Here is a 53,416-nt window from a genome sequence, read left to right as displayed (position 1 = left end):
CCATTCAGACGCCGGATAGATTCAAGCAAGCCAATTTATCGTCAAAATCGGTGTTGCAAAAACGGGAGTGACCATAGATTCCGTTTTCCAAGCGGACCCCAAACAAAACGGACTTGCCAAAGCACTGAGGGAAATTGGTCGTATTGAACGAACTCTGTTTATGCTCGACTGGTTCCGCGATCCGGCACTTCGTCGGCGGGTACAGGCGGGACTGAATAAAGGAGAAGCCCGTAACGCGCTGGCGCGTGCGGTATTCCTACACCGGCTGGGTGAAATCAGGGACAGAAAACCGGAAAATCAGAGCTATCGCGCCAGTGGACTGACGCTGCTGACGGCTGCCATATCCCTGTGGAATACCGTCTATATGGAAAGAGCGGTCGATGCCCTGAAGCGCAAAGGGGTGAAGATCAACGAGCAACTGCTGTCGCATTTGTCCCCGTTAGGCTGGGAACACATCAATCTGACAGGCGATTATATATGGAAAAGCAACCGGATACCGGCTTCCGGTAAGTTTCGTCGGCTGAGACCAGCTAAAGTCGAAAGGTCAAAAAATAGCCTTAACGTACAATAATTTTCGATATCCAAACTGACCCCTGATAAGGCGCTTCAACAACAATTTGCCAAGAAACTGAAAAAGTGTTGCGAAAATCCTCATGTTCCTTCGGCCAAACTTCGCGGGATGCCTGGGTGTTATAAAATCAAACTGCGCGCATCGGGCTTCCGTTTAGTCTACGAAGTAATTGATAACTTCCTGATTATCGCAGTCGTAGCCGTTGGTAAAAGAGAACGCAGTGACGTCTATCAGTTGGCCAGTGAGCGTTTAAAATAACGTCCAGTGCAGATTTTTATGCCCGCCAGGGCATGCAGGCGACAGTAAGTCTTTTTGGCAAATCGGGGGCTGATTATTCCAGCATCACCGACGACTATCAGCCCCTGGTATCCTCAATCCCCCACTCTGCCTGCCAGACTTAACTACGTTAAAACCCCACAGAACTTTAGGTACGCCGTCGGAGTGGTCACGGCAAGGCCTTGCCGCGTTGGCGCCCTTTGGGCGCTTACGGGCGTGTTTCCCACAACCCAAACCGACATTCTCACAGCAACACTAAAGTAGTAGTTACAACATCCGTCTATTAAAGCGGCACTGATCCCGGCCTTCGGCCGGGGCGGCGCGGCTTTTCAGGGCGGTCGGGTTCCGCTCAGGAGTTACCGCTGTGCACGGTGCGGTGTTCAGGGGGCAGCTCGGGAGCCTCAGATTTGCACGGCGTAGTTAAAGACGTCATGTGAATGTTGTAACTAATTACTTTGGGCAACCTTATTCCAAAGGGCTTGCGAAGGAAGTGTAAACCGGTGGTCTTCCCCAGCCCTTTAGTTCGACTCTTAAACATGCGTGCTTGTTTTGTCGGATATAAGCCACATTCCTATCGACTGCTGCATACCTGTTACAGTCAGAATACGGGTACGCATCAAGGAGTAGATAATACTCCTGAGCTTTCGAGTCAATATAAGTAAACGGAAGAGCAGTAAGGAATAATCCACCAATTACGAAGTAACTAAACCCAAAAGATAGCGAGTTATACTCTTCATCGTATTTAGTGGTGAAGAGTGATGATGCTTTGTAGTAAGCAACTTTGACCCAATATCGAAGGAAAAGAAACAACCCCGTCAGTACGATACAAAGTGGTATTGCCGCAAGAAGGCCGCTTACTGAGGAAGAGTAGTTTAGAAATTCGTGATCGACCTGAAAGGTTGCATTCAGGGATTTTTCAGAAAAAATTCTGCAGATGAAAAAGATCCCGCTGGTAAAGAATACCGTACCTATGAAATTAGAGGCTTTCTCAAAAACTCGTTTCCAATTTCTTATGATATAAACAAAAAATGGTATGTAGAAAACTGCAAAGGCGAACAATAAGAATTCATATTTCAGCAAAACGAGAATTAGCATCGCATATGCAATAAGAATCGATGTATTGAGCAAACTTTTGTACTTAGGGTGCATACCGTAACTTCCATCCTTTTCTTCATGAATACCAGCACCTTAACTTATCGTAATTTCTAAGGAAAACAATTCCCTGTTGCTTCTGTAAGCAACTCCGAATTAGTAAGGATATGCCCCCCATCTATTCGCAATAGTTGTTTCCGTAACGAAGTGGAGGCGTCTCTTATCAGATGCGTACCTAAAAGGACGCACTGAAAACACTCCCTTTTTAAAGGGCTTCTTTTGTTCAGAAATTACGTTCGAAGTTAATGGCTGAAGTCGTACTGGCGACGAAGTTAACTTTCGTGCATGTTGAGATTCATCGTTTACCGAGCGGATATGCGTCACTTTGAAGGCAAAATTTGCGGAGTTTTTTGGTCGATAACGGTGTTAACAGATAAAAGCTAAGAAATGCGGGTATGTTGGTGGTATCAGGATGTAAGAAGTCCCCATGCTGTCAGCACGGTGAAGGAGATATCCATAATCGGGAGAGTTAACGGTTATTGGCGAGCTCGAGTAATAACCGGTAATACATTTCCGGGTCAGAACTCACCAGTCCCGGATGTGCATGTCTGAATAACGCTTCGAGAGTCATTGCCTCATGAGGCATGACACTGTTTGACCACTGGACCCAGGCTCTGTAATACGGATGCTGCTGTTTGCGCTTTCTATTCAGTGCCCGTAGCTGGATGTCTTTGTCATCAAGTAAACGATCGATACGCGAATTATCTTTATTTACCAGCGTGTCCAGCTCCCCTTCCAGGGTCGCCATAGCTGTCTGCTTGAGTTCCTCGAGATCCGGGCTGACAACCCACCGCTTGATCTGCTTCAGCCGGTTACGCAAGGAGTGCTTCCTTTTAAGATCCAGACCGAAAGCCTCAAGGCGCAATAAATGGTGCTCGTATTTTTTACGCAGGCTTTCTGTCAGCCCTTTTTTAAGCGCCCACATTTTGAACTTACCGAGCCACTCTCTAATTTCTTCGCCGGCGATCCCCCGCGAGGTAAAAAACTTATCGGCCAGCCAGATCCGCATCGGTTTGTTCTGGCCAGCATCCGGATCTTTATCGTGATCCACAATGACATACCCCATCTGTTCCATAACAGACAACGCTTCCCGTGGACTGTCATAGGCTTTCCGTCCGTTTTCATAGACATGAAGCATCCCTGCAGCAGCGGCAATTTGCTCAAAAGGCATCATGATCTCAAAGCAATAGTCACTGTCGGGGTTATAGTCACAATGCGCGGCCATCGCCATGGAAAGAACCGTCAGCGTCTCACGGATCTCTTCCCTTGCCCTGATGCGCATAGGTTTCGGGACAAAATTTGGATTGTTACGTTTAGTGTAGGGAACATAACCTTTGCGCCTGAGAGCGATAAGATCCAAATTGCGGTGCCAGTCGTGGTTCTGAACGCGAGCCACCACTTTAGACGCGGTCCCTCTTGGAACGGCACAGCAAAGGTTAGGCGTGTAACGCCGGTGAATTTTGGAGCGCCCTTTGCGAAGTTTGTTAGACTCACCCCGCTTACTTTTAACGGGTGTTTCTTCCCTGAGTTCAGCAGTGCCACCTGCCGGCCCTACCTGCTTTATATGACTCATATTACGTTCGCCCTTCCCTGAGATAAGATCCCGTTACCTGCCGGTGTTTTCCACTTCTTCAGTCAATCTGCTGCCAGACGGATTTGGGGACCCGGTCAAACAATCTGCCGGTGATGATTTCAGCCCGCCGATGATCGGCTGCCAGCTCAAACTCATTGACCCATTCCTGAGGCAGTCGCTCCCTCTGATGACTGGTGACCAGCTCTAATGTGTGCAGCTTTGTGCAACGCCGCAATTGCAGTAAAAAATCCATCTTCGTCATTGTCTGCCTCCTTTTAAGAACTGCCGCTGCCAGTCAGCGGCCGGTAGTTTTGTAATTCACTCACCGAACGTTTTTTCAATGATGATTTCGCGTTCCAGTTGCTGAAGTTTTGTCGCCAACCGTTCCTGATTTGCAACCTGCAAGACGGCACGATCCTGACTCAGATTTGCAGGATCTGATTGTTTCCCTGCGGCTTCAGCCAGTGCTTTGCTGTCTGGCTCAGGTAATGACTTCGCCTGTTCTGCACGAACAGCATCAGCGGCAAGGCGCAGTTTTTCTTCCTCTGGTAACACGGCAGCGGCCTGTGCTGCTTTATCCAGCGCAGCGTGCTTCTTCTCATCTTCAGAAGGGATAAATGGCAGAGGTTCGCTTTCCGGTTGCTGCGCCTGACGAAGGACCTCATCGTCCGTGGCCAGATGACTGCCAGTGATGCGGGGAAGGTTGTGAGGAATTCCAGAGCCAGAAAGTCGGACAAGTACACCGCTGTCCGGATGCTGACAGGCTAACGCCAATCCTTCCTGAATATTGCCGGCGACGTGCGTATCGCCATTCCGGCTGACCTGCAGTCCTGCAAACCGAGCATCATCACTGCCCATGACTCTCGGCGCACCGTCCAGCCACGCGCCACCGCCCTGCGGCATAAAGCGCACTTCATCGAGATAGACGCCGGCGCGTTTACCGTTGCTGTCCCAGACCGGCAGTGCGATATGGGGCTGCGGGTACTTCTTCCCGGGAGCGATAAATTTCGCCATACTCTCGCCGGCTTCCACACCGCTGGTCTGCAGAAGCTTTCTCCCGAGCGGGGTGTCCTGTAATGGCGTGGCCGTGGATAACAGCTTTTCGGCCACCTGCGCAGCACGGTCGGTGTCATGGTGCAGCAGATCATGTGCAGAATGGCGCTCGGCCTGCCGGTCGAGCTGCTTCAGCCAACTCTCACGGTCATCCGTGTAGACCTGCACGTGCTCCTTTGCGCGCGACAGAGTCACATAACCCGCTTCCCGTGTGGCCATCCGTTTACGGCCACCGTCAGTACCCTCCAGCGTAATGACATATCGCTCACTGGCCCCCTGTGCCCCGTGCGCCGTGACCGCGTAGGCCAGATCGATATGTCCATCTTCGACCAGGCGCCCGGGCTCCAGTACTTTTTCCTGTTCACCGTTAGTCAGCGTAATCCGGCCGCTGTTTTCAAGTTTGCTCACCTGCCACTGGCTGTTGGCCACATAGCCCCGCTCGTTGTCGCTGCGGGTAAAACGCATGCGGTCGCCGGTGCTGACGGTGATATCGCGGGGGACATACAGCGAAATGTCCTGCGTACTGTTTTCGAAATTGGAAATCACTGCCGGTTTACCGGACTCATCTGTCAGTGTGACCAGTCCCTGCGCTGTGTCCACGCTGCTGACCGTCATATGCTGATTATTCATCACGGCCACGTGACCAACATGGTCGCTGAACCCATGAGCGCTGCGCAGTGCCTTTTCCGGCATGCGGGCAGGTTCGAGTACGGTCAGCGTCAGTTCGCCCGTCCCCAGCTCGCCGTTTTTCTTCAGCGCATCGTGAATACTTTGGTTAATGGCATGGCGATCGGCGTTGAGGTGCGCCACGACCAGCGTTTTCGCCTGCGCAGGCGGCGTACGCCCTGCAAAATCACGCGTGATCGCGTCAATAATGTCTGCGGGTTCATTTGCTCTGGATTGGTCTGTGACAGGCATCGCCCCCGCGTCAGGCTGACTTTCTGCCGGTGCTTTGAATTCCATGACTGAGGAGGCCGGCGCCCACGCATTCGTTTTACGGTGAATTTGTGCAGGCGATATGGCTTCCACTTTCTCCAGCGCGCCTCTGGCATCACCTTCGATCATGCTGTAGATAGCCGGGCGCAGCTGAGGAGTCTGCCGCACAATGTCCTGCATCACTGCGGTATCAATAGGGCTGCGATTCTGCAGCAGTCGGAACGGCTGGCCGGGTTCTATAGGCTGCAACTGCGCGACGTCGCCGCTGTTAATAGCACGCCCGCCCGTATCGGCAATACGCTGGTAAAGTTCGGCCATATCGCGGTTGCCCACCATGGAAGACTCATCCACCAGGAACAGCGTATTACCGTAGTCCGTCTGTTCTCCGGCAAGATTCTTCTGACGTTCCTCGCTCAGAAATGAGGACAGCGTCTGCGCCTGCACGCCAACTGACTGCATTTCATGCACGGCGCGGTGCGTCGGAGCCAGACCAATAACCTCCGGCCGCTGCGTCGCAGGCAGACTGCCGAGTGCCGCCATCACGGCCTTAAACTGGGTAGTTTTACCCGTACCGGCGTAGCCCTGAATGGCCACAAAGCGGTCAGGACTTTCGAGGATAAGTTTGGTGCCGGCCTGCTGACCGCCGGTCAGCCCGGCGAGGTATTTCTCTGGCACAGTGTCCATCAGTGGCGTTACGGCATTTTTACCTTCAGCCACCGAACGGATGATGGATTTCTCCATCTCATAGGTGACACGCGGTACAATCAGGCCACTATCGGCACCGGCGACCGGCGACAGACTGATAAGATCGCCGTTTTTAACCTGCCGGTCGATTTCAGCGCTGGCCTCAGACACCGTGACGTCCGGCGACCAGCCGAGCGAGGCGGAAATCAGGTTGGCTTTGCTGAAGGCGATGCTTTGCGACTGCGCCCGGCTGAGGCCCAGCGCGACCGACTGCGCTACCGGCGTATTCAGAGAGTCGCGGTTTTTCAGCATGGCGGCATCGAGGTTTCGCTCACCGGCTACCCCCTTCACCTGCTCGCTGGCCACCCTGAAGTTGGGATTGCTGATCAGCCTCTTTTCCGCCCTGTCCTGCGGGAGTGCGGTGTAAATCCTCGCCGTCGACCCGCTGCGGGAAAGCTGGTTGAGCGCGGCGGTGTTGAGATCACGGGTACCGGTAGCGGCCAGCACCACCTGGTTCTCACTGACGCTCGCCCCCAGCCCCTCCACCAGCGGAGAGGCCAGCTTCAGGGCGCGTGAGGTATCCAGAACCAGCGATGTATCCCCTTTACTGACCACGACGCCGCCGTCCACAAAACCGGTGACCGTCATGCCATCCCGCGCTTTGACTTTGCCTTCCAGCTCGCGGCCCACCGCCATCAGCGGTTCCCCGATGGCGACCGGCAGCTTTTTATGGGCAAAAGCGCTCCAGCTGCTGTCGAGTCCACTGATTTTCTCCACACGTACTTCGCCGGTCTCTGAAACCAGACGCAGGGTGTTGGTACTCTCGGTGACGCGGTCGACGCCGTATCGCGTCATGGTTTTGGTGTCTTTGTCCCACTTCTCCATCACCATGCCTGCGCGGTAGGTGTCGCGCTGGGTGCGGGTTTTGCCGTCCAGCCAGACCGGCTGAATAACGGACATCTGGCGTTCGTCTTTGCCCAGCAGGCCGGTCGCCTGCAGTTCTGCCCGGATAGCCGTATTGAGCAGCGCCTGCTCACGCGGACCGCTGGCCTGTGCCACCACCGGCTGACCTTCGGCCTTGAGCGCAGCATAGTCCTGAGCCAGACGGTCATAACGCTGGTGTTTGTCACTTTCGCTCACCACAGTAGTCAGGGTTTTAGAACCGTCGTAAAACCGGTACTGCGGCACGCCGGCATCTTTGAGCACCGACAGGGCATTGCCGGTGCCGGTGCGGTTTTCAGAATCGATAAACAGCATCTGCACACCCTGCGCCTGGCCTTTTTCAAGGATGAGCAGCGTTTCTTTCAGGGACAGCTTTTCTGCCTGAGCCAGAACCAGCGTGCTCTGCGGGGGCAGCGTCAGGTCGGCGGTCAGGGCACTGCGCGACATCACCTTTCCGGCGAGCTGCGGGTCAAGGGAGAGAAAATCCCGTCCGCGGTTGTCTGCTGCCAGAACGACCACGTCCCGCCCGTTCTCACCGGCCATGATGGCCGCATCGGTGACGCGGTCACGCAGCTGGGTCGCCCCGCCGCGCCCGGAGAGAATGGCCACCGGCGATTTATCCTGACTAAGAACGGAGTAAGCATCGGCGTAGGAACGGGAGCGCTCCACTGCACGCTCGGGAAAACTCAGTACGCGGTTTTCCTGCATCGCGGTTTTCGCCAGCTGATGCACACTGAGTTCGTTCAGAAGGTGGATATCAGAGGTGAAAATGCCCTTCTCTTTATCCAGCGGGATAAGACGCTGCTGCTCAACGGCCGCGTCGATGCCGTCGCGCACGCGGGCAAACAGTCCGGGTTCGGCGGGCAACTGCGACGCGGTTTTGGCCAGCATGTCGGAATAGGTAAACTGCACTTTGCTGTCGCTGAGAGTAGAAATGGCGTTGCCGATGGCGGTGGCCATGTCAGGGGCAACGCCGGCGGATTCGCTGACGTCTGCGCCGCGCAGCTCTCGCGCCTTCGCCCGCCCGACAAAGTCAGGAAGATTAAACCCGGTCTCTTTCAGCTTCTCGTTCCACTCGGCCACAAGTACCAGCGGGTCGGAGGCCACTTTGGCCTTGCGGGTATCGAGTGCGGCGATATCACGTGATTTTAAAGAGGCCCCGTCACCGGCGGCGGCATTGATTGCCTGGCTACGTTGAGAGAAAGCCTCCACCGGCACATCCTTGATTTCCCACAGACCGTTTTTCCCGGTGTTATGCGTCTCAAAGCCCATCTTTTCCACAGACTCACGCAGCGAATGGCGGTAGATATTGCCCAGCGCTACCTGGTTGGCGTACATCGTTTCGGAAAAGCCGGTTCTCATTTTGGTGTCGCTGGCCAGCGCCCGCCACTTGCCTTCCGCCTCGGTGGCATTAAACACCAGCGCGTGGGTATGCAGCTGCGGGTCTAAGTCGCGGGAGGTATCGTGGTTATAGAGCGCGGCAACAATATTGCCGGTCAGCACGGTCTGCGTCTGGCCACCTTCGGTAATACGTGCGCTGGCCAGCGCCTCCACTTCTTTCATGACGGTATCAACCGCACGGATGTGCGCGTCAATAAACCGCCTATCGCCGCCAATGAGAGCCATCATCGAGACACTTTTGGGCGCCGAAAACGTCAGGTCATAGCCGGGCCGGTGCGTCTCTTTGCCGTTTTCAACGCGCGACAGCACGTTGCCATCGGGCAAAATTCCCTTCTTCATGGCGTTCATCTCGGCGTCCAGCACTGCACCGGACAGCCCCAGATTTTCAGCGCCCTCGCCCAGCCAGCGGGACTCGAGGCTGCCGAGTACGTAGTAATTATCCTGGCTCGAGTAATAACCGGCATCGCCGGCTATCGGACTGATGCTCATCATAAGTAGAAGCCTCCGTCACGTTCGTCATTCCCTTTTTCCGCACGACTGTGATTGATGTTCACCTCTTCGCGGCGCATGGCGTCCTGCGTTTCGGACTGGGCGGCGTACTGCTCATAGGCGTCATAGTCAACGATTTCGCCGTCTTCGCTCATGCCAGGGGGAAGCTCAATATCGATTTCTTCATCACGGCCACCGGCGGATGCTGTCTCAGCAGTCTCTGCCGCCGCAACTGCTGCAGCGACAGGTGTTGTCACCCTGGGCGCGGAGGCCGTGTTCATTACTGTGTTTGCGGGAACCGGCGAAGGCGGCATGTTGACCTGACTGCCGGCGGGGATCACGGCGGCAGTCGCAGGCACAACTGGCGGAGTTTCGACCGATGCATCCTGGCTGAATAATGCATTCATCATGCTTTCTTCCGCCCAGCGCCTTTCCAGATCTTCTTCAATCTCGGGGTCAAGGCTGGATTCAACGTCGCGTTCCAGGATGGCTTCAGCAACTTTCGGCAGTTTCTGGTACTTCAGGGCCATTTTCACCACCGGATAATCACCCGGCAGCGTGACAAAACATTCCAGGTCTTCCAGCTTCTGCACGTCAGTGTGACTGACGATATTGATCCGTTCTTCTTCCTTACCGAAGGAGATACCGTCACGCACCGACTCGTTACCAAAGCTGGTTTGCTCGCTGAACCTCTTACGCACCGTCTCGCCGATATCTTCGGCGACGAATTTGGACACCAGTGCGCTCGGTGAACGGAAGAAATACTTGGTGTTGAGCAGGTCGAACATGGCTTCGGCAGACTTATTGCCGTAGATTTCTTCCAGCTGAGGATAGGACTGGAAGCCCAGCAGGAAACAGCCACCAAACTTACGCGCTTCGGCGATAATAAAGGGCAGCCCGGGCAGCTTGTGCAGCGATGGCAGTTCGTCGTAGAAGAACCAGACACGACGGTGGCGGTTCTCACCCATCGACAGCAGGCTGTCGGCGGCAATGCTCAGCCACATGGAAATGACCGGTTTGAGCGACTCATGATGCTGCTGGTTAGAGGTGATAAACAGCCATGGATTTTTAGCGCCCACCTTCGTGCCCTGCATCCACTCACGGATGGTGAATTTGGGTTTACCGCTGCGGTCGATGCCCTGCAGATAACGCATGGCCTTCACGTAGTTGGTTAGCACGCTTCGGATCGAGATAGCTGTCTTCTCGATTTTTCCGTCCACCAGCGTCGCGGCAGGCGTACCAGCGAGAAACTCGCGAAGCTTGTCGAGCTTGATAGCCAGCAGGGTGCGCAGAAATTTGTTATAGCTCAGCTCCGGATCTTTACGCATGCGATGCGCGGCTTCAGAAAAGATAGTTCGAGCCGAGCCCTGCCAGAACGGGTCTTCCGATGCCCCCATCGGGATGAGGGAGGTGGAGATGGTTTCCAGCGACGGCAGCGTCGGACACTCGCCCCACATGTCCCAGTTAGCGCAGCGCTCGTCCTGCGGATTCAGCAGCTTGTCTTTGGTTTCGTCGTAATACTCCTCAACGAAGGTGCAGCCTTTGTCATAGATAATAACCAGGTCGCCGCGCTCACGCAGGTAGGTCAGGAATTTACGCATCAGCGTGGACTTCCCGGAACCGACGGTGCCATGCATGCCGAAGTTTTGAATTTCGCTGTCTTTCTTAATCGGCAGATCGTCGACTTTAATATCCGAGGCTTGATCGCGGCTTTTCATCATTCTGGCGACGACTTTCACGTCGGTATTTAACACGCGGCCGCCGATGATTTCATCCTCACTTTGTTTTTTACCCAGATGTCCCAGATACCAGAAAAATACACCTGTACCGATAAAGACCATAACCAGCGATATCAGCGCAGAAATAATGATTTCCTGCTTCAGCAGTTGTCCGCAATATGACGTGTAGGAATCACTGACAATTTGCATCGCAGTGTAGTTAAGTTTTTTGCCGTAATAATCCAGATGGTAAATCGTCGGATTTACAATGTGTTTCTGGAAAGGTGCTATTGTTGTGGCATACCAATACATCAGCCCATTCATGATGTTCTGTATGCTCATGCGGATAAATAATGTCGCAACCGTAATGATCAGGAACGACATAATCATATAAAACGAAATGATGTTGTTTATTTGCAGGAACATCCGCAGGCGCATAAACGCAACCTGCCCGCCCTGTGTAAAGTCGCGGGAGTTGAAGCTCATAACCTTTCCTTAGGCAAAGGGAGGGCCGGACCTCACGCCGTGACGTGAGGTTTAGCGGTCAAAATCAGTCAGTATTTACTCGGTTTTTTTAAGCGTACCGTCAGGTTCTTCACCCCGCCACGCGGAGATAGCAGCGTTAAAAAGTGACAGGTCGTAACGTCCCATGTCGGCTAAAAAGATGAAGAAGGAAATAAAAAAAGTTATGAAAAAAAATATTATGCACGCGACAGGGATAAAAACATCAGTCATTCTAAGAGCCAAGGTAAATATCACGTACACCAGCATCACAAAACATGCATAATACTTTATTTTGGTTTTCATAAACCGTATGATTATTGATTTATCTCTTACTTCTTCAGGTAATGAATAATATTTCGCACTCATACCAAAGCAACTGATAAAAATAATAAAACCGATAAATACAGCGAAGACAATTGAGATCCCCCCGCTAAAATTTTCGGTGGTGAGCGCAAAGAAAGTCTGCCAGGCGACTAGCCCCAAAAAAATGCTCAGCCCCGGGCGCATGCACTTCCAAAATGGCGGCACCTCACACTCCTGTTTTAAGAAGACGCGCGAGATCATTGCAACATCTTCTTTAATCATTTTATTGGTCATGTTCATTTGTCACCGTCCTCATCCTTTAAGTTGGCCGAATTTTTTTTTGCGTCTTCTCGTATTTCGCTCATGCGGGGAAGCAAGGAGTCCTGTGCTTTTTGCGCTTTATCATGCTCGGCAGAGTACGTATTTTCTGCCGTCTGATAGTCGGCTTTCAGGATGTCCCGATTATTATTTATACCATCTTTTACTGTGTTTATCTCCAGCCCTTGTGAAGATATTGCCTTATTATTTTCATCAATCATGGTACTGGCACGGTCAGCGCTGTCCGTGCGTACCGCGGCATTATTGGTACGGTTGGCGATTTCGGCTTCGCCTCGCTGATAGGCATTGCCTGACGCAGGGGCTACCGTGTTTTGCACTGTCGGCATGCCTTCAGAAAGAGAGGCCCGATTCGCCTCGAAATCCCCTTCAACGCGGGAATGCACTTTGTCATGCATGAATTGTTCTGCCAGCTGTTCGCGGTCTGTCCGTATTTCCGGACTGGCCGTATTGGTCAGTATCGCCTCTGCACGCTCAGGTGCCTGAGCCTGAACATAGCCCACAAACTCCTGCGCATAATTGCTCTGGGTCTGAGCCGTCATGGTTTCAGACTCAGAAGCAATTTTGCTGTATTCATGGCTGCGGGTCATGCTGTCGGTGTACTGCTGGTACTGGCTGTCTGCCTCTGCCAATGTAGCACTCAGCTGCTCCAGCCTGGAGTTTGCCGTGTTGTCCGCATGACTGCCCGACTGCGACGTCCGGTGACTGGTGAGCACGTCACGTCCTTCGCGGAAATCGTTGAGTTCCTGACTGTTTTTGTCTGCAGAGAAATCCTTACCTGAAGTGCCTGACTTGCTCATCGAATCCTGACTGCCGGACGCTGCTGTAACTTCCACGCCCGCGTGGAAATCACCTTTAATGCTGGCACCAGTTGCGAAACCGGCCAATTTGCCAGCAAATTGTCTGTTGGAATCAAAACCAACGCTCCCCCGAATTCCAGCATTAGCTTGCAGCTGGCGTGTTTTGTTATCCATCTCGCTCCACGCGTCGGCAAAGCTCATGTTGTTTTTCTGCGCATAGGTTTTGGCGGCAGAGACCATCTTGTTCGCCGCGATCGTATCGCTCATGCTCTGCGCATTGTCCGCGCCGCTGCTCATCGTCGAGCTATTGCCATACTGCTGGGAGAACTGGTTCGCTTGGTTAAATGCACTGTTCACCGAATGGTTGTAGCCCGACAGGTGGCTTTGGGACTCAGCCAAACTTTCGCGGGCAGAACGCTGCGCTGCGCTGCTCTCAGCTTTCCCAAAGTTAATATCCATCGGCAATTTCGACATTGCGCCGGTGGTGTTATAGACCGTGCCACCGTCGCCGGTCTGCGTCACCGTCGCACCGGTGCCGGTCTGGTTGGTTATCTGACCGCTGGCATGGCTGCTGTTGGTGTCCCACTTGCCGCCCTGTACGTTATCCGTCTGCATATTGTTGAACGACCAGTTACCGTCCACGGCCTGTGACGAAGACTGCGACGCCGAACTCTGCATGGCGGAACCCAGATAGCTGCCCGCCTGCGACACACCGTTGCCCAGCCCTTTCACCAGATAGAACGACAGGAAGGGAATGGACAACGCCAGCCAGCCTGCTGTTGTCCCGACATCGGAGAACATCTGCTGTCTTTCTGACAGATTGGACAGCGTTACTGCTATACCGCTGGTTTTCTCCTGCAGATTTGAGTTCATGGCGTTGTTCAGAATGGCAAACAACACCGGCCAGCTCTGCAGGTAAGCAAAAGTAAACACGTAGCCTTTCATGACCTCGAATGACAGCGTGCTGATCATGGCAATCACCAGCAGCAGCGGGAACAGGCCAATCAGCACGCCGGTCAGCACCGTCTGCATCACCGGCAGCGTACGGGTGGCGATGCTGGCACTGGTGGCCTGCGACATGCGCATTTTGGCAAACGACGATTCCGCCGACAGGTTAACCAGGCTAGCGGTATCCCCGTTGCGTGCCGCATAGCCGGCAAAGCCGTGACGCAGGGCGTTGAGGGTGACGTTATGACGCATAATCTCACTGGCACTTTTCCCTGCGCCGTAAAAATACTGGTAGCTGTCGCCCATCAGCTGGCTGTACAGCGCGGCCCGCTCCGGCTTGTTGCCCAGATACTTGCGGATATAATGCGTCCACGTGGTGCCTCCGACGCTGGCGTCGGTGTTCATCATCTTCTGCAGGATGGCCGCCGACTCCTGACAGGTCATAAACTTGCCCTCCTCGTTAAACATGCCGCGCAGCGGGCTGGGCTTGCTGAAGATCAACGTATAAGGGTCTGCGCTGTTCATCAGGTCGTTCATGCTGTATTTCTTGTTGAGCAGCATGTCCCCGACCACGCAGTTCTGTACATAGTCCGCGAACATGTCGGTTTGTTCCGCACTGACCGACTCATAGTCCGTGCTGCTGCCAACCAGCGTCGCGCCGAACAACATCCCCGTCTGGCTGTAGGCCAGCGCGTCGGGCTGATGCATAAAGAACTCATACCCGGCCACCAGACCGTGGCCGACGGTGGTGATCACCGTCGCCGGCAGTACCAGTCCGACAGGGACGTTATCCACCTGATAGACTTCATGCGGGCTGGTCGCATCGATAATTTGTACCGGCCGGGTCACATTTATCAGCACGTGAATAATCGTGAGGATCATGGCCCATTTCACGAGGGTGAAAATATCGTGGGTGCGTATCCAGGCAACGGCGCAGGTCACGACAGACAACACGGTGCCAATCGTCATCAGACTGCGGCCGGTATCCGACTGGGTAAAGGCTGCAACGGCATTCAGTGAATCCCGAAACCATGCGCCGCCGCTGATCGTGTAAATAACGTCCATATTATTCTCCCGTAAACCGGTAGTTGCCCTGATAGCGCTGAATAAGACGGCTTGAGACCTGTTGGCGCAGGTAACTCATCTGCCTTTCTACCGCCATCACCGCATCCTGCTTGATCTGCACCCGCGTCTGCAGTTCGGCAATCAGCGTGGTCGCCTGGGTCAGGCTTTTGTCGAGCTGGTCGGCCACCTCACCCGGATAGCTTTTACCCCCCATCAGCGTGCGGACCTGCTTAATCATCTCGTTCATGTACTGCATCATGATGTCGTAGCCGATGTAGTCAGCCAGCTGATACACCACGGCGGGGCCGATATTGACCGACAGCGGGTCGACCAGATAGCGCAGCACCGGAATGCTGGTTGCTTCCAGAAAACCCTTTTCGGCCACGGACAGCGGGTCATCACTCACCGCCTTGTCCTGAATGCCTTTGAGCAGGGCGATCACCTGGCCGTTCATGGAATTTCCCGCACTGATAGTGATGCTGGTCAGCCTCGGGTTCACGCACAAATCACTGCTATCACAGGCGTAGATGGTCGCACTGCCACCGTTCATCATCGCCTTCAGCACGTCCTCATTGGTGGTGATCGGAGACAGGATTTTTATCTGCCCGTTGGCGTCATAAATCAGTGAGCCGGTCAGGCTCATCGCAAACTCGGCCAGCGTCTGATTACTGCTGAACATGCCCTTCTCTTTAATGGCGTCCCACATCACATTCTTGTTTTTCATCACCTGATCTTTGGTCTTGTCGCTGGCTTTATTGGTGACGCTGTCATAACTGCCGCCCACCGTGCAGCCCTGCTGCGACGCCGCCCAGTCAGAGAACAGGTTGCTTTCGCCGGCAATGTCCTGACAGACCTTTTTCTGACTCACCGCCGTGCGCGGGAATAAGCCGCCGACGATGCCCTGCGCGGCCTGACAGCTCGACATATTGGCGCTGTTCACGTCCGAGGCCAGCTTTTGTAGGAAGTCTTTGGCCTGCTTCATTTCCGGGACGGTGGTCTGCAGAGCGAGGTCAAAGAAATACCCGGCGGCGTTGCCCATGATTTGTTTTACGAACCTTTGCAGCTCCTCGCCGTTGATGTGTGAAAAAGAGCCGAGATAGGCATCAATGCCTCCGCAGCTGGCACTCATGCTGGGCAGCGCCAGGGAGACCATCTGTATTTGCCTGACGGAAGTTCGCATGTACATCGAGCCGCCGCTGGCGTAGCCCGCCGCCTGCCCCTGCCACACCTGCGGCCTGGAAGTGTTGCCGTCAAAGCCCAGCTTGCCGAAGAAGCTGTTCATGTCGCTGTTCACATCGGCGTTGGCCGGCGCAGCGAGCAGCAACCCAATAAGACAGGTGATCGTCGCCAGTTTCATCGTGTCCCACCTTTGCGTACGCTATATTTCTGCAACTGACGTTTAATAAAGCGAACAGAATCATCCACCATCAACTCGGCACAGCCCGCAGCGGTGACTGCCACTCCAGCGACAAAAAAACCGAGGGGAAGCGGCTTATGCAAAATGCCCCACATGCCCAAGGACAAGCCAATGGCCACCAGAATCAGTAGACCGGTCAATACCACATACAGGGATACTGTCTTAAGCAGCGAGTCCGGTCGGCTGCCCAATTGTTTTTTGAAGAAAGAAAACCTCATTGCCCCCTCCCGTTCATCGCCACCTGAAACACCTCGTCCAGGCGGGAAGCAAGAGCCGGTTTATCCACCGCGCCCTGCAGCAGCGGATAGGTGGCCAGCGTATGGACGTTGACTAAAAACGTGGTCGGCGTGGCCACCGGCATGCCCGGCGTGAAGAACTGCACCATCACCTCCGGCGTCGCCTGCAGCGCATCCGGGAACGCCGCGTCACCTTTTGCATCGAGGCTGAACGCCGTCACCGACAGGCCGCTTTCCTCCGAAAATGCTTTTAGCATCGGGTCAAACCGGTGGCAGTACGCGCAGGTGGACTGCATAAACACCACGACTTTCCAGTCGTTCAGGTTGACGCGCTGGCCGTTGTTAAGCTGCGACCAGCGAGCGTGTTTTACAGCGGGTTTAGCAGGCCCAACCGGCACTGACGTGGAAGGATTTCCTTTCGCCGCCTCTATCGCCCGGATGTCATCCCAGGTCGACGCCTGAGCGACTGTGTTCAGCAGGAGCGTCGTAATAAAAGCCGTTGTAATGCGTGCTGATATCATCATTTAATCCCTTAAAAGTTCGGCTTAAAGCCGGTGGCCACGTTTAAAAACTGCTTCGAGAGGTCATCAGGTGTGATAAACCCGTAGGCCACCGGCTGATAGCTTTCATCACGCGGATTGACCAGAAACAGCGCCGGAAAATACCTGATCCCCATTTTCTTAGCCTGACCGTTATCGATGCGACTTTGCGGCAGCGTCGGGCTTATCGCCCCGTCCACACTGATGGCAATCAGGCTGATCCCGTTCCCGGCGCAGAAGTCTTTCACCACGCTGGCCAGCAGGCTGTCGCGCGGCTCTTTACCCCGGTAGAAGAAGAACAGGCCGTGGTCTGCGGTGAGCACTGCAATGGCGTCTTTCGCCTTCGCCTGATCGGCCTGCAGCTGGGCGGGTACCGTGCCGTTGTAGTGGCTGAACTTCAGGTTGTAGTCCAGCTCGGGGTACATCAGCATGGCCTGCTTCGCCGACTGGCTGAACTCACCCGCCTTGCCCGTCCAGAAGTTCTGCAATGTCATATAGCGCTTAAAGTTCTGCGGCGTCGGATACAAAATGGCGGTATCCAGCGCCTCTTTAGTCGCCTGCTGCAGCTGCGCTTTTTGCTCTGACGGCGTCATGACAGGTGCCGGTGCCAGCGCCGGCGCTGTCAGTTCTGATTCATCTTCATCCTGCGGCTCGTTGTACCAGTGCCAACCGACCGAATCGTTCAGCACCGGCTGGTCAGCGTGCACCGCCGTGACCGTTAGCAGCAGGGGGAGCAGACAGAGTGCGCGTCTCATTTTCCGCCTCCCGCCTGCTGCATCTGCGCCGCAACCTGTTCTTTGATGCGCTCAGTCAGGGCGTCACCGTCCGGGATAGCGGAGCCGTTTTCCAGGTCGGCATAGAAGTTTTTAAAATCCATGATGGCGAAGTTCAGCGCCTGGAGCTGCGCGACGTTGATGCCGGAACAGTTGGGAGACTCCGCAGAGCCAAAGCCGATCCCCAGCTGCCACTGACGGCCCTGCTGCTGCACGATCTGGGCAAGTTTGGAGTCGAAGACGCAGTAGCTGCGCTTTTTCTCCAGACACACGCCCAGCACTTTTTTGCTGCAGTATTCGCCCACATCCACCGTCAGCAGGCGCTCTTTCGCCTTGCCCAGCGCTTTTTCGTCGCTGCTGCAGTTGGCCAGCCCCACGTCGCTGCCCCAGCCGGACGCTTTGCAGCAGTTGTTAAAGCCCGCCGCCGCCTTGCGGCACGACTGGCCGCGACCGGTAAAGGCGCTGACATTGACGTCGTTCAGATCCGCCACGTCCTGACCCGCAGCGGCGACGGCGGCCAGCTGAGAGACCGCTTTCTGGAAACTGTCGCTCTGGCCGCCCACTACCTGCGCGCAGGAGCCGTCCGAACAAAACACTTCCCCGCCACACACCATGGCCGTGCCTGTGATTTTCCTCTCACAACTGTAGGTCACGTTCTGATGCAGACAAATCCCGTCGAGGGAGTACGCACACTGCTGGGTGGCCAGTGTGCAGGCGGGGTTGGCGGCATAGGTGGCACAGGTGCCTTCGTCGGCTTCCTGCGTCCGGTAGGTATCGGTGTACTGCCAGCAGTCGCTGTACACGCTGTGCGCAACGCCGTCGACCACAATCTGACGCTCGCCGCCGCCCGCAGAACAGATGCTGCTGACAAGCTGCGCCCCTGCCTCCTGCGACAGCGCACAGGCAGCCGGCCAGCTCGGTTGCCCCCGCCACTCCTGCTCCTGAACCATCACGGTCATGTTGAGTACGAAGGTGGTTTTACCGCTGTTCAGGTTGTTGAGCATGCCGTTTAAAAACGTGTCCTGATGCTGACTCTGGTTCACCACGAAATAGACGCTCTGCGTTTGCCCCGCCGTCAGGGCGTAATTCGTGGCATTTAGCCCATAGTTGCCGTTGCCATATTTCGGCACCGTCACCGACGTGCCCAGCAGCGTAATCGTCGTAGACTGCGTGTAGCCGCCGGTCGAGACGGCGTAAACGAAGTCAAAACTGGCGGCCAGCACCGTGCCGGTGACCGGTGAGGCAAAGTCGGCGCGCAGGCGCCCGCTTTCCTTGTTGTAGGAAAATGCTGTGATACGCAGGCTTTTTTGCACGTTGACCGGGTAATATTGCCCGGTGATGGTGGCATCGCGGGTACAGGTGCGCGTCACGTTAATATCCCGCTCGCAGATGTGCGTGGTGTACTCGGTTTTGCTGACCTGCTGCGCCTCACAGCCGTCAAACGAGCCGTCAGTGACGCCTTCAGCGTTAGCCTGCGCGTCGGTACCGGCGCTGATAAACGGCGCATCCATCGAAATGGGATCTTTCGGGTTATTGAGTATCGAGTCGGTGATGGCCTTGCCCGCCTCGCTGGTGGCCAGCGCCTGATTTCCCTGCGTATCCAGGTTGGTGCTGCCCGCCGTCACGCCGCCGTAGTAACCGGATTCTGGCGGGGTAGCGTTGTAGTTGGGCAGCACTGAAGACGGCGTAAAGCCGGTGACAGTTTTGCCACTGCTGTCTTTAATACTGCTGGCATAGCCTGAACCAGCGTTGTACTGGTCGTTGGCGTTGGCGGACAACACCCAAAAAAGCGACGCCATTACGAAAAGCAATGCACCCCATAACAGAAGAGTCACCCATTTATTCATAGCGATTCTCCCGCCGCCGTCAGCAGCTGTTTCGCCACCGCAATGCACTCGCCTGATTCGGCAATTTTTCGCAGCGCCTGCACCGGCGCGATGTTGCCACCCACGCGGTCATAGTGACCGTTGCAGGTCACGACCAGCGCAGGCACCGCTGTGATGCCGTAGGTTTTAAAGGCGGTCGGGTCAACCTGAACGCCGCCGCGCTTCTCATCGTTCACCAGTTTAAGTACCGCATTCGCGGTCTGACGAAAGTCGTTGTTAATCAGCCCGCGCAGCGTGGCCGGAATGCGCAGGCGGTCAGCCTCGATTACCAGGGCTTTTAGCCCGTCCTCTGGCATAGAGAACGACACAAAATACAGCGCCTGCGGCACCGGTTTCTCCGGCTGTACCTGCGGTGTGGCGGCGTTTAGTCCGTCAATAAAGGACTGCTGCGGTCCTGTTAGCGCAGGTGACTTTGGCAACGACCGCAGAAAATCAGGCATCGGCGCACCGCGCAGCGAATCACCGGCACGAAGCTGGTCGTTGATAAACTGCTGGTCGTCCTGTACAGCCGCCGCTGCATATGCCGGCAGGGTGAACAAGGTAGCCAGTAACAGCGCACGGGAACTTTTCATGCGCGCCCTCCGAAATTACGATCACGCACTTCAGTCACTTCCTGACATCCCACACACAACTGGACGCCCGGCAGGGTTTTACGCCTGCGGTCAGGGATATCATTGCCGCATTCAGTGCAATACAACGCTGACTGACGAGGGGGCTTGCAGGTGACAGCCTTCAAGCGCAGCTCAAACAACCCCAGTTCCAGTTCAGTAATACGATCGATGTTGTCCATAACCCGCTTCCTTATAAAAATACGCAGTTGCGTTTACGCCAGATGAGATAACCAAAGTTCTTCCGCCCGTTCGGTGGGTTGTGCCCCGCCTCCCATCGCATGACCGTCTGACCGAACGGGTGGCACTGCACGACGTCCGGATACATATTGACCATCTGATACCGCCAGCGCTCTTTGGGAATAATGGGGGACGGATACTCAAAACAGACCGCCGTGTCGGCGCCGATGGAGTTCATGATCATGCCCTGCCGGTGCAGCTTGAAGGCCATGCGCTCGCTGACCAGCACCGAGGACTGCAGGGCACTGAACTCGTTGGAAACCCAGCCGGAAAACGGGTACATCGACCCCTGCGAACCGGCGCACCAGAACAATGCATCGATAGGCTTATAAACCGCGCTGGCTATGGCATCCGCTGCGCAGGCACCCTGCGCGATGACGTTGTTAAACAGCATCGCTTCCGGAGAAATAATCAGGCCCAGCGAACTGTCGTTCCACATCGGATCAAGCTCGGAAAGGTAGCCGATATCCATGTCGCCGCCCTGCAGGCAACCGGCGGAGGTGATGATGTTGAGCCAGTAGGTCAGCGGATATTTGTACCAGTGGACGTGGTAGAACGCGCCGGCCGCCGGCTTGTCGCTCTGCCCCGCCGTACCGGAACCGACGTTGCCCACGTTGAGATTAAAACCGCCCAGGTTGACCATGCAGTACGGTGACCGCGTCACGTCCGTCAGGGCCATCGGTTCCCAGTAGCCAATCGCCAATCCGACGCGGTACAAAATGCCCATCGGGCAGAACTGTATAGGACTGCCGGGGTTCGCTGTGTCCGGCACGGTGCCGGTGGACACGGCAACGCTGCCGATGGAAATAGGGAAAATACATTCCCAGCAGATATCGGTGATCGGATTCACAAACCGGCCTTCGCACTGCGGGTCGGCGGCGACGGCCTGCGCGCTGCTGAACAGAGCAAAAATCAGGGTAACGGAACGCAGCAGGTTCATGGCAGCGCCTCCACGGCAAACGTATCAATCTGCAGATGCTCACCGTCAGGCGCCGCGATAACCCGCGCCGGCACGGCGGTCAGCGCAAACTTTTTGGTCAGGACGCCGTCCTGATCGAAATAAATGCGCGTGCCAAGGGCCTTGGTCGCCTGAGCGATGTCGCCGTTAACCAGAATGACTTTGACGCTCAGCGTCGTGGACTTCTGGCTCTTAAACCACGCCAGCTGCCGCTTGTCGTCGGCATCAATGAAATACAGCGTCTGCATAAACGGCACGCTGTCGAGCGGGTTCACCCGCTGGCCCTTTTTAGCAAACACTGTGCCCTGATGGTCGCGGATGTCCTGGCTGACAACAAAGGTCGGGTCATAAAGACGCGTGGTGTTCTCCCGCGCAATGGCTAACCCCCGGACCGGAGTCGGACGCAGGCTGTTTTCAATCACCCGCTGTTTAAACTCATCCTGTTTTTGAGCCAGCTCGCCGCTTTTTTCCATGTCGCCCAGCCGCTGCTTAATGGTGCCGACCAGGTCGGGTTCGGCAATCGGGTATAAGTCACCCCATGTGCCTAAATCAGCAGCGCGGGCGGTGCCGAGGCCGCACAACAGCACAATCAGGCAGGCGCGTTTCATTGCTCATCCTTAGCCGTGCGCATCTGGCGGGCCACGTCGCGCTGTATATCGGCCGTAATGTCCTTCGCACCCGTAACCACGGACGGCGTCACTAAAATCAGCGCGTCGTGGCGGCGCTGGTAGTCGTACAGGCTGACATCGAGCGCGGTGGTAAAGCGCAGCGTCAGCGCATCGCTCTGTCCCTGCGTTAGCTGATGCTGCGCGGTCTGCGTCATAAACTGGTCAACCGTGCCCTTCATATCAAAGGCCACGGTGACCGGCTGCTGCCACTGAATCAGCAGCAGGGAAATAGCCGCGTTCAGCATCAACATCGCGACAGCCACGATGGCCACCGGCACAATGCAGCGGTTGCGGCGTTTGCTGCGCTTTTTGGTCAGTTGAACAGGTTGCGAAAAGGTCTTTTCAGTCATTTCTGTGTCTCCCCTAAACGCCGGTAAGCGCCGAGAAATTGCAGTGCTCCGTAATGAGTCAGCCCCATGTCCCGCAATTCCATGAGGTTCTCGTCATCTTCAGGCCGGTCAATGCACTGCCCCATTTCCGCATCCGACAGCCAGAGACGGTTCAGCGTGACGTCGTGACGGTTGGTTTTGCGGATAAACAGGCTTTCTTCGGCGGTACCGGGAATGTAGGTCAGTATGCTTTTCCCGGCGTCGGGCAGAGGATGACCATCCCCCGCTGTAAGAAACCGCGCCGCCAGCGGAGAGGTGAGATAAATAATTTGGATGAAAGACAACTTCAGCGCGTCAGTAACGGACTGACAGTCAGGCCACTGATATCCGTGTATCAGGTATTCCCCACCCTCCCTCCGTGCCGTACTCAAGGCTTGCCTGAAAAGTGACTGCGCATGAGGCTCAGCAAATGAAGTATCCAGCACGTCAGATTCCAGTATGCATACCACGTCGCGTCTTTCCCGGCTTTGCTGCATATCCAGACGCGCTGTCAGCAGCAATGTCAGCGTTAAAGCGCGGTACAGCTCAGGTTCCTGCGCTTCCATGCGTTCGAAGCTGAATAACAACAGGCCATCCTCAAGGCAAAGCGAAGGCATCGTGTCCAGAAAATACTGGCCCAAGGTTCCGCCCCGCTGATATTGGCGCAGTGCCGTCGTCACCTTACGCACCTCTTCAGACCGCACCGCCTGCCCTTCGAGTGCTTTTACGACGTCATCAATGCGTGCCCTGTTTTGTCGATTACGCCAGACGCAGCGAACGGCATGACGCATTGCAGAGAGGACTACGGCTTCGTTCTGTATGTCGGCATTTGCCAGTGACAACAACCATTCGCATAGGCCGGGTACCGATTGCTCGATGTCGACGACATGAGCAAACGGGTTCAGGCTGAGCAATCTGGCATTGATGATCTGTCCGCAGGATTTTCCACAGAACGCATGAAATTCGCCGGTGTGATCCCACATCCACACTTTGGCTCCGCCCGCGAGATAGCGTGAGAGAACGACTTTGACCAGGGCGTCCCCCTCTTCACCGGCCCCTGTCATAACAATCATATTCGGGTTATCACGGTCGTTGTCCGCCCCGCGAAACAGGGCAGTCCCGTCAACCGGTTCAACGGTTAAATTCTGCAATGTCGTCATGCGGCATCCTCCCAGTTTTCCAGCTCATCCATTTCATCGGCAAACTTACGCTTTGCCAGGGCATACACCGCGTCGTGAATGTCGACCCCACGGCTGCGCTGTTCGCGGATAAACTCGAAGTCCTTACCGTCAGAACTGAACATCGCGCGGCTAAGCGGATCGACAAACAGCCGGTGGAATGAACTGGTGTCGTTGATGCGCAGCATAAAGCTGCTGAACCACTGGTCTTTGGCATCACCAAACTTCTCGATCACCTGCCTTTCGTGCTCGCTGAACTGATTTGGCCGGTTTTGGTTGTACTGTTTGAACTCGGCGGTGTCCTGCTTGAGCACCACTTTAAAGGCCGAGTTGCCCCACGCCGCCTTCGCGGCAGAGGACGCATCGTCGGCGTCGAAGTCTTTGATGTTCTGGCTGATGGTGATGAAGGAGCCGAGATGGCGGCGCACGGTGCGGTAGCCGGTTTCGATAAAGGCGCCGACCTTCTCATTTTTGAAGTTGAGCAGCTTCCAGCCTTCGTCGATGGTGCAGCACTTCTTCTGGCTGCGCGGGCTGCGGTACATCTTGTCTTCGATGTAGATAATGAGGGAGAACATCACCGCCGCCAGCAGCGCCGGCTTGTCCTGCAGGCCGCCCAGCTCCAGCACGATCATGCGGGCGTCATCGGTCAGGGAAGGCTCATCACTGTTAAAGTATTCGCCGTAAATCCCGGAGGTGGTGTACTTAGCCAGCAGCTCAATGATGTCATCGAGGCGGCCGGTGATCCCCGGCGAGTTGCTGTAGCGATCGGACTTGCGTTCTTCATCGAGGTAGAACACCACGTCATCAATACGCGCCTGGTTCTTCTTCGCGTTCCAGGCGTTAAGGACGCCTTTGAGCAGCAGGTCTTCGTGCACCTCATCCAGCGTGCCGTTCGGACTGGCCAGCACGGCCAGCTGGTCGCGGATGCGTTCACCGGACTCGTTGATGTTGGTGATATTGGCAAACGGGTTAAACTTGAGCGAACTGCCGTCCAGGTATGTGCCGCCGACGTTTTCGCAAAACGACTTGTAGCCGTCGCCCATGTCGAACACCCAGACGATGCCGCCGGAATCCAGCACGCTGCGCAGTATGGGCTGTACCAGACCGGTTTTGCCCGCGCCCGAGGTGCCGGTGACCGCCATGTTGTAGTTGGTGTTGCCGAGACCCGTACCGTAAATGTCTAAAAAGGCCAGCTGGTGGCGATAGGACGGGGCCAGCAGGCCACCCCCGCACAGCCGGTTGTCGGCGACCAGCGGCATCAGGTTCACCACCTGCGTGCTTTCGGTCCGGCAGGTTGCCCCGCTGGCTTTCATGTCTTCCCACAAGCCTTCCGCCGCCATAAACGGGAACATCGCCATATAATTACGCATCTGCATATAGGTCGGTGCATACAGCTGCAGGCCGTTCTTTTTGAAGGTGTTAATGACCTGCTGTTCACAGATAAGCGCGGCATCATCGTTGTCCGGGCAGAACGTGGTGATATTGAAGTAGTAGCGCACCAGACAACTCTGGTTGCTGTTAAGACGCTCGCGCAGGTCGCCCCACTCTTTGGCCTGTTTGGTGACGCCGGGAAAGATTTTGGCATAGGCCGAGTTAGCTTTTTTATCCAGATCGAGAAACTTGCGCGACGCCTCGCCCTGCGTGCTGACCTGGTCTTCGGCCTCGAGCGTAAAGGTGATAACGAACGGATTTGAGATGCTCAGATCCGGACTGAGCAGGTTGCAGATATTGTCCCCGCCCTGCCACAGGAAGAAGATGTCCGGGTTCTTCTCCAGCATGAAGTTCATCACGCGGGTGTGGGATTTTTTACCGCCCGGCTGGTTGAGCGAGACGGTCAGGTAATCGGGTTTTACCTTCAGATCCAGACTGCGGTCGACGCACACGCGGTTCAGCTCGTCGAAGGCGTTCACCTTCGCCGGCTCGGCGTACAGCTCACCTTCACGGTGGTTGATCATCTGGTCAATAAGATGAACAAACTCGTCCTGCGATGCCGGCACACAAGTAATTTTGGCCGAGTCCAGCGAGGCGCGCAGCACCTTGAGCAGGTGTGTCAGTTCGGTGATGGCCGCCGGCGTGCGCTTTTTGGTCTTCATCGCATAGGAGATATACAGGCGGTAATCACGCAGCGTCAGCGGCAGGTTCGTCGGACTGTTGAACTGCTTTTGCGCTGCACGCTGATAAAAGGCCCTGGTGATGGCGTTGAATTTATCGGCGTCTTTGCCCGTCCAGCGAAAATCCCGCAGCCCGGCGTCAATCTGTTCGCCGATCACGCGGCTGGAAACGAGGTGGAAAGAGATGGGCGTGTTGCGCGGCAGCTTGCTTTTGACCATGTCATCGAGCACGCCGATGATGTGCTCGTTGGCACCAATCAGCGGGATGGCCTGCAGCAAAAAGCCCAGTGACCCTTTGTTGATAAACAGACCACTCTCCTTATCGTAATCACGGTAAGGCAGATGGCTGCTGAGCTGCGGATACTGCATATCCCCAAGGGTGCGGTTGGCCTCGGCGGCGCCGTCCGGCATTTTAAAAGACGACATCAGACGGTTAAAGGTTTCAACGATACGTTCCATGTTCAGGCGACCTTATTGAATTGACTGCGGTATCTGCCACTTCGCGTCGTTCACGACGAACGACACGCGACCGGGCTGGTGAAAGACGTCGTCGGTATCGACCCAGGGCGCAACCCAGACGTGAGCAATCCCCTCCGCTGAACGTTGCACGCGCACCTGACCGGGACTGTCGCAGCGCCCTGTCGGGCAGGACGGAAGGGACAACGGCGTCACGGACGTGGTAACCAGCGGCCTACTCAGGGGAGCCGGACGCACGGGTGCAGGCGTCGCAGGACGTACGGCGCTCGCCACAACCGGACGGGCTGGCAGCGCATACGAATTTGCAGATGGCGTGACCGATGCCAACGGCGGCGGGTTAACCAGGGCTGGCAGCGCGGCCGCAGCCGGCTTTCCCGCGACGTCACCTGACAGCTGACGCCCTTTCTGATTGGCCTGCCCCATCGTCATGCAGCGGTCGCTGGTGGTGGCGTTACATTCAAGATCGCCACTGACGCCGGCACAGCCGGTCAGCAGCAGGGCGCCGCCGACCAGAGGAAGTAAAAGAAGGCGTTTCATCGTTTTTCTCCCTGCCCGCACACCACGTCGAGCTTTATGTTGGTGCCGTTGGCATGGCATTTTTGGCGCGAAACGAGATGTAATGCGTACTCGCAGACCTGCAAAACAACGCCAAAGAGCCACGCGAAAAATGCGCCGATTGCCAAACAGGTCACGACATAACATGCGGTATTCATTGCAGTATTTATGCTCTCAGCACCGGACTGCGAGGTGACACCCAGGGCAAGCTCGTAAGCATATAAAGATGAATGGCTGAGTTCCCACTTCAGCAACGCGACGCCAAAGATATGCATAAAAGCGGCGGTAAACCCCAGCGTCAGCATCAGAAAACGTGCAGTTCCTGCGTTATTGTTACTCATGATTACTCTCCATTATTTGTATACGGCTGGACCACATCGCCCACTTTGAAATCTTTCAGCTGGTCCATCATGTTCGGGGTTGTCACCGCCTCGCTGGCACTGCTCGTTGCCTGCTGCAACTGCGTTCTGCGGGCTTTTTTAAGCCGCGCTTCTTCGATGGTTTCCAACTGGAAGCCGTCCTGAAACACCACGGTGACTTCATTACCGGCACCGATCGGGATGATCGGGTGATACTGCTCGGCGCGTTTGATGTAGTAATCGCTGAGCGTTTTCGCCGCCTGGCTGACGCCGCCGCCCGCGCCGGCCGCCGCCACGTCGCCTGCCCCCATACTTGCGGTTGCACCCAGCCCGACCTGCGGCGTTGAGGCCTGTGAAATGCCTTTGCCAATACCATCGACAAAGCCGGCCCCGAACGCCCAGCCCAGGATTTTGCCGTTACGCATCACGACGGTTCCCTTAATGCCGTTTTTGCCCATAAAACTGACGTGGCCCGGGATTTTCTGGTCGATGATGTCGCTGCCCCTGTTGCAGCTGATGCTGCGGGTGCGCACTTCGGCGCGTTCGCTGGACACGTCGCCGTAGGCTTCCGCCGTCACAAAGCAGCCCGTCAGGTCGTACTCTTTGTCATTCGGCATCTGGGTCTTGCCGGTCAGGCGAAACTGCATCGGTGCTGTATTCTGCGCACCGGTCACGGCGGCGTTGGCGTCAGCACCCTCGATAACCAGCGCGTCGGTGAAGCTGCCCGAAGGGATATAGGGCAACGCCGGTTTTGAAGACTGGCTCTCATAGCTGAATGACGTGTTCTCAATGCCGCCGGCTTTGGGGGGGATCGGAGCGAAGGTGGTTTCACCCGCCTGCGGTACGCCGGCGCCCGGATAGAACTGCGTCGGCGGCGGGACAGCACCCGGCAGCGGTTGTGTCATTGACGGCATCGGTTCGCTGGACGGCGCGTTATTAGCCGCCTCCAGCTGGGTCTGCAGCAGTTTGTTGTCTTCTTCCAGTGAGTTAATGCGCTGCTGGTCACCCTTACGGTCGCGCGACAGCGCGTCCAGCTCCGTGCGCAGCGCGTCCATTTCTTTACGGACTTCCTTGCTGGTGACCTGGGATTCGGTGATAGCACTGCGCTGCACCTTGTCATCAAAGGTGGTGTTTACCACGCCGGTCATGTCCGGCGCCGGTTCGCGGGCAGCCGCTTTGGTTTTGGCTTCTTTTTTTAAGGACAGGTTGGACGCGTACCAGCCCGTGCCCACGGCGGCGGATATCCCGAGAACTGCCGCAATGAACAGGGCGATCTGCTTACGTTTGACCAGCGCATTAATGTTGGCCATCGCTGACCTCCTGCGCACGGGTGATATACACGGTCACCGACGTGCCCGGCAGCAGCGAGAGCGCGGACGGGCTAAACATCACCGCGCGAACGCCCATTCGCCAGAAATCCTGCTCTTTCATCGCTACGGCATAGCTAAACGGATTAGACACGCGGTAGCGAACAACCCGCAGTGCGTTGCCCGTCCAGGCTTCTTCCGCCGTCATGGACAACCCTGCAGGCGCAGACAGGCGGTCATATTCGGTGCTGGCCGGTGCATACCCTTCCGGCATGCGGTTTTTTAGAATGGATTTATTGAGCTCCACCAGCAGGGACTCATACGGCTGGCTGGTTTCCCACGTTTTTGCCGCAGGACGTGCCACCGGTTCACTATTCAGCAGGCGGTAGCTGCGCCCTTCACCCGCGCGGGGCGTCGCCTGCACTGACACGACCTGACCGTGTTCGGTTTCAATAAACAGCGTAAACGGCTTGTCGGAGGTTGAGGAAAACAGCACCGCGCCGTCGCGGGTGTTGCGCTTGTCGGTCAGCTTGCCCGCCGCGCTGCTGATGCCGGTAATACGGTCGCCCGGTATCACGATAAGGTTCGGGTTGGTGTTGCTGACCGTCAGCTGAAACTGGCCGTTCGGCGGAAAGCTCAGGGAAACGGATGCCGTGGCGGCCATCACCTCCGCAGACAGGAACGCGCAGGACATCAGGCTGAGCAGTAAACGTTTATTTTTTCGCATCGTCCGCCTCCAGGAATGCGGCAATGGTGGTGACGCCGCCGGCGTAATCGAGCTTGAGCTGGTAGTGCTTAATTTCAGACGTGGGTTTGCCGTTGCCGATCCAGGTATTGAGCATGCCGCGAATATCCACGACGCCCTCAACCGGATACACCTTGATTTGCGTCTGGTAAAACGCGCTGCTGACCTCGTTTTGCTTGATGCGGCGCGCCTCGCCTGCGAGCGTTACTTTGAAATCGGCCTGTGCGCCGGGTTTGGCAAAGGAGAGTAAAAACTCGTGCTGGGCATCGACGGTTTCCGGCGATACATTGAGGCGCAGGGACAGAAACGACAGGGCCATCATCTGCATATAACCCGGACTGGTTTCGGACTCCGACGTCCAGAACGGCGCCGTGAACGCCATCGGCACCGTGGTCGTTTTTTGATGTGCTGATAGATACCGGTTTTGCACAACCAACAGAATGACGGACACCAGCGCGAGAACGAGCAACAGAAATAGCGCAGCCATCGTCCAGGCGATAATTTTATTTGAGGAATTTCGGGCGGTAAGTTCCATAATACAGTCCCTGATTTATTTACTTAATCCATTGCCGAAAACTTGAGTCGGGTATGACCTTGAAGACGGTGCGAAATAAGACGGTGGGGAAATACCAGTACAGGACGTTATAGAGCCACATACTGCCCTTCCCTCTTTTCGCGCTGTGAATACAAAACCAAATCAGCACCGCTAACCCCATTCCAAATAATGCTTTGTGCGCTAACAACCCCCATACTAAGACGGGGATGGAGGGAATAGCTTCATCAAATGGCAATCCGAGAAAGCGGCGCTGTTCACTCAATGTTTTCGGGAAACGGTATTTATCAAGATTGTTTCCCGTATTCATTTTTAATCTCTATTAAGCTGCCAGACCGAACCCGATAGTGGTAAACACGATAACGACCGCAATACCAAACAGCATGAACATATTTTTGGTTTTGATATATGTGATGATACCGACGATTACTTCTGCCAAAATAATCCAAGTGGCAATGGCAGAATTCGCACCGAAGGTATCCGTTACAGTTCCCTTACCCGCAGCCATTAAGTCATCAGCCAACGCATTACCTGAAAAGAACATCAGCGCCGCAATGGCAGGAATAACGCCACCGGCAGCTTTGAGGGCCTGATTCATTTCGGTAAAAGCAGATTTTACTTTTTTGAAGACAGAGATACCCTTTGCCTTGATAGACAATTCCATAATTTACTCCATGTAAAATTTAAAATAAGGGTTTCCGGGTAACAGAGTTACGCCGCTACAACACTATCGGGGAAATAGTGCTGTAACTCCGACTCGGTTATTTTGTGCTGATTCGGTTACCCACAAAGGCAATACCTTCAAAGTTTGCCAGATGATCGATGAGTCTGACGGTAGCTTCTTTTGTCTTAGAGCGCTGAGCAAGCCTGGCAGCTTCGGTAAGGCGGCGGTTAAGTTCAGCATCTATCTTCAGGACTAAAGTAACCCCCTCATTAACGGGTTTGTTATAGACAAATTTTTCCATGTGAATATTTTCCTTACGTGTTGTATTAGTCTGGCGATGCAATGCATTAATGATACGTATTGAGCGACTTTTGAAAATAGGTATAAAGTACCTATATACAGAATAAAATTGAAGTGATACAGGGGGAAAGGTTAGGGTTTAAAAAACTCAAATAAAACTTAGGGTTATGTTTTCTATGAGATACAGGTACAAAAAAACCGACTTTAAATATTCACTAGAAAAAATTTAAAATCGGTCATATTTTGTTGTTACATAAGCATATGATCTTGTAATCTGACAGGTATATAGTTAAGCAGGTCACATTTTTGGCAGAAAATCATAAACTCTGAAGAGCCTGTAACACCAACCCTTTTATAGATCTGAGCTACATGATTATTTATAGTTTTGGGTGATATCGAAAGGATATTCGCTATCTCAGCATTCGTATAATGTTGCTGCAGGAAATAGATAACTTCCCATTGTCTCTCTGTAAAGATATCAGCAGGGCAATTACCTTTAATCTTCACAGCAAATTTACCTTTAGAAAACATATTAAGTGAAAAAATAAACTCTCTGCGACCATGAAGGCAAAATCCGCAAACAGAGCCATTGGGCAGGTAAATAGGATGTTTATCAAAGTAAAGGTAAGTCGTTTTTCCTGTACATCTGTTTGAAACTTTCAAAATAAAGTTAGCTTGATCAAAGACAGACTCAGACAATGAGTATTTATTCCCTGATACGATAACTGCAACAACATTACTTCGGGCAGAGATCATCAAGTCTTCGTCTGATTTTCCCAAAACAGAAGTTCCAGCGGGGACATCTAGAATGTCTAAATAAGCATCATTCGCATAAAAAAACAGCCCGCCACTATCCTTTACGCACCAGGGTTCACCACTCATTCCCCATAACATATGCCACGCACGAATTTGCTCATGCGAAAGTGATTGAGATCCACTTGCGGGATCATTAATATAACCGTCAGCCATGACAGCCTCCAACTCAGGTTGTTTTTTGGTCAGTTGGTAATAGAGGTTGCAGCCTCTGTTACCAACGCTAACTTCCATATTACTTAAGCCTTTAATATACCCTTTATTAATCTATTTACCAACGTATATAAACTGGTTATTTACTTTAAATCAGAATATATAACTGTATATTGCTTTGCTTAGAAATAGTTCCAATTACAATAGTTGGAAATATCTTAATCATCATCTTCTTCGCCAGAGAAAAAGTTTGCCATAACTGCATCTGATGCATTTTTAATTTGGCCAGCAATAAGTGTTAGATTAGAAAGAGCATCCTGTCCCTTAACCTCTACATTCTGTGTACTAATCGCTAAGAGCTTTTGGCAAACCAGATTACTTTTGACGACATTATCGAGAAGAATCTTATTAAACTCAATCTGATTAAACCCGTTGGCCTTACGTTCATGCTGCAATTCATATACACGAATGCCTAGCTCGATAATCATTGCCGTAGTGTTAGAGATGTTAGCCTCATCCTTTGATGCACCTTCACTCCTTTTGATCTTAACAATATCGCTAAGCTTCATTTCAATGTCATTACTAACGAAAGTCTGAATCCTTGGCATTTACTTTTTCCTTATTTCGAAAGAATGGTTGCTGTACTCTATTGTCGAGTATACAGATCTACCACGCAAGAATTATTATACTCCCCCCTATACTTTCACGAAGAGTATACTCTAGAGTAGAGCCGCATGAATTTCCCGTCCCGTAAGGGTATAGTATCTAGCAACTCTATACAGAGTATTACTAGAGTATATAAAGAGTACTTATATACTCGTCTAAAAATCTTATAACGAAATATAGAAAACCAATTTCTAAGCAATTTACTGGTTTAAAAGGAAAATCAGGCAAGATGAAATCTTGCGAGGGGTGTGAGTCTTTTGGTTAGAGGAGCAGGCATTTCTATACTGTCGCTTTTTCCGGACTTGTGAATAACCGCGCTTGGCATTTCCTGGCAAAAATGTGAGGATGTAGCAGGGTCTAAGCTAAAGGGAATTATAATGCTAAGGATTGTCACCTGGCTTTGTTTCATGTTCACGTTCGCCGCCAATGCCTCAGATTGTTTTGATGCAGCAGGCAGGGACTATCATATTGACTCGGACCTCCTGCGAGCTGTCGCTTTTCGTGAATCATCGATGGACTCACAGGCGATGAATATCATTAGCCAGGATAAATACGCTGTAGGTAAAATGCAGATCCACTCTCAGAATTTTTCGCACCTCTCACGCTTTGGTATTACGCCGCAAAAACTGTACACGGATGAATGCATGAACATTTACACGGGCGCCTATTATCTCGCGATCGCTTTCAAGCGCTGGGGAGTGAGTTGGGAGTCTGTCGGAGCATATAATGCAGGCTTCTCTCAAAAACCTGAACAGAAGGCTAAGCGTTTTAAGTACGGAAAAGAAGTCCACACAATCTACATGAATATAAAAATGCAAAAGACAATTCATTAGTCAGAAAATTGGCAACGACTTATCCACATATCCAAATGAGGACAGCAAGGTTATTTTACCTTTCAAACTCCGGTGAAATAGCCGCAGCGCATTTTAACCTGTTCAGGGTTAAAATGACTGATTGTGGGTATGTGGGTAAGTCGTTCTAATCAGGGCGCCCCCTGGGGCAGCGGGAAGATGGAAAGTGTTTTATTTCCATCGGGGCGGGCGGGGAATAAAATGTGAACCGCTCAATGCGGTAAGCATTTTACCGGCGCGTACAAAAATTTTCAGGGCGGCATAACACCGCCCTTCTCTCTTATTCTATCCCTGCTAGAGTCTCATGTATTTTAGACTGTAAGCCGTGATGGAAAATCTCACGCTTTTCTGACCACAGCTTCCCCGTTATGAAATCTTCGGTTGTCGGTAAAACTTCAAATTTCAAATCATAGGCAGAAATTATTTTGTCGATCGCTTTTCCGATCATTGCGTCTGAATACGAACGCTTAGCACTCGGATATTGTGCGCTGCCAAAAACCATATTAAACGGCGTTTCTTTGGATACGTAGATATCTTCCATTCCGTTGAAATAACCATCCTTGTATTTGTCGATGATGGCTTTCACTTGTTCCAGCGTCGGGCCATCCGTCCAGTTAACATCCACAGAACCATAATGTCTATTTCGGACAGAAAATTTTATGCCTTTAAACTGTTTAAGTTCTTTGCGAATATTTTTAGCCGCCAGCTTACCGCTGCTGCAACTTCCTTGTTCAAGATGTGCATATTCCGGCGCAGTCTTTAAACGTTGAATTTCTGCTAAAAATGCACGGGCATTCTTTTCTTCTTCAATCTTTTCTTTGTCTGCACACTCTTCTGCATTTACAAGTAGTCTGCTGATTTTATCGGCGCTGACCACTTCGTCTAAAATTTCCCACTGCACGCCACGCAAAATACACTCCGGCAAACGTTTACTGTATCTCCCGCAGAGATAAACAATATCAAATTCAGCATTACCGCCGCTGACCATAACGCCGCCGCCCATTTCTTCTATGGTGTCCGGCTTTTGTTCACCGCGGATCTGATATACCACGCCACGCCCCAATGAATACAGGTTCGTTGTTACCACAGTACCCACGACAATCTGTGACTGATTTTTTTTATTCTGAGGCAATGAACATAATGAAATCATGTTGTGCTAGTCCTTTTATGATAGAGGAAGTCTCTCCCCGAAATAAATGAAGGTTTGAATGTCTGCTTATGCGGTGGCGTTTTCTCTGTCCCTGTAATACTTTTCATGCGTTAAAAAATCGGCCAGTTCACTGCGGGCATATTCCACGGCGCGTGCGCCTTTCATCTCATATAAACTGATGGCCATCTTCTGTGCCTGGATCCAGAAACAGGCGATATCCCATAAAATTTTCGGCTTCTTACAAGACCAGTCTGTCACGCCGTATAACCGGACGTTTTCAGCCAGTTGAAGCACTAACATGCTGACTTCTTCCTCCTCTTCCTCTGGTGACAGCTGGAGATTCCATAAACCGACCAGACGTAATAACAACGACTGTTGATCGGCAATCACGTTGTAGATTTTGACCTGTGAAAATCTTTCGGGCGTTTTTCTTGTGGCGGTTTTGACGTTGACGTTATGTGTGTGCATCCGGGTTCTCTCCTTAAGGTGAAAAATCATCTAACGGTCTGTTATCTCGCGGCAGGGGCAACGGAGTAACGGCGCAGGCAGACAACAAGGGGCGGAGACAAAAGTTTTACGAGTAACTAGGAAAAGTTTTGGCGGAGTGCATTTCACCCCTTGTAGGCTGACCAGACGGTGCTACGTTCAGCCACCCGCGCGATAACAAGCCGTGATGAACACACTGAACCAGACGGATGAATACACCCGACGCGGCGGCACGCCGTGGCGTCCTTAGCGCCGGTGGCTTTATCACCGGCAGTGATAGCGGCGCGGCCATTGGCCGCTGCAAGCCGGAGTTGCCGTTGCGTCAGGGATGGGCGCCCGCAGGGCAGAGACAGCCTGCTGGCTCTGTTCACGACCAGCCCGCCCGCAGGGGACGCCCGGACAAAACAGAGATAACCAGGAAGAAAGAACATTCAGAAAATAAGCAGGTGTAGTAAGAGGATGAGGATCAATAAAAAAAGGAAGATTACGGCAGGGAATATCACCCGGGTTAAAGCAAAGCGCTGAAGAGGTAAATAGAACAAAATGCGGGAGAGCCGCCGCGGCGTAGCCGCAGCAGTGACCTGCAAGAGCTTTTCGCGCGGCCAAAATATGGCGGAGAATTCCCCGCCAGCGCACCGGCCTACACTCTTGCAGGCAACATCGACGGATAATAACGGGCAACAATCTCATTCATCCGGTCTACCAGCTCAGGCCGGTTAAATGTGATATGCGCCGTACCCTTTTTGAAATACCGCAGGGAAAAATATTCCCCTTCGTAGGCATTGCCGGAAAAACCTTCCCGCTGGTAGTGGTCGCTGAACTTCGCCCCTTCGGAAATCCGATGATCCGGCACGTTCCGCCCTTCCAGCAGATAGAAAACTTTCGCCAGATCGTCGAGCGTTGAACGCCCTGAAATCGAAAAGGTGATATAGCCGCTGCTGTAAGTATTAAACAGGCGCGACACGATGATTTTTTTCCCAAATTTGCACGGGTTATTTGTCCGGTAATCCCATGACAGCGAGCGGAACACGTCAATCACGCCCTGTTCGAACGTGTCATTTTTGTGGGTATGCAACTGATCAAACGTTGCCAGCACCGTATCCAGCGTGATTTCCGGCATGTCTTCACCGTCTGTCTGCCTGTCCCATTCGTCACGCTGCTTACCGCTCATCAACGTAAACATGCCGGTTTCACTCATCAGCCGGTGCCAGATTTTGCCGTCTACGCTCTTTTTGATGGCCTTTTCTGCCCGCTCCGGTTGGTCTGCCCAGCTCACCGCATCCTTCACGCAGACTTCAAAACCATAGAGATACTCCCCGCCGGTGGCGGCTAACAGCAACTTGCGGGCAGAGTTAAGCTTGTCCAGCGCTTCGGCGTACTGTTTCAGGCCGTTTTCCCGCAGGGCAAGAATACGGTCAATCGCCACGGACGGGATCACCTCCCCCGCCCGCTGTCCGTTGATTTCCAAATCGGCTAACGCACTAATCTGTCCGTTTAGCATGATTTTTCCTCCGTATCCCGCTGGCGGGCTGTAAATATAAAGCCGCTGTCCGTGACCTCAATCGCCAGATCCGCCCTGCCGGTCATCAGGGCATCCAGCATTTCTGGCTGCAAATTTACGCTTTCCCACATGTCGCCATTACCCAGTACGCTATCAATCGCGTCAAAATGCGCCCCTGCGTCGTCCCATAAATCCGGATCAAATCCTTCTGCATAACAGATGTTGCGTTTTTTCCGGATAAAGGTTGCGGTTGACGCTGTCAGGTAAATGCCGTCATCAGCCAGAAACCACAACTCACACGCATTTTTCTTCACGTCCTGAATAACCGGCATCAGCGTCTCAGCTTTAAAAATCAGTTTGTTCGGCATTGTTCACCTCTTGAAAGTCAGTAAATTGCCGCCCCGCGGGGCGGCAAGGCCATCAGGCGTAAGCCCGTTTTAACTCCAGCGAGCGCAATACCTGCCCGAGTTCACTGACTCGCATGGCGGGCACCCTGACGGACTGGCGTTTACGATGGCATTTCACGATGTGACGCCCCAATGCCTTGAGCGGTACGGTGATGTCCTGACTGTTGAGCGGTTCCCGCACAATGCGCAGGTGCTTTTTTGCCGTCTCAGACTTTACAAATGGCGCGGACGATGCAATTATCTGTGCGTCGATATTCATAGTGTTAACTCCAATCGGATATTGATAGCCGGTCTAGCTTTCCAAGGGATAAACCGGCACGAGAGAGCAGACGAAAGTCTGCTTTTTTCATTTCTGGCACGTCTCTTCCTTACTTAACACCTCCTTAGTGATCCGGCGGATAATCGCCTCATGCAGCATGGTTGCCTTATCGCGGAACGTGAAATAACGCTCCCCAATCTTGGCGTAAATGTCCGTGACGTCTCCGCACACCATTTCAGCCAGTTTGAATGACTCACAGTGTGCGTCCCCTTGCCAATCTTTCGGGTACATCAGCGCAATCGCGTCCATAAATACCGTCAGGGTGATTTCTGACACGTCCGTATAGGCGATTTTTTCACACTGCTGCCAGTAGGCCGCCTCCGCCGCTGCGTTCCATTCAAACCGGTTTTCTCCCGCGCTGCCGGTGGTGATTTCAGATGTATACATGGTGTTTCTCCTTGGTTGTGATGACGGGACGATCCCGCCATTCGTACTACACTTCTGTTGATCCAACCCATGAAGCGCCTAAATAGGCTTCTGAGCCTTCACCACTATCATCCGGCTGAACAGTGGTTAACAGGTCATGCGTCCAGCCGTCCTGTGGTGCTTTTTGTCGCAATATCTCAATCCCGCCGAGCGTCCTGATAATCAGGGGGTCATGCCGAACCGGCGTTAAAATATCCGGCTCCCCTTCTCTCTGGTCGGTGATGTATGTGATCATTGTTTTTCCTTATTCCTGCTCTGCAGCAATCTCAGCCATTACTTCACGGTAAGCCGCCTGACTGCGTTCTTCCTGCGCCCACGTCAGCGTGATCCCTTTGCGGTCTGCCGCGCCGATAAATACCGGACGGTCTTTCATCGGCAGGCGGCACAGGTGATCTAATGCACTGCTGATAAGGCGCGATTCGTAAATCTCGTAATGCAACCCGCAACCTGCATGTGCCTGCACTTCGAGACGGGAAATAACCACATCGGCACGAACCACATCAAAAGGATGGGAAGATGAAATGTCGGAAATAAAGCCGTCCATGCGCAGAGACGTGGTTTGCCCACATCTTTCAGTAGATTCAGGAGCGGCGGTGTTGACGTTTTGTGTGTTCATTCTGGTGGTTCCCCTTCAGTGGTTAGTCCATCTCTCAGTGAGTTCTTTCGCGGCAAGGGCAACGGAGTACCAACGCAGGCAGGCAACAAGGGGCGGAGACAACAGTTTTACGAGGGACGAGGAAAAGTTTTGGCGAAGTGCATTTCACCCCTTGGGGAATGACCAGGCGGTGCTACGTTAAAGCCCGAAGCGGAAGGGCTGGCTGAGTGATGGCACACAGACGGCCCGGCGAGAATGAACGCACCCGACACGACGCAAGGCGTGGCGACCTTAGCGCCGGTGGCTTCATCACCGGCAGTTCATGCGGCGCGGCCACTGGCCGCTGCAAGCTGGGGTTGCGTCAGGGATGGAAGCCCGCCAGGGCAGAGACAGCTTGCTGACTCTGTTCACGACAGCCTGTTCCCGCAGGGAGACGCCCGACAGAGAAGAGTTATTGAAAACCGAATGATGACGGTGAGAAAGAAAAGACAGAAGATGAGCAAAAGGAGATATAAAGAAAGTCGTCAGATACTAATGAATTAGAACGAACAAGATAATATGCACAGGGGGGATAGATGAAAGTGGAAGAACAGCGGCGGCGTAGCCGCAGCAGTATTTCTGTAAAGTTTTCTGTTGCTAAGTACTGGCAGGACAAACCTGCCAGATTCAGGATAGTAGCCGTTTTTCTGCATCAGAATAGGCCTCTTCCTTTTCACGCTTACCGATGGCAATGACAAAAATGATTATTTCCTGGTCTATCACCTGATAAATCAGCCGAAAACCAGATGTCCTCAGCTTAATTTTATAACAATCTCTAAGTTCGCCATGCAATTTGTTAGCCTCGATCCTCGGGCTTTCCTGCAACTTTTTAAGCTTCTTTCTGAATTGCTCCCTGATGGCTCCATCAAGCTTCTTCCACTCTTTTAAAGCCCGTGCATCAAACTCAATCTCAAATCTCATCAATATTTACCCGAATACGGGCAGCAGGGTGCGCCATGCGCTCCTTAACAATTTTAATGATGTCTTCATCATTATCGCTCTCAGCCACCACCACAGACACGGCAGAAAATGGCAATTTCTCATTATCGACGACGTACTGGAGTAACTGCCGCATAGCATCAGACGGGTTGATGCCTAACTTTTTTAACACTTGTGTAGCTTCTTGCTTTAAATTCTCTTCTACGCGGATCTGCATTGTGCTCATAGGGAAGTCCTTTGTTGTAATGACAAATGTAGTGCTAATTTTAGTGTGGTGACAAATGTAATGCAACTATCGCTAATTTAATATTCGAGGGGAGTGAGCCCGCTATAATGTTTAATTACATCTTAAGGTCGCTGAGAGTGTACAAATAACGACAGCGGGAATATCGCCATATCGTTCACTTCCGGTGATTGTGTAGCTGGTTCGGCAACATCTGTTCATCGAGTCGCTGCAAGGCAGCCGGACGTTCTGTCAGCTCGCAGCCCATCTCATCAAGGATCGCCCACAGCGGCTGACCTGAGAAAAACCCCCTTACCTGCACACCGGTAAAACGCCCGCCCCACGCCGCTAACATATCCGTCAGGTCATCGTCATATATGCCCCGCTTTTCCTGCCGTTTGTACCATACCTCCAGCCCTGTCGGGGTCACGAATGCCAGCTCAATTTCTGCCTGTGCCACCGCAGTCTGATAGCGCCTGCGCTTTTGAAGGCGTTCCTTATTCTGTTTTTTTTCCCTGCGGCTGTAGCTGACATCCCAGCGGCGGTGCTGACGTTCACTCAGGCGATAGCCGGTTTGAGGAAAATACTGGCTGACGGCACAGCCCGACAGCGGCAGCGGGCAAACGTCACCACGACTTTCAACCAGTTTATCGAGCGCCGCCAGATAGCGTTCTTTCGGTTCACCGGCCCGGTTTTTCGGGCAGTAATTTGCTGCAGCGCGGCTCACGTCGCTGGCAGTAATGCGCCCCGCTTTACCGCCGCGCAGCTGCTTAAGCAATGCGACCGCATACGGGTACTGACCCCGCCGACGCCTACCGTCCTCCACATCAATGATGGCCTGCAGCGCAGCAGCCTGAAACGGGTTCACGGGCACTAACGAAAGGTGACGAGGGATCATACTGCACCCCCAGTTTTTCGCAGCGCTGCAGCCAGTTGCTCAGGGGTGTTCAGTCCGGTGGCAACCAGCGTTTCTAGTGTGCGCAGGGCATCAAAAATCAGCGCAGGCTCAAACGTTTCGCTGCAGCAAAGCCACGCCACCGATACCCCGCCGTCAAAAGGCAGGCTCACCTGCCAGTAAGGCACATCGTCGCTGCTGCTGGTCAGGCAAACCACGACCTGCGGGTGAGATTTCAGGGTCAGCCTGATATTTACCGGCGCACCGGTACCAAACTCGCAGCGGTGCTCCATGTCGCACAGCCAGTTATCGGACAGGTGCAGCTGGTGGACAACGCCACGGCTCAGGTCGCTACGAGAAGCCTCACCGCGCTCTGCGTACTGCTCCAGTTCACTGCCGTTCATCGTGTGTAACTCGGCAAACGATAATTCATTCAATCGGGTCATGTCGTTACTGCCGCCCCTTGCGAAGCGGCATCTCCTGTCAGGCGGCAATGTTGTCAGATTCAGAGGCGTTTGCGGTGGCTTCTGCGCCGGTTTCAGGCTCTCCGGCATCAGTCGCAGTGACCGCGTCACTTTCCGGTAACGCGATTGGGGCAGTGACCGGCAGCAGACAGTCAGGTACCCAGCTGGTCAGCAGGATTTTCTCTTCAGCCAGTTCAGCCGCATCGGCTTTCTTCATCTTAAGAACGTCGCGCGATGCACCGCCCAGACCTGCCTGAGACAGGCTGTCAGAAATCTGCTCTTTGCTGATACGCCCGAAGAAATTCGCCTTGGTCGGCATCCACCAGTCACGCAACGTGAAACCCAGCAGGTTTTCCACCGGCTCGAGGTCTTTACCCGCCTTGCCGTCTTTGTCGCTCAGGCGTTCTGATGCACCGTCCAGCGTTCTGGCAAGGCAATAACCCATCACGTTAATCAGCGCCTGCGTATCCCATGTCAGCAGCCAGTCCCAGCTTGTATGCCAGTCCTGTGGCAGCAGTTTCTGCCACGCATCGTGCATTGCGTTGAGATGCTGGATGGCCAGACCGTCGGCAGACGTGGGCGCATTGTCGAGCATCAGGCCGGTTTTGGCATGCAGGGTCACCTTGAGGGTTGAGAAGGTATAAGACCGGTGATCGAAGGTTGACTTTAGGCAGTCATGGACAAAAATCACGAGTGCCATCTGCGGTTGTTCTGCCAGCGCAGCCTGTACTGCCAGCGTTCTTTCGCTGGAGAGGCTTTTGGCCAGCACCGCCGACAACGCTTTCCCCTGCGGCTGCTCTGTCGCGTCAGAACCACCTTCGGTGCGGATGCTGGCAATGGTGTGGTCCACACCGGATTTTTTATCGACTTCAGGGATATCGCTTCGCAGCATCACGCCACGGCGCACGCTAATAACGTTACCACGCAGGGAAGCCACCACCCCGCCGTTAGCACGCACATCGTCAGTCCATGCACGGTTCTCAGCGTTTTGTTCGATGGCAGACATTTCGGCCTGACAGGCGTCAGCGGCCTGTTCCAGCGCGTCGTGGTCTGCGTCTTCAGCATCGTCCTGCTCCGATAACGTCTCCAGCTGCTTATCCAGCACATCAAACCGCGCACTTTCCTCGGGGGTCAGTTCACTGTGAGGCAGGTTGAGTAACAGGTATTTTTGCGCATCATCGCCGTAGGTGCTGATGCCGTCAGTGCGTCCCTCTGACCACTTCCAGCCCTCTGCCTGTGCGATACTTCCCGCGACTTCAGTGAGTTTCTGGCGGGTTAAAGTGTCGAGAAGGACGGTATCGCTGATAAATCCTTCGTCCGTGAACAAGTCAAAGCGGAACCCGCCCCCGGCCTGTTCGTAAACCTCCCGACCGACAAACTCTAACAGACAGTGACCTTCCGCAGAGACTTCGCCTCTGAGCACCGCCTCACGCAACTCTTTCGGGTTGCGATAATAACCATAGGCATTTTTCCAGACGTCCAGCTGACGTTCGTGGTCTTCAGAGGCAGACAGCGCCTGCAGCTGATCGACGTTGATTTTGTCTTCAGCCAGCTCAGTCAGGAGTGCCGGAGCCATCCCCGCAAGGCGCAGGAATTTCTGGACGTGTTGGGTGCTGTACCCCATCAGGCCACCGATTTCTGCTGCCGTTTTGCCGCTGGCACTGATGCGGGCGAACGCCATAATCTGGTCAGCCGGATGCATGCTTTCGTGCTGGAAGTTCTCGATGGCTGAAACCACCTCTGCCACGTCATCGCTGACGGTTTTCACCGGCACGGCGTAATCCGGTGCGATCGCCCCCTCGTTCAGCAGGATACTCAGCGCACGAAAACGGCGTCCACCGGCGGCGGCACCCAGCTGGCCATCAGGCAGGCGGTGAACAATAAGGTTATGCAACACGCCCACGGCTCTGATGCTGCCGGCCAGTTCCTGCAATTTTGCCGCATCCGGCTCTGCTTTACGCACATTCAGCGGAGACAGAGACAGCTGGCTGAACGGCACCATCTCGACCGGCGTATTCGCCAGCGCCTGCTCAACGGCCTCGGTAACGGCGGTATTTTTAGGACGTTTTGTGGATTTACTCGCTTTAGAAACTGCTTTAGACTCGGCTACTGACATAATTGATACCTCGTAAGTTTTGATTTTGTCTGCCGGACGTTTTCCCCGTCCGGCACCTCACTTCACTGCCTTACTGCTTTCTCACACCACATCTGATGATGTATCTGTTAAGACCAGCCCCTGCTTCAGGCTCAAAATCCCACGCCCGCCACACCATCTGCCGGTCAATGCGAACGACAAGGCGAAAATGCGTGCCCTGATCGTCCTCGATCGCGATATTCTCGTAAGCATCTGCAAAGGCTTCAGCCTGTTGGCGGGTAAAAGTGTCTTCCGGCAGCAGAACGTGATCGTGGTTTTCCATAACTCGGTACTCCTTGTGATACCCCGCAAATACGGGGCGGTTAATGTCTAAGGTCATCTTCAGAACGGGATATCATCGTCAAAATCAACCGGCGGGAATTCTCCCCCCTGCGGTGCGGATTGCTGCGCCGGTGCCGTTTTGGTGGATTTTTTGCCGCGCGTGGCTTTTGCTGGTTTCGGGTCAACGGCAGGCTCACCGGAATGAGACGGCGCATTTGCCGGTGCCAGTGAACCCGCTGCGTCACCCGACTGACGGTTGCCCTGTGCGCTGCCCAGCATCTGCATCGTGCCGTTTGCCTTGACCACAATTTCCGTGGTGTAACGGTCGATGCCCTGCGCGTCCTGCCATTTGCGGGTCTGCAACTGACCTTCGATGTAGACTTTTGCGCCCTTGGTCAGGTATTCACCGGCTATCTCAGCAAGCTTTCCGAACACGACCACACGGTGCCACTCGGTTCTTTCGCGCTGCTCGCCGGTGGCTTTGTCACGCCAGTTTTCGGACGTGGCCAGCGTCAGACTGGCGACCGCGCCGCCGTTTGGCATGTAACGGATTTCCGGTGCCTGACCTAAATTACCCACGATGATGACTTTGTTAATTCCACGTTCTGCCATGATGACTCTCCTTATCTTTCAGGGCTTTTAGCCCATATCTTCGGTAAGATTCGCTTTGTCGCGACCTTGACGTTTTGTGGTATCCGGCTGGATTTCTGGCTGGGTGTTACCACATCTCCAGTTGAGTTCCTCCGCCGCAAGGGCGTAAAAAAACACCGACGAGGGCGAACGTCCGGGGCGAACACGAAAGTTTTCGGAGGTACGCGGAAAAGTTTTGGGGGCGTTTATTTACCCTGGACGGACGACAGCGGCTGTGTTTTGGTCAGCCCCGGCGAGAGGGGCTTAACTGGAGAGACGGCACCATAGATGGACGTAGCGGATACCACCGCAACGACGACGAGCGGCAGCGAATCGCCGTTGCCCGACAGCGGCCTGCTGCTTTACCGCAGGCCAGTGAAGCGGCGCGGCCGTTGGCCGCTGTAAGCGTGGTTTTGCGTCAGGATGGAAGCCCGAAGGGCAGAGACAGGCAGCCTGACTCTGTTCACGACAGCCGTGCCGAAGGTGACGCCCTGCCCCTGATTTTCCGAAACTGCAATTTACTTATATATGTATATGAATGAAACTCTGTTCAAAAAGAACCAACCTCAGCAATGCCTATCGCGCCGTTTACTGTTATTCACTAAGAATCCTCATGCATTATTTGAACGCATTTTATTCTCTCAGCAAAACACCACAGAGAACTTAAAAAATGTTAAATAGTAAATATGAAGTGTGAATTATAAATTATGAAGTGCTACGTAATACAGAAAGCTATACTTTTAATCATAAATAATAATTATGAAATAGTAAGTATTATCATTCATTAACACGTTTACCATGGTCATGAGCTCTACCTCACGCGCACGCCCAAGTCCCCCGTCATAGAATCAACCCGACACCACGCATTAATCACATGCATGAATTATGAATTGTGAATTCATAAATAACACTTTTGAACTTTTAATACCTCTCTATCAGCATGATTGCATAGACACTCGACTTCGCAATGTCTCCCATGCTGTTCTCTATGGATAAGTATCCTTTCAAGCTAATGGTAAATGTCACTTAGGAGTTAGGAGTTAGGAGTTAGGAGTTAGGAAGTATGATGTAATAATTCATATTGCATAGGTATGAATTGTGGATAGTGTATAAACAATAAAAAATTGGTGAAGTAACAACTAATACTTCACACTTATGTGTTGTGACATACGCCCTGAGTAAATCATACAAAGACGGGCATGCCTTCAACGTTTTTCGGAGAAGTGCAGTAATCGATAGGATGTTTCACTTATGAAGTGTGAGATATGAGGTATGAGGTATGAGGTATGAAACATCATTTATTCAGTAATGTAGTTTGTTATGCCTTAACTTAAAAATCACATCTCACATTTCATACTTGGTATTTCACAAATAATCTAAGCCATAGGAGGACAGTGTTAAGTGTGATTTATTACTTGATATTTATTACCTAATAATGATTAAACCCACTCAGAAATGAATCCGATACCTTGGATTTAGAGCGTTCTTGAAACGTTGGGCTCAATGGGAGACGTTGGAAAGGAGAGAAGGCAGTAAGGAACACGGTGGCTAAGGAAATGTTTGAGATTGGTGAAAACGGCATTGGTAGCCGCTTGGTTACCAATGCTGCTTGGTATCAAACCTTTTTAAGGTAAGTATCCAGGGCATCACGAATGATTGCACTTACGCTTTTCGGGCTAATACCATTACGCTTATTATGCAGGGCAAGATCTTCAATCTCTCGCAGCGTGTTCTGAGGTAAAGAGATAGTTGTCCTAGTCAGAATTTCCTGAGCAGGTTCAGCAACAACTTTTTCGTCACCATAAGGTCGGTCGGCCAGTCTGTTAGCAAGAGCATCAGCTTCAGCTTCTGTTACGACTCGGCGATTTGAAAATGGGGGTTTCTTTAAGGCCATTAAAATACCTCATTCAGCAATGCCAGAACTTCTGCCTTGGCTTTTTCGTTAGATGTCTCGAGTACTGATTTACCTTCTGACATAACATCACGGTAAACCTTTCGGTAACATGCTGTGGCGGTCAAAGGAATGAGCCCTTCAAACTCACGCACATACTCCAGAAACTCATGTCGTTCGTTACCCTGCAACAGCGGGTTAGTCGTCGCCATACTTTGATAGCAGTAGGCCTTAAGCTCAGGATTCAAATCGCGCATACTTTCAAGCTGCTGCTGCAGTTCAACCATAGTATCCAGGTCTAACTGTGAACACTGGTGGGGCGCGATAATCTGATGGGCAACGGTACCCCCCGTGATCAACTCCCGGCTGTTGCGTCCCGCGACGTCCACGATGACATGAGCAAACTTTTCATCCAGGCTTCTCAGCGTTTGGGAAATGTTGTCTCGTTTTTCAATCAGGGTAATGGATGGAGTGATACCTGAGGCTTCGCGCTCTGCATACCATCTGGAAGCGGAACGCTGAACATCAGCATCGACAAGACAAACGTCCTCTCCACGAAGAGCCAGACCAACTGCCAGATTGATGGCCGTTGTTGTTTTGGCAGCACCGCCTTTATTGCATCCAATAATCGTGATCATTTGTCACCTGTGATATCGAAAGTAGCATTTCCTAAATGATAACTCATAAAATATATATGTGAAGTATTATCGAGTAATTATTATGTATGAAGTAATACTTATTCATATAGCTTGCTTCTTCAATAAACAATAGTTACGGCGTAACTTCGCAACCGAGAAAAATTAAGACTTTATAAACATGCAGTTAACTATAAACCAATTGCCGACCTAAGCCCTGACCGCATACTGTGGGCTTATAGAAAATTAAGTCGAACCGCGAGATTCTAACCTGAACATTGCCGGCAGAGAGTACTTCCCAGCATCAAGTTCTACATTTCATCAACAAGATCCCTCCGTATGCATGCGTAAGAAATACCTCTTCCATTTAATCCCCCATGACTCCATCAGTAAGAAATAGCTCCGTCATATTCCAGAAATATTTAAACTAAGCCAGAAGATGCGTTGGGAACTGGACGAGTAGGGGGCAAAATTTTTGTTTCCTTGCTGATCAGGAGCCTAAGACTTTTCTAGGCATAAGCTCTTCACAAGCTAGAGAACCCATGATTATACTGTATGCATAAACAGTATTTAGTGAGTATCAATCATGAATGTCTTTTACCCAACACCTGAGCCTTTGAAGCTGCTGACCCCTTTCTTTCAAGATAAAGTTCAGGCTGGATTTCCCTCGCCGGCTCAGGATTATATTGAGAAGGGCATTGATTTAAACGAGCTCTGTATAAATCATCCGGCCGCTACTTATTTCGTGATGGCCACAGGGATGAGTATGGTTGATGCGGGTATTTACGAAGGTTCGATGCTTGTTGTGGACAGGAGCCTGCAGGCAAAGCACGGCGATATCATCATTGCTTCACTTGCAGGTGAATACACTGTTAAGCGCCTCTGCTTACACCCGGTTGTTCAGCTGGTGCCAATGAATCCGGACTTTCCTCCCATCGTGTTGCATGACGGTGGAGATGAACTGGAAGTGTTTGGCGTGGTGACTTTCAGCATCAACGGATTTCAGTAATGTTCGCCCTGGCTGATGTAAACAGTTTTTATGCGAGCTGTGAAACTGTTTTCAGGCCTGACCTGAAAGGAAGACCTGTCGTGGTTTTAAGCAACAACGATGGTTGCGTAATTGCCCGCAGCGCCGAAGCAAAAAAACTCGGTATCAAGATGGGCGATCCGTTCTTCAAGATGCGGGCGCTTTTCGAGCAGCATAAGATCGTGACATTCAGCAGTAACTACGCGCTCTATGCAGATATGAGCACACGGGTAATGACGGTGTTAGAGGAGATGTCTCCGGCTGTAGAAATATACAGCATTGATGAGGCATTCATGAATTTGCAGGGAGTCAGTAACTGCAAGGATCTGGAGGAGTTCGGAAGGGAAGTGCGAGCCAAAGTTCTCCAGTGGACTGGACTCACTGTAGGTGTCGGCATTGCACCCACCAAAACTTTAGCAAAATTAGCCAATTACAGCGCAAAAAAATGGACAAAGACGGGTGGCGTTGTTGACCTTTCGCTGGTGGCACGTCAACGAAAACTGATGGCACTCGTTGAAGTCGGGGAAGTCTGGGGTGTTGGACGCAGGATTTCGAAAAAGTTAAATGATATGGGGATTAAAACTGCCCTGCAGCTTGCAGATACCCCAACTCCCCTGATCCGCAAGAACTTCAATATTGTGCTTGAACGTACGGTAAGGGAGCTCCGTGGAGAACCGTGTTTAGAACTGGAAGAGTTCGCACCGACCAAACAACAAATCGTTTGCTCAAGGTCATTCGGTGATCGCGTATCAGAATACGATCTGATGCGCGAAGCGATATGTAGTCATGCCGTGAGGGCTGCAGAGAAACTCCGGGGTGAGCATCAATACTGCCGGCATATCTCTGCATTCATCAAAACAAGTCCTTTTGCTGTGAATGAAGTCTATTACGGTAAAACGGCGGGAACCAAGCTTCAGATACCTACTCAGGACAGCAGGGATATCGTGGCTGCGGCAACTAAATGTCTGGATGCAATCTGGCAAGATGGCCATCGCTTTCAGAAATGCGGCGTGATGCTGGGGGATTTTTACAGTCAGGGTGTCGCCCAGTTCGGTCTTTTCGACGAGTACCAGCCGCGATCAAATAGTGAGCAGCTCATGGCGGTTCTCGATGGAATCAATCATAGCGGGAAAGGGCGGGTGTGGTTCGCTGGCCAGGGCATGCAAAAATCCTGGGAAATGAAGCGTCAAATGCTCTCTCCAGCTTATACAACACGCTTCAGTGACCTCATGCGAGTGAAAATTTAAATCAGTGGATCACTTATAGGCACAATCAGTTCGGAACCATTATTTCTTATGCTACCAACTTCCTTAGTCACCGGATGCCATTGAAATGCAAAAGGGGGTTCCGATTGCATCTGCGCTATCTCAAGAGCGCGCTGCGGGGAAGTATCGCTGTCTAACCATTCCAGCGCATCTGAAGGATCTAATACCAATGGCCGGCGGTCATGGATATCCAGTAGCCCTTCGTCGCTCGCAGTTGTGACGATAACAAAGCCATCATCATCCGGGACCTCTAAGGCATCAGGGTGAAAACGACTTATCGCAGCAAAAAATAAGGGAGAATGTGATTTATGGTAGAGGAAGTAAGGTTGTTTAATTTTCGGATCAGCCGGGTCTTTTTTCCATTCATACCAGCCATCGGCCATCACTAACACGCGTCCATGTTCGAACAGGGGTCTGAACATCCTGCTCGTTGCCACTGTCTCTATACGCGCGTTAATCATCGGTGGTCGCTTTGATTCTTTTGCCCAGGCGGGCTGATAGCCCCATTTAACAGGATCGATAAAGATTTTATCATCGCGTTGATTGAGTATGAGCACGCGAGTCCCGGGAGCGACGTTATAACGGCCAATAGGGATGTCATCGATGCCGCCTGCGAATTCTCTGTCAGGGGAAAGCACATCGACATAGTGAGAACGCGGTTCGTACTGGGTAAATCGTCCACACATAAAGAACCCTCAGTTAGAATTCTAAGTATAGACGGTACACATGCTGAGAGGATTTCAAATAGCGGCACTGCTAAGCGCCCAAAATAGTGGATTAAACCGTTTTGAGGATAAGTGCCAGCACACAGTGCCTAAGAGATCTCATAAGGAGTGTTTCACGAGTATCACAGCAGAAGTGACAGTGTCTCAAATCCCCCCTACAACAATCGCTTACCTACAGTTAGGCATTTTACACATCCACTATAGAGAGCATTCTCTTTGAGTGGGCATATATCCACTATGGTAAGTACCAACCACTACAGCGAGTGATATCCACTAGAGTGAGTAGAAAACCACTGTAGTCAGTAACGACCACTATGATGAGTATTAACCACTACAGAGAGCAAATAGCGACAGATCGTAATAAGTTAGTGATCACTGACTCAGCGACTATATAGGATTGCGGGTTAGTGACTACTAGGGGGGTAATGTCGAAATAAGTAAATAACCACTACAGTGAGTAGAGATTACTGACGACAGTGGTTAGCTGAATTTTATAATGCCCAGCTTGCTGTTTGCAGTGGATAGTCTGCTCACTACAGTGGTTGGCTTGCTTACCACAGTGGTTAAGGAAAAAGCCTGCTATCAACTTTCAGCAGACTTTCGGCTTCAGGGAATGACAGGGGAATGAAACTATTTCTTAGCCTGGCGAAGTTGTTCAAGCAACTCAAGCTCTTCTTTGGTCAGCATAACCATCTCACGCGGCGCTGCCGAATCGCTATCCTTCTCAGCGGGGACATCAATGATATGTTCATCGTCCAGGACATCATAGACATCGTCACCAATACCCGTAGGGATCTGAGCCGGTCTCAATTTTGGCCGCCTATAGTGGATACAGAAGTATACGGCTTTGCCACGTTTTACCTCCGTATAATCGAGATAGCCGATAGCCTTAAGTTGTTCCATCGCCTTACGAACAGTTGCGTTCTGTGTGATGGCTCGTGATGTCAGATTAAGACGAGCACGCAGGCGGGACATAGAAATCGGAGCGGGATCTGTCGGAAGACTTTCGATGAACGTATAGAGAGCCTGAGCAGACTCTTTGCGGGAGAGTTCATTGATGGCACGAAGCTGGAGAAGAACTTTTTTATCGAACTGGTACAGTTCAAAAATCTTCGGATCTGCCTGCAGCTCTACGGCGTCCTTCTTCGGGCTGTATTTTGCTGACTGAACAAGGTGAGTAACGTAATAGTCCCCCTCTTTGTTCGAAAAAGACAAGGTGTTAGTTGCGATACGCTCAAGAGAGGCTTCCAGACGCGCCCTGAGCTTCGCTGAGGAGCGTGCTGAGGGAATGCCACATAATTTAGCGAACTCAACGAAAGGCAGGTATACAGAGTCTCCCAGGACCTTATGCTTGGCAAAAGCATGGATGATCCCAACCCAGGTCTTGAAATCGTTGTCCATATCAAGCCGTGCACCGGTGATCTTAATGTTCTCATATCCTTCAGACTTCACGATCGAAAGCTGCTTAAGCTCAGAAGTGACATCCATTGAGTTCATCTGACCCTTACGGCCTCGAGCAGTAGACTTCAAGGTGGGTACAAATAAGCCCAACCGCATCAATGCTACAGGCTGAACAGTGTTATTGCTGTTAGGAACCAGAGTAACAAGTTCACCCGTTCGCTTATCGGTTTCAGAGAAAGCCTTCGCTATCTCTATGTTTTTAGGCTCATTTTCAGACATTATCAGCTCTCACAAGGAATGTGGATAAGAGACTCGTAATACACAATACAGTGGATACTAACACTCACTATAGCGGTTTTACCACAGATCATAGTGGTTAGTTTGCTTTTCACAGTGGTTGTTTTACTGACTACAGCGGTTAACGATCTTCATTTTTGCCAGATAAGACAAGGCCTGCAGAGGACCGGGGATCTCTTCGGGTCTTATAGGTTCTATAAGGATCTTATTATTGGATCGAAGAATAGGATAACTTTAAAAACAGAGCGTTAAGTTTGTCGATAAAGATCCACTGGGCGATCATAACTGAGAACCCACTTTGTGATTAAACTGTGAGCATTATTTTGACCATATCAATCATCTTGAGGATTGTTTCTAAGTTTCATCGATTTATCGGAATCATTTTGCAAGAACACCACCCACAGCTCGATTTATGATTTACTCACTGTAGTGGTTTTGACTCCCTCACCAGCGAAGTTAGTTTACCTTGTATAGTGGTTGTTATGCTCTATATAGAGGTTAGTTTACTTCTCATAGTGGTTAGCAATGTCGATTAAACCCTTATAGGACGTGGCTTACAGGGGATCGGGGATCTCTTTTGATCTATTAGATGATCTATATAGGATCTTATTATTGGATCTAACCTGTGGAAAAGTGGATAACATATGAATAAAGAAAAGCGCTCACAGGTTGAATCAATTAGTTAAGTACTAAAGCAAATCCATACCCAAAAACTGATCCAGACAGAAACAGGAATGTAATCTGGTTAAAATTCACCTTAAACTGTTAGTGACCTGCCCCCAGGATTAGATACAACGCTCACTTAGTAATGTCGGATCCTTCACTATCAGAATTACCCTTTCTCCAACCCGCCGCAAATTCAGACGGCGTCTGATAATTCAGCGTGGAGTACGGGCGGCACTCGTTATAATCCTGACGCCATTCACTGATGGTTTTCCTGGCATGACTGACGTCGCCGAACCAGTGTTCATTCAGGCATTCATCGCGAAAGCGTCCGTTAAAACTCTCAATAAATCCGTTCTGTGTCGGCTTGCCGGGCTGGATAAGCCGCAGTTCCACGCCATGCTCATAAGCCCACTGGTCAAGTGCTCTACAGGTAAATTCCGGCCCCTGGTCAGTTCTTATCGTAGCCGGATAGCCGCGAAACAGCGCAATGCTGTCAAGAATACGCGTGACCTGCACTCCTGAAATCCCAAAGGCAACAGTGACAGTCAGGCATTCCTTTGTGAAGTCATCGACGCAGGTAAGGCACTTGATCCTGCGACCGGTGGCCAGTGCATCCATGACGAAATCCATCGACCAGGTCAGATTGGGCGCTGCCGGGCGGAGCAGCGGCAAACGTTCTGTTGCCAGCCCTTTACGACGTCGTCTGCGTTTTACGCCCAGCCCGCTCAGATGATAAAGGCGGTACACGCGCTTGTGATTAACATGAAGCCCTTCACGGCGCAGTAACTGCCAGATGCGGCGGTAGCCAAAACGCCTGCGCTCCAGTGCCAGCTCAGTGATGCGCCCAGATAAATGCGCATCAGCCGCCGGACGCTGAGCCTCATAGCGGCAGGTCGACAGGCATAAATCTGTGAGCCTGCAGGCACGACGTTGCGACAGACCCGTTGTATCACACATCAACACCACAGCTTCCCGCTTCTGGTCTGTCGTCAGTACTTTCGCCCCAGAGCCACCTGAAGCGCCTCCTTATCAAGCATGGCTTCGGCAAGCAGCTTCTTGAGTCTGGCGTTCTCTTCTTCAAGCGACTTCAGACGCTTAACCTCGGGCACCTTCATACCGCCATACTTCTTACGCCAAGTGTAAAACGTGGCATCGGAAATGGCGTGCTTGCGGCAGAGTTCACGGGCGGATACGCCGGCTTCAGCATCGCGGAGAATACTGATGATCTGTTGGCCGGAAAAACGCTTCTTCATGGGGATGTCCTCATGTGGCTTATGAAGACATTACTAACATCGGGGTGTACTAATAAACGGGGAGCAGGTCAATGAAGTGGAATACTAAATCTGGCCACCTGAATAGAGGTGATATCATCGCCTCATAGTCAAAACAGGTGACATTATGACCGGACGTAACAGACGTAATTTTAGCCCCGAGTTTCGCCTCGAAGCTGCCCAGTTTGTACTCGATCAGCACTACACCGTTGCCGCCGCTGCAACGGCAATGAATGTCGGTAAATCCACGATGGATAAATGGGTTCGCCAGCTTAAAGAAGAGCGCGCAGGGAAATCCCCAAAGGCCTCTCCGATGACGCCTGAGCAACTTCGCATTCGTGAATTAGAAAAACGACTGCAACGTGTTGAAATGGAAAACGATATATTAAAAAAGGCTACCGCGCTCTTGATGTCAGACTCCCTGAACAATTCTCGTTAGTTGAGAAACTCAGGACGCGGTTTCCTGTTGCCTTTATTTGCAATGTGTTCGGGATCCATCGCAGTAGCTATCGGTACTGGCTAAGCCGACCGCAGAAACCTGATGCAAAACACATCATTATACTAAGCCTGGT

At 52.5% G+C, this 53,416-nt stretch carries 53 protein-coding genes and 2 pseudogenes; 7 read left to right on the top strand and 48 right to left on the bottom strand.

Annotation, left to right across the window (positions count from 1 at the left end; genetic code table 11):
* Window positions 1-91 precede the first annotated feature (91 nt).
* Window positions 92-571, top strand: a pseudogene (locus tag EDF78_RS24485) (Tn3 family transposase); the annotation flags it as partial.
* Window positions 572-577: 6 nt separating this feature from the next.
* The gene (locus EDF78_RS24480; protein WP_133824144.1) at window positions 578-829 is read left to right on the top strand and encodes a type II toxin-antitoxin system RelE/ParE family toxin; all 252 of its coding nucleotides are present in this window, start codon (window positions 578-580) and stop codon (window positions 827-829) included.
* Between the two features lie 1,639 nt (window positions 830-2,468).
* Here the strand turns inward: EDF78_RS24480 and EDF78_RS24475 are convergent.
* From EDF78_RS24475 to traM, 28 genes are all read right to left on the bottom strand, one after another.
* The gene (locus EDF78_RS24475) at window positions 2,469-3,572 is read right to left on the bottom strand and encodes a Replication protein (RefSeq protein WP_133824141.1); all 1,104 of its coding nucleotides are present in this window, start codon (window positions 3,570-3,572) and stop codon (window positions 2,469-2,471) included.
* A gap of 58 nt (window positions 3,573-3,630) precedes the next feature.
* A complete protein-coding gene (locus tag EDF78_RS24470) occupies window positions 3,631-3,834 on the bottom strand; it encodes an Hha/YmoA family nucleoid-associated regulatory protein (protein ID WP_133824140.1) in 204 nt (67 codons plus the stop codon).
* A gap of 56 nt (window positions 3,835-3,890) precedes the next feature.
* Window positions 3,891-9,080: a conjugative transfer relaxase/helicase TraI gene (gene traI / locus EDF78_RS24465; protein WP_133824139.1), complete on the bottom strand. Its 5,190-nt coding sequence runs from the start codon at window positions 9,078-9,080 to the stop codon at window positions 3,891-3,893.
* A complete protein-coding gene (gene traD / locus EDF78_RS24460) occupies window positions 9,077-11,281 on the bottom strand; it encodes a type IV conjugative transfer system coupling protein TraD (protein WP_133824138.1) in 2,205 nt (734 codons plus the stop codon). The genes traI and traD overlap by 4 nt, the downstream gene beginning before the upstream one ends.
* Window positions 11,282-11,356: 75 nt before the next feature.
* Window positions 11,357-11,902, bottom strand: a complete 546-nt coding sequence (locus EDF78_RS24455; protein WP_133824137.1) for a hypothetical protein — start codon at window positions 11,900-11,902, stop codon at window positions 11,357-11,359.
* Window positions 11,899-14,751, bottom strand: a complete 2,853-nt coding sequence (gene traG, locus EDF78_RS24450; protein WP_133824136.1) for a conjugal transfer mating-pair stabilization protein TraG — start codon at window positions 14,749-14,751, stop codon at window positions 11,899-11,901. The genes EDF78_RS24455 and traG overlap by 4 nt, the downstream gene beginning before the upstream one ends.
* Window position 14,752: 1 nt before the next feature.
* Complete coding sequence (traH, locus tag EDF78_RS24445; RefSeq protein WP_133824135.1) at window positions 14,753-16,108, bottom strand: conjugal transfer pilus assembly protein TraH; 1,356 nt, start codon at window positions 16,106-16,108, stop codon at window positions 14,753-14,755.
* A complete protein-coding gene (locus EDF78_RS24440; protein WP_133824134.1) occupies window positions 16,105-16,386 on the bottom strand; it encodes a hypothetical protein in 282 nt (93 codons plus the stop codon). The genes traH and EDF78_RS24440 overlap by 4 nt, the downstream gene beginning before the upstream one ends.
* Window positions 16,383-16,928, bottom strand: coding sequence for a type-F conjugative transfer system pilin assembly thiol-disulfide isomerase TrbB (gene trbB, locus EDF78_RS24435; protein ID WP_347876873.1), 546 nt, complete (start codon window positions 16,926-16,928; stop codon window positions 16,383-16,385). The genes EDF78_RS24440 and trbB overlap by 4 nt, the downstream gene beginning before the upstream one ends.
* A gap of 8 nt (window positions 16,929-16,936) precedes the next feature.
* Window positions 16,937-17,698, bottom strand: a complete 762-nt coding sequence (traF, locus tag EDF78_RS24430) for a type-F conjugative transfer system pilin assembly protein TraF (RefSeq protein WP_133824133.1) — start codon at window positions 17,696-17,698, stop codon at window positions 16,937-16,939.
* The gene (gene traN, locus EDF78_RS24425) at window positions 17,695-19,563 is read right to left on the bottom strand and encodes a type-F conjugative transfer system mating-pair stabilization protein TraN (protein ID WP_208294500.1); all 1,869 of its coding nucleotides are present in this window, start codon (window positions 19,561-19,563) and stop codon (window positions 17,695-17,697) included. Before traN ends, traF begins: the two co-directional genes overlap by 4 nt.
* Window positions 19,560-20,174, bottom strand: a complete 615-nt coding sequence (trbC, locus tag EDF78_RS24420; protein WP_133824132.1) for a type-F conjugative transfer system pilin assembly protein TrbC — start codon at window positions 20,172-20,174, stop codon at window positions 19,560-19,562. Before trbC ends, traN begins: the two co-directional genes overlap by 4 nt.
* The gene (locus EDF78_RS24415) at window positions 20,171-20,392 is read right to left on the bottom strand and encodes a TraR/DksA C4-type zinc finger protein (protein ID WP_133824131.1); all 222 of its coding nucleotides are present in this window, start codon (window positions 20,390-20,392) and stop codon (window positions 20,171-20,173) included. The genes trbC and EDF78_RS24415 overlap by 4 nt, the downstream gene beginning before the upstream one ends.
* Window positions 20,393-20,403: 11 nt before the next feature.
* Window positions 20,404-21,390 (bottom strand): conjugal transfer pilus assembly protein TraU, encoded by a 987-nt coding sequence (gene traU, locus EDF78_RS24410; protein ID WP_133824130.1) that lies wholly within the window; start codon window positions 21,388-21,390, stop codon window positions 20,404-20,406.
* Entirely contained in the window at window positions 21,387-22,016 is a 630-nt protein-coding gene (traW, locus tag EDF78_RS24405) for a type-F conjugative transfer system protein TraW (RefSeq protein WP_133824129.1), read from the bottom strand. The genes traU and traW overlap by 4 nt, the downstream gene beginning before the upstream one ends.
* Window positions 22,013-22,426 carry a type-F conjugative transfer system protein TrbI gene (gene trbI, locus EDF78_RS24400; RefSeq protein WP_133824128.1) on the bottom strand — a complete coding sequence of 138 codons (414 nt, stop codon included), beginning with the start codon at window positions 22,424-22,426 and terminating at the stop codon, window positions 22,013-22,015. Before trbI ends, traW begins: the two co-directional genes overlap by 4 nt.
* Window positions 22,423-23,604, bottom strand: coding sequence for a hypothetical protein (locus tag EDF78_RS24395; protein ID WP_133824127.1), 1,182 nt, complete (start codon window positions 23,602-23,604; stop codon window positions 22,423-22,425). The genes trbI and EDF78_RS24395 overlap by 4 nt, the downstream gene beginning before the upstream one ends.
* Window positions 23,601-26,192: a type IV secretion system protein TraC gene (gene traC / locus EDF78_RS24390; protein WP_133824126.1), complete on the bottom strand. Its 2,592-nt coding sequence runs from the start codon at window positions 26,190-26,192 to the stop codon at window positions 23,601-23,603. The genes EDF78_RS24395 and traC overlap by 4 nt, the downstream gene beginning before the upstream one ends.
* 12 nt (window positions 26,193-26,204) lie before the next feature.
* Complete coding sequence (gene traV / locus EDF78_RS24385; RefSeq protein ID WP_133824125.1) at window positions 26,205-26,747, bottom strand: type IV conjugative transfer system lipoprotein TraV; 543 nt, start codon at window positions 26,745-26,747, stop codon at window positions 26,205-26,207.
* Window positions 26,744-27,106, bottom strand: coding sequence for a hypothetical protein (locus EDF78_RS24380; RefSeq protein ID WP_133824124.1), 363 nt, complete (start codon window positions 27,104-27,106; stop codon window positions 26,744-26,746). Before EDF78_RS24380 ends, traV begins: the two co-directional genes overlap by 4 nt.
* A gap of 2 nt (window positions 27,107-27,108) precedes the next feature.
* Window positions 27,109-28,434 carry an F-type conjugal transfer pilus assembly protein TraB gene (gene traB / locus EDF78_RS24375; RefSeq protein ID WP_133824123.1) on the bottom strand — a complete coding sequence of 442 codons (1,326 nt, stop codon included), beginning with the start codon at window positions 28,432-28,434 and terminating at the stop codon, window positions 27,109-27,111.
* Window positions 28,421-29,158 carry a type-F conjugative transfer system secretin TraK gene (traK, locus tag EDF78_RS24370; protein ID WP_133824122.1) on the bottom strand — a complete coding sequence of 246 codons (738 nt, stop codon included), beginning with the start codon at window positions 29,156-29,158 and terminating at the stop codon, window positions 28,421-28,423. The genes traB and traK overlap by 14 nt, the downstream gene beginning before the upstream one ends.
* Entirely contained in the window at window positions 29,145-29,711 is a 567-nt protein-coding gene (traE, locus tag EDF78_RS24365) for a type IV conjugative transfer system protein TraE (protein ID WP_133824121.1), read from the bottom strand. Before traE ends, traK begins: the two co-directional genes overlap by 14 nt.
* 19 nt (window positions 29,712-29,730) lie before the next feature.
* Complete coding sequence (gene traL / locus EDF78_RS24360; protein WP_101079588.1) at window positions 29,731-30,039, bottom strand: type IV conjugative transfer system protein TraL; 309 nt, start codon at window positions 30,037-30,039, stop codon at window positions 29,731-29,733.
* Between the two features lie 12 nt (window positions 30,040-30,051).
* Window positions 30,052-30,393, bottom strand: coding sequence for a type IV conjugative transfer system pilin TraA (locus EDF78_RS24355; RefSeq protein WP_133824120.1), 342 nt, complete (start codon window positions 30,391-30,393; stop codon window positions 30,052-30,054).
* A 97-nt stretch (window positions 30,394-30,490) separates the two neighbouring features.
* Window positions 30,491-30,694 carry a TraY domain-containing protein gene (locus tag EDF78_RS24350; RefSeq protein WP_133824119.1) on the bottom strand — a complete coding sequence of 68 codons (204 nt, stop codon included), beginning with the start codon at window positions 30,692-30,694 and terminating at the stop codon, window positions 30,491-30,493.
* A gap of 248 nt (window positions 30,695-30,942) precedes the next feature.
* On the bottom strand, window positions 30,943-31,740 hold the full coding sequence (locus tag EDF78_RS24345; protein WP_133824118.1) for a helix-turn-helix transcriptional regulator: 798 nt from the start codon (window positions 31,738-31,740) through the stop codon (window positions 30,943-30,945).
* A gap of 137 nt (window positions 31,741-31,877) precedes the next feature.
* Window positions 31,878-32,267 (bottom strand): conjugal transfer relaxosome DNA-binding protein TraM, encoded by a 390-nt coding sequence (traM, locus tag EDF78_RS24340; protein ID WP_133824117.1) that lies wholly within the window; start codon window positions 32,265-32,267, stop codon window positions 31,878-31,880.
* A gap of 435 nt (window positions 32,268-32,702) precedes the next feature.
* On the opposite strand from traM, the gene EDF78_RS24335 reads away from it, so the two are divergent.
* Entirely contained in the window at window positions 32,703-33,158 is a 456-nt protein-coding gene (locus tag EDF78_RS24335) for a transglycosylase SLT domain-containing protein (RefSeq protein ID WP_133824116.1), read from the top strand.
* A gap of 298 nt (window positions 33,159-33,456) precedes the next feature.
* Here EDF78_RS24335 and EDF78_RS24330 read toward each other — a convergent pair whose 3' ends face one another.
* Both EDF78_RS24330 and EDF78_RS24325 read right to left on the bottom strand, forming a co-directional pair.
* Entirely contained in the window at window positions 33,457-34,326 is an 870-nt protein-coding gene (locus tag EDF78_RS24330) for an LPD29 domain-containing protein (protein WP_133824115.1), read from the bottom strand.
* A gap of 66 nt (window positions 34,327-34,392) precedes the next feature.
* Entirely contained in the window at window positions 34,393-34,794 is a 402-nt protein-coding gene (locus EDF78_RS24325; RefSeq protein WP_133824114.1) for a hypothetical protein, read from the bottom strand.
* Between the two features lie 227 nt (window positions 34,795-35,021).
* On the opposite strand from EDF78_RS24325, the gene EDF78_RS24320 reads away from it, so the two are divergent.
* Window positions 35,022-35,264 carry a hypothetical protein gene (locus EDF78_RS24320; protein ID WP_133824113.1) on the top strand — a complete coding sequence of 81 codons (243 nt, stop codon included), beginning with the start codon at window positions 35,022-35,024 and terminating at the stop codon, window positions 35,262-35,264.
* 188 nt (window positions 35,265-35,452) lie between these two features.
* Here the strand turns inward: EDF78_RS24320 and EDF78_RS24315 are convergent, their stop codons facing one another.
* From EDF78_RS24315 to EDF78_RS24245, 15 genes are all read right to left on the bottom strand, one after another.
* Window positions 35,453-36,313, bottom strand: coding sequence for a DUF4942 domain-containing protein (locus EDF78_RS24315; RefSeq protein WP_133824112.1), 861 nt, complete (start codon window positions 36,311-36,313; stop codon window positions 35,453-35,455).
* The gene (locus tag EDF78_RS24310; protein WP_133824111.1) at window positions 36,307-36,681 is read right to left on the bottom strand and encodes a DUF3085 domain-containing protein; all 375 of its coding nucleotides are present in this window, start codon (window positions 36,679-36,681) and stop codon (window positions 36,307-36,309) included. Before EDF78_RS24310 ends, EDF78_RS24315 begins: the two co-directional genes overlap by 7 nt.
* Before the next feature lie 52 nt (window positions 36,682-36,733).
* Window positions 36,734-36,979: a hypothetical protein gene (locus EDF78_RS24305; protein WP_133824110.1), complete on the bottom strand. Its 246-nt coding sequence runs from the start codon at window positions 36,977-36,979 to the stop codon at window positions 36,734-36,736.
* Window positions 36,980-37,066: 87 nt separating this feature from the next.
* Window positions 37,067-37,426, bottom strand: coding sequence for a hypothetical protein (locus EDF78_RS24300; RefSeq protein ID WP_133824109.1), 360 nt, complete (start codon window positions 37,424-37,426; stop codon window positions 37,067-37,069).
* A 46-nt stretch (window positions 37,427-37,472) separates the two neighbouring features.
* Window positions 37,473-37,700, bottom strand: a complete 228-nt coding sequence (locus EDF78_RS24295; protein ID WP_101079569.1) for a hypothetical protein — start codon at window positions 37,698-37,700, stop codon at window positions 37,473-37,475.
* A gap of 9 nt (window positions 37,701-37,709) precedes the next feature.
* The gene (locus tag EDF78_RS24290) at window positions 37,710-38,081 is read right to left on the bottom strand and encodes a hypothetical protein (protein ID WP_133824108.1); all 372 of its coding nucleotides are present in this window, start codon (window positions 38,079-38,081) and stop codon (window positions 37,710-37,712) included.
* Window positions 38,082-38,726: 645 nt separating this feature from the next.
* Window positions 38,727-39,020, bottom strand: a complete 294-nt coding sequence (locus tag EDF78_RS24285; RefSeq protein WP_133824107.1) for a type II toxin-antitoxin system RelE/ParE family toxin — start codon at window positions 39,018-39,020, stop codon at window positions 38,727-38,729.
* Window positions 39,010-39,264, bottom strand: a complete 255-nt coding sequence (locus tag EDF78_RS24280) for a type II toxin-antitoxin system RelB/DinJ family antitoxin (protein ID WP_133824106.1) — start codon at window positions 39,262-39,264, stop codon at window positions 39,010-39,012. The genes EDF78_RS24285 and EDF78_RS24280 overlap by 11 nt, the downstream gene beginning before the upstream one ends.
* A gap of 175 nt (window positions 39,265-39,439) precedes the next feature.
* Complete coding sequence (locus EDF78_RS24275; protein ID WP_133824105.1) at window positions 39,440-40,159, bottom strand: plasmid SOS inhibition protein A; 720 nt, start codon at window positions 40,157-40,159, stop codon at window positions 39,440-39,442.
* The gene (locus tag EDF78_RS24270; protein WP_166654497.1) at window positions 40,156-40,602 is read right to left on the bottom strand and encodes a conjugation system SOS inhibitor PsiB family protein; all 447 of its coding nucleotides are present in this window, start codon (window positions 40,600-40,602) and stop codon (window positions 40,156-40,158) included. The genes EDF78_RS24275 and EDF78_RS24270 overlap by 4 nt, the downstream gene beginning before the upstream one ends.
* 37 nt (window positions 40,603-40,639) lie before the next feature.
* On the bottom strand, window positions 40,640-42,736 hold the full coding sequence (locus tag EDF78_RS24265) for a ParB/RepB/Spo0J family partition protein (RefSeq protein ID WP_133824103.1): 2,097 nt from the start codon (window positions 42,734-42,736) through the stop codon (window positions 40,640-40,642).
* A 70-nt stretch (window positions 42,737-42,806) separates the two neighbouring features.
* Window positions 42,807-43,037 carry a DUF905 family protein gene (locus EDF78_RS24260; protein ID WP_133824102.1) on the bottom strand — a complete coding sequence of 77 codons (231 nt, stop codon included), beginning with the start codon at window positions 43,035-43,037 and terminating at the stop codon, window positions 42,807-42,809.
* A gap of 59 nt (window positions 43,038-43,096) precedes the next feature.
* Window positions 43,097-43,648 (bottom strand): single-stranded DNA-binding protein, encoded by a 552-nt coding sequence (gene ssb, locus EDF78_RS24255; RefSeq protein ID WP_133824101.1) that lies wholly within the window; start codon window positions 43,646-43,648, stop codon window positions 43,097-43,099.
* Between the two features lie 1,633 nt (window positions 43,649-45,281).
* Window positions 45,282-45,560 (bottom strand): ribbon-helix-helix domain-containing protein, encoded by a 279-nt coding sequence (locus EDF78_RS24250; protein WP_120509974.1) that lies wholly within the window; start codon window positions 45,558-45,560, stop codon window positions 45,282-45,284.
* Window positions 45,560-46,195: an AAA family ATPase gene (locus tag EDF78_RS24245; protein ID WP_120509973.1), complete on the bottom strand. Its 636-nt coding sequence runs from the start codon at window positions 46,193-46,195 to the stop codon at window positions 45,560-45,562. The genes EDF78_RS24250 and EDF78_RS24245 overlap by 1 nt, the downstream gene beginning before the upstream one ends.
* A gap of 583 nt (window positions 46,196-46,778) precedes the next feature.
* Between EDF78_RS24245 and umuD the strand changes: the two genes are divergently transcribed.
* Window positions 46,779-47,201: a translesion error-prone DNA polymerase V autoproteolytic subunit gene (gene umuD / locus EDF78_RS24240; protein ID WP_101079546.1), complete on the top strand. Its 423-nt coding sequence runs from the start codon at window positions 46,779-46,781 to the stop codon at window positions 47,199-47,201.
* Window positions 47,201-48,466, top strand: coding sequence for a Y-family DNA polymerase (locus EDF78_RS24235; protein WP_133824100.1), 1,266 nt, complete (start codon window positions 47,201-47,203; stop codon window positions 48,464-48,466). Before umuD ends, EDF78_RS24235 begins: the two co-directional genes overlap by 1 nt.
* On the opposite strand, the gene EDF78_RS24230 is transcribed toward EDF78_RS24235, so the two are convergent.
* The 3 genes from EDF78_RS24230 to EDF78_RS24220 all read right to left on the bottom strand — a co-directional run bounded on the left by EDF78_RS24230 (window position 48,463) and on the right by EDF78_RS24220 (window position 52,826).
* Window positions 48,463-49,170 (bottom strand): SOS response-associated peptidase family protein, encoded by a 708-nt coding sequence (locus tag EDF78_RS24230; protein WP_133824099.1) that lies wholly within the window; start codon window positions 49,168-49,170, stop codon window positions 48,463-48,465. The two genes, EDF78_RS24235 and EDF78_RS24230, sit on opposite strands and share 4 nt — an antisense overlap.
* A gap of 669 nt (window positions 49,171-49,839) precedes the next feature.
* Window positions 49,840-50,889 carry a RepB family plasmid replication initiator protein gene (locus EDF78_RS24225; protein ID WP_101079540.1) on the bottom strand — a complete coding sequence of 350 codons (1,050 nt, stop codon included), beginning with the start codon at window positions 50,887-50,889 and terminating at the stop codon, window positions 49,840-49,842.
* A gap of 816 nt (window positions 50,890-51,705) precedes the next feature.
* A protein-coding gene (locus EDF78_RS24220) for an IS3 family transposase (RefSeq protein WP_133824098.1) occupies window positions 51,706-52,826 on the bottom strand; the annotation gives its coding sequence in 2 pieces (ribosomal slippage) (window positions 51,706-52,568 and window positions 52,568-52,826; 1,122 coding nt in all).
* Between the two features lie 145 nt (window positions 52,827-52,971).
* On the opposite strand from EDF78_RS24220, the pseudogene EDF78_RS24215 reads away from it, so the two are divergent.
* Window positions 52,972-53,416, top strand: a pseudogene (locus EDF78_RS24215) (transposase); the annotation flags it as partial.

This window comes from Rahnella sp. BIGb0236, assembly GCF_004364755.1.
GTDB classification, from domain to species: Bacteria; Pseudomonadota; Gammaproteobacteria; order Enterobacterales; family Enterobacteriaceae; genus Rahnella; species Rahnella victoriana.
This window is presented reverse-complemented; position numbering and strand designations above follow the sequence as displayed.

Excerpts from the sequence above, each read along its gene's own strand:
- EDF78_RS24475 (WP_133824141.1), bottom strand. The coding sequence starts at position 3,572 with ATGAGTCATATAAAGCAGGTAGGGCCGGCAGGTGGCACTGCTGAACTC.
- EDF78_RS24470 (WP_133824140.1), bottom strand. The coding sequence starts at position 3,834 with ATGACGAAGATGGATTTTTTACTGCAATTGCGGCGTTGCACAAAGCTG.
- traI (WP_133824139.1), bottom strand. The coding sequence starts at position 9,080 with ATGATGAGCATCAGTCCGATAGCCGGCGATGCCGGTTATTACTCGAGC.
- traD (WP_133824138.1), bottom strand. The coding sequence starts at position 11,281 with ATGAGCTTCAACTCCCGCGACTTTACACAGGGCGGGCAGGTTGCGTTT.
- EDF78_RS24455 (WP_133824137.1), bottom strand. The coding sequence starts at position 11,902 with ATGAACATGACCAATAAAATGATTAAAGAAGATGTTGCAATGATCTCG.
- traG (WP_133824136.1), bottom strand. The coding sequence starts at position 14,751 with ATGGACGTTATTTACACGATCAGCGGCGGCGCATGGTTTCGGGATTCA.
- traH (WP_133824135.1), bottom strand. The coding sequence starts at position 16,108 with ATGAAACTGGCGACGATCACCTGTCTTATTGGGTTGCTGCTCGCTGCG.
- EDF78_RS24440 (WP_133824134.1), bottom strand. The coding sequence starts at position 16,386 with ATGAGGTTTTCTTTCTTCAAAAAACAATTGGGCAGCCGACCGGACTCG.
- trbB (WP_347876873.1), bottom strand. The coding sequence starts at position 16,928 with ATGATGATATCAGCACGCATTACAACGGCTTTTATTACGACGCTCCTG.
- traF (WP_133824133.1), bottom strand. The coding sequence starts at position 17,698 with ATGAGACGCGCACTCTGTCTGCTCCCCCTGCTGCTAACGGTCACGGCG.
- traN (WP_208294500.1), bottom strand. The coding sequence starts at position 19,563 with ATGAATAAATGGGTGACTCTTCTGTTATGGGGTGCATTGCTTTTCGTA.
- trbC (WP_133824132.1), bottom strand. The coding sequence starts at position 20,174 with ATGAAAAGTTCCCGTGCGCTGTTACTGGCTACCTTGTTCACCCTGCCG.
- EDF78_RS24415 (WP_133824131.1), bottom strand. The coding sequence starts at position 20,392 with ATGGACAACATCGATCGTATTACTGAACTGGAACTGGGGTTGTTTGAG.
- traU (WP_133824130.1), bottom strand. The coding sequence starts at position 21,390 with ATGAACCTGCTGCGTTCCGTTACCCTGATTTTTGCTCTGTTCAGCAGC.
- traW (WP_133824129.1), bottom strand. The coding sequence starts at position 22,016 with ATGAAACGCGCCTGCCTGATTGTGCTGTTGTGCGGCCTCGGCACCGCC.
- trbI (WP_133824128.1), bottom strand. The coding sequence starts at position 22,426 with ATGACTGAAAAGACCTTTTCGCAACCTGTTCAACTGACCAAAAAGCGC.
- EDF78_RS24395 (WP_133824127.1), bottom strand. The coding sequence starts at position 23,604 with ATGACGACATTGCAGAATTTAACCGTTGAACCGGTTGACGGGACTGCC.
- traC (WP_133824126.1), bottom strand. The coding sequence starts at position 26,192 with ATGGAACGTATCGTTGAAACCTTTAACCGTCTGATGTCGTCTTTTAAA.
- traV (WP_133824125.1), bottom strand. The coding sequence starts at position 26,747 with ATGAAACGCCTTCTTTTACTTCCTCTGGTCGGCGGCGCCCTGCTGCTG.
- EDF78_RS24380 (WP_133824124.1), bottom strand. The coding sequence starts at position 27,106 with ATGAGTAACAATAACGCAGGAACTGCACGTTTTCTGATGCTGACGCTG.
- traB (WP_133824123.1), bottom strand. The coding sequence starts at position 28,434 with ATGGCCAACATTAATGCGCTGGTCAAACGTAAGCAGATCGCCCTGTTC.
- traK (WP_133824122.1), bottom strand. The coding sequence starts at position 29,158 with ATGCGAAAAAATAAACGTTTACTGCTCAGCCTGATGTCCTGCGCGTTC.
- traE (WP_133824121.1), bottom strand. The coding sequence starts at position 29,711 with ATGGAACTTACCGCCCGAAATTCCTCAAATAAAATTATCGCCTGGACG.
- traL (WP_101079588.1), bottom strand. The coding sequence starts at position 30,039 with ATGAATACGGGAAACAATCTTGATAAATACCGTTTCCCGAAAACATTG.
- EDF78_RS24355 (WP_133824120.1), bottom strand. The coding sequence starts at position 30,393 with ATGGAATTGTCTATCAAGGCAAAGGGTATCTCTGTCTTCAAAAAAGTA.
- EDF78_RS24350 (WP_133824119.1), bottom strand. The coding sequence starts at position 30,694 with ATGGAAAAATTTGTCTATAACAAACCCGTTAATGAGGGGGTTACTTTA.
- EDF78_RS24345 (WP_133824118.1), bottom strand. The coding sequence starts at position 31,740 with ATGGAAGTTAGCGTTGGTAACAGAGGCTGCAACCTCTATTACCAACTG.
- traM (WP_133824117.1), bottom strand. The coding sequence starts at position 32,267 with ATGCCAAGGATTCAGACTTTCGTTAGTAATGACATTGAAATGAAGCTT.
- EDF78_RS24335 (WP_133824116.1), top strand. The coding sequence starts at position 32,703 with ATGCTAAGGATTGTCACCTGGCTTTGTTTCATGTTCACGTTCGCCGCC.
- EDF78_RS24330 (WP_133824115.1), bottom strand. The coding sequence starts at position 34,326 with ATGATTTCATTATGTTCATTGCCTCAGAATAAAAAAAATCAGTCACAG.
- EDF78_RS24325 (WP_133824114.1), bottom strand. The coding sequence starts at position 34,794 with ATGCACACACATAACGTCAACGTCAAAACCGCCACAAGAAAAACGCCC.
- EDF78_RS24320 (WP_133824113.1), top strand. The coding sequence starts at position 35,022 with ATGAATACACCCGACGCGGCGGCACGCCGTGGCGTCCTTAGCGCCGGT.
- EDF78_RS24315 (WP_133824112.1), bottom strand. The coding sequence starts at position 36,313 with ATGCTAAACGGACAGATTAGTGCGTTAGCCGATTTGGAAATCAACGGA.
- EDF78_RS24310 (WP_133824111.1), bottom strand. The coding sequence starts at position 36,681 with ATGCCGAACAAACTGATTTTTAAAGCTGAGACGCTGATGCCGGTTATT.
- EDF78_RS24305 (WP_133824110.1), bottom strand. The coding sequence starts at position 36,979 with ATGAATATCGACGCACAGATAATTGCATCGTCCGCGCCATTTGTAAAG.
- EDF78_RS24300 (WP_133824109.1), bottom strand. The coding sequence starts at position 37,426 with ATGTATACATCTGAAATCACCACCGGCAGCGCGGGAGAAAACCGGTTT.
- EDF78_RS24295 (WP_101079569.1), bottom strand. The coding sequence starts at position 37,700 with ATGATCACATACATCACCGACCAGAGAGAAGGGGAGCCGGATATTTTA.
- EDF78_RS24290 (WP_133824108.1), bottom strand. The coding sequence starts at position 38,081 with ATGAACACACAAAACGTCAACACCGCCGCTCCTGAATCTACTGAAAGA.
- EDF78_RS24285 (WP_133824107.1), bottom strand. The coding sequence starts at position 39,020 with ATGAGATTTGAGATTGAGTTTGATGCACGGGCTTTAAAAGAGTGGAAG.
- EDF78_RS24280 (WP_133824106.1), bottom strand. The coding sequence starts at position 39,264 with ATGAGCACAATGCAGATCCGCGTAGAAGAGAATTTAAAGCAAGAAGCT.
- EDF78_RS24275 (WP_133824105.1), bottom strand. The coding sequence starts at position 40,159 with ATGATCCCTCGTCACCTTTCGTTAGTGCCCGTGAACCCGTTTCAGGCT.
- EDF78_RS24270 (WP_166654497.1), bottom strand. The coding sequence starts at position 40,602 with ATGACCCGATTGAATGAATTATCGTTTGCCGAGTTACACACGATGAAC.
- EDF78_RS24265 (WP_133824103.1), bottom strand. The coding sequence starts at position 42,736 with ATGTCAGTAGCCGAGTCTAAAGCAGTTTCTAAAGCGAGTAAATCCACA.
- EDF78_RS24260 (WP_133824102.1), bottom strand. The coding sequence starts at position 43,037 with ATGGAAAACCACGATCACGTTCTGCTGCCGGAAGACACTTTTACCCGC.
- ssb (WP_133824101.1), bottom strand. The coding sequence starts at position 43,648 with ATGGCAGAACGTGGAATTAACAAAGTCATCATCGTGGGTAATTTAGGT.
- EDF78_RS24250 (WP_120509974.1), bottom strand. The coding sequence starts at position 45,560 with ATGGCCTTAAAGAAACCCCCATTTTCAAATCGCCGAGTCGTAACAGAA.
- EDF78_RS24245 (WP_120509973.1), bottom strand. The coding sequence starts at position 46,195 with ATGATCACGATTATTGGATGCAATAAAGGCGGTGCTGCCAAAACAACA.
- umuD (WP_101079546.1), top strand. The coding sequence starts at position 46,779 with ATGAATGTCTTTTACCCAACACCTGAGCCTTTGAAGCTGCTGACCCCT.
- EDF78_RS24235 (WP_133824100.1), top strand. The coding sequence starts at position 47,201 with ATGTTCGCCCTGGCTGATGTAAACAGTTTTTATGCGAGCTGTGAAACT.
- EDF78_RS24230 (WP_133824099.1), bottom strand. The coding sequence starts at position 49,170 with ATGTGTGGACGATTTACCCAGTACGAACCGCGTTCTCACTATGTCGAT.
- EDF78_RS24225 (WP_101079540.1), bottom strand. The coding sequence starts at position 50,889 with ATGTCTGAAAATGAGCCTAAAAACATAGAGATAGCGAAGGCTTTCTCT.